Consider the following 45,983-nt stretch of genomic DNA (forward strand, 5'->3'; position numbering starts at 1 on the left):
CATACTTTCCATTCCAATCCGTAATTCTTTTCCTGAAGAAACTTATTATTTGTTTTGAGTTTTCCAGACTGTTCAACTTCTTTTTCCAAGTATGTTTGTATATCACGGATCCTTTTGCGAATATGGAATCTTTTGATCCTTGTCATTGGATTTGTATCTACAGTCTTCTGTAATGAATCTGTGAGATTTTTAATACCTTCCAAATCGAGTTTACCAGTTTTTGGATCGAAGAAACATTTCAAGTACTTTGGAAGGCCGAGTCTTTGGTTCCATTCGATACCAACATATACACCATCGCTTCTAAATTTTCCTCTATTTATCCTCTCAAGATCGTATAGTTCTTTCGAAATAGGAGTTTTGCCTTTTCTTTTTTCTCGATAGAAAAAGGCATCATATTCCCTTTGAGTTGATCTAAAATCTGGATTCATACACTCTCCTTCTTTTTGTAGAACTTGAAACTTCGATCATCATGGCCAGACGATGGATCTATACAAATTCTACCTAGGTAGTCATATTCACTCCCTGACCAAATAGGCTTTGCAAAGTCTTTCCAAATGAGAATTCCGCCGGGTTTCAAAATTTGGTGAACTGATTTTAGAACTTTTGTCTTATCCACCAAACTACAGTTATATATTTCTTCGCTGTGATATTTGCTCCAAGGAGGATCAGCCATCACGACATCAAATGAATCTGGATCGAAATATTTGTGCGCTTCGGTGGCATCCCCTACTACATCTCGACCAGGAATTTGAGAACCTATTACAGCGAAATTGCTGTCCAGACGGGAATATGGACCAGAGGGAATGGATCCTGAAAACAGATGAAGTAAATTACCCATGTCTGGAATTGTAGCTTTCAATCTAACCAAATCTTGAAGTGAATAAGCTCCTTTATAACCAGAAATGTTTTTGAAATTTTGACCGTAATCCCATTCACCATAAAACCTCTTTCCATTAGAATAAAGATGAAGAGATTCAGGGAGACCTTCCACACGTGCAAAAGAATTATAATTCTCAACGATGGTTTTAGGAGTAATATTTAGCAGAACGTCAGTTTGCATGAAATTCTCTTTTTGCACTCTCAAATGCTTCATTCAATTCTGCCATCTTCTCGGGATCTCCACCTCTATCTGGGTGAAACTCCTTCGCTTTCAATAGAAAACTACGTTTTACGTCTTCGAAGGAACACTTCTCAGGTAAGTCTAAAATGTATTTCCAATGAGGTTTTGAAGGAAGGGCAAGGAAACCAGTGAATATTCTATCCAACATATCCGAAACACCCCAACGATCGATTCCTCGCATTGCATCAATAGTCTTTGCGACTGCCCAAAGATTCTCTTCAATAGTTCTCCATTCATCACATGCGAGAACCCTTTGGTTTCCATTCAGCGTAAACCAAACAGCAACACCTCGATCTTCTGGTTGTTTCTGTTGAGAATAAGGGAGGCCATCTATCTTCAAACGCAGGTTTGTCGATATGATTGCATTAGTTCCACCAAGAAGTTTTAGTTGGTATATCACCTCTTTAGTTGTTTTAGAAATTGAAAGATCTCTTTTCTCAAACCGAGAACCCCGAGGATACTTAGTCCTTTTAAAACCTTCTGGCCAAGCAAGTGGATATGCTTCAATCATGGACGCTCCTCCTTAAAATAATTCCTAATAATCTTGAAAGCTTCCTCTGCTCCAAAAGCGAAGTGAAATTCATGATTCTGTTTTACCAAAAATGATCCAGTCTCAATTTGATTTTTGATTCTTTTGTCTTTTGGAGTGATGCCATCAGCTTTGAAAAGTTTCTCACCTTTCTTTTTCAACTCGATCCAAAGGCCGATTTTTCCATTTCTTGCATAAGGAAAATGGAAGTCCGACCAACCAGAAGAAACTCCTTGCTTTTTTGCAATCAAAGGGTTCCTTTTTCCAGACTCCATACCAACTCTGTATTTCAGATTTGGGTACGTAACTTCAAGCAGGTGAACTAGAGCACTTTGCTCTTGTGCTTCTGAAGGATCTCTGAGAATTGATTTATTCGTCTTCATCTTCAAAATCTCCATCTTCTTTGGAAACAATTGAAAGGCTGAGTTGGGAATTTTCTTTCCTAGTAGATTCCTTGATTTCTTTTTGCTTCTTCTCAACTTCCTTATTGAAATTACTTAGATGTAGATCCGCTTCAGAGAAAAACTTTTCGCAAAGCGAACGGAACTTTTTAAATTCCTTCGGCTCAACTGATTGCAATATTTCATCTAAGCATGCACGAGTTATGATCATGTTATGAGAGATTGGTAAAAGAGTTTCTGGATCATTTGATTGGAATTGTAATTCGAATATTGGCCGAGCTCTTCCTGCTAATTTGAAATCCTTCTGTTTGATAAAATTGATTTGAATTTTCTCGATGGAGGGTAATCGACTATATCTATCTTTAATTCGATTTTCTCTAAGGGACAATTCTGTTGCTTCAAATTGAAGAGCAAGATTTGCAAGATGGGAATTTAGATCCCTTTCGAGATCTTTCGATGTTGGCAAATCCCACCCTTGGATTTCGTTGATCAACTTTTTCATAGATTCAACGATTTTCCAAATGTTAGTATTGGTTTTCTCTCCTGTATCCACAGTAATTTCATAGTTTTGAAGAACCTGTGCTTTTAATTTGAGAGATGATTTGATATCGGCTGAAATTACAGTGTATGTTTTTTCTGCAACTTCACGATCTATTTGATCTTCCGTTTTTTGTGTAAGTGTTGCCTGGGACATGAAAATTATGCTGCCTTATTTTTATTTTTCTCAAAGTATTCCATTGCTCTCTTCATCGAAGGTGTATGCAAAGACGAAGGGAAATTAGCTAGTTTCAAAGGAGGCATCTTGACTTTATATACAGTCGTTAACCTTCTAAGGAACTCTAGAACGTTAGTTTCTAAATTGCCTTGTTTGTTCTCGCAATGTTCTAAAATAAATTTTTCTGGATTCTCTCTGAAAGAAACAGATGGGTTCAGTGAATTAGGTGCGCTCATTGGTTTCGAACTCCTTCATCCAATCATCGAACGAAACTGAATGAGTAATTTCTTCCTTTGGCTCTACTTTGATTATCTGCACTTTAGGTTCAGATACTTCTTTAAAAGGAAGAACATCTCCAGGACGGGATCTTGTGTAGACTAGTGCCTTATTTCTAGCAGGACGTGAAGCTTGGATCCATCCTTCCTTTCTAAGCCATCGTAAAGCATAGTCAACTTTTGCATAGGTCCACCTAGGCATATTCAAAGGCGTATTCGCATTCGCAAGCTCCACGATGTGATTGATTCTTCCTTGCCATGAGTCCTTTGAACCAATTCGAAAGTAAATAAGTCCTAAAATAAAAAGTCTATTCTTGTTCTGGATAAGCAAAGGAGCATCCAAGGGCATTTTTGACCAAAAATCGTTCATCTTCTACCACCTAACGAAATAAATCGAATTACCTCAGCTGACTGCCTTGGCTTTAAATTAAGCATGATAATTCTTTGGCTTAATGCTCGGAGAAGTGGTCTTCCCCAAGCTAAGCAAAACAAAACTAAAGAATGTAACATCAGCGTGACTCCAAGTTGGAACATTCCTTCGTTCATCTATTCCTCCTCCGTAGTCGGGACTTTAAATCCCCAAACTTTTGCAATTTCTCTGGATTGGTCTTTGTCCAAAAAGATATGGTCCAGATCACCAATACAGAAATACTTCATATCATCCAAAAGGTTATCTCTTCGTGATGATTTAAGGCACTGTAAAATGGATAATCCAGTGAATCGGTTTATCTCGTTTAGTTCAGCAGTTTCTGACTCAGGGAGTAAAAACTCTTTGAGAGGCTTATGTGGTTCCCAATCTGGTTTGCTTGTTACATCCAAGATTTTTGAAACTGTTGGTTCCGTAGTTCCGGATCCTGTGATCTCCTTATATCTCACCATGATTTCTTTTGAAGAAAGACCTTCATGATGAAGTTTAGTGATCAAATTTTCTTTAATCTGATCTTGGTTTAATTTTCCAACGTACACAATCTTCCAAGGCTTCTTCTGATGAACTGAATAGAATGCAGCCTGACATTTATAATCCAAACTAACATCTTCCCATTTCTTTGGTATCGAACCAGAAGTCTTGAGATCGATTCCAAACTCAGTGTATTCAAAATCGGTGAATCCGATGACGGGTAATCCAAGTTTGAAGCCATGGTAAAGCAATCTTGTTTGATAGTTTGGTGTTCCAGGTATCGATTTAAAATACTCTACTGCGTATGGAACAGCCGACTCAATCAATGAATACTGCTTCTCAACTTTCTTTAGGTATTTTGAATAATCTTCACTTTCTGGAAAAACATACTCTGGAAGATCTTCATCCATATTCAGTTTATATAAAACATCAACGATTGTTTTCAATACTTGCGGAAATTGAGTTTTGTCCATAGCCATCATGATCTTCTCAATCTTTTCATCTGAAAAGTTCTCAAGACCTTTTGGGAAAACATGCAATAAATGCGATACGACTTCTCGTTGGTATACGTTTATCGCATCACCTACCAATTTTTCCATGGTAAGAGATTCTTTTACAGGATCCATGAGGGACCTCATGACGGCTGATTCAATTGCGTTCCCTCTCCAAGCACCTTCCATCGGCCATCGAGATTTAAAATCAGCAACATATCGAAGATACCAAGTAAATCGGTTCCTTCGAAATGCGTTAAAAGATGAAATCGAAAATCGTTCGATATCAATGTCTCCAAGTTTATTGGAGACGGATTTCATTTGGTTTTGAGTAATCACTGTTTGCATAAGAATCTTCTCTTTTTAAAAGAGATCCTCCTGTTTTTCTGCAGTAACTGGTGGAGTTACATTCTTCACTTCAGGTTTAGGTGTTTCTTTTGGTTTGAGAGCTTCCATATCAGAATGAATTGCTTTGATGCAATCATCGAAAAGATCCAATCTACCAACGGCAGAAAATAACTCTTTGTCTGAGTGAACTTCTCCATTCCATTTGTTGAGGTTCTTTAACTTACCTTCAAGATTTGCGACGGTACTGTTTTTTAATTTTACCAACTTATCAAGAAGATCTGTTTTATATTTCAAAGGATCAAAATCAGGTGTTCCGACAGTAGGAGCATTTCCACCTTCGCTGGAAGGTATAGGATGTTTTGTTTCCTTTGATTCTTCTGGAGTTGTTACTACCGAGGGATTCAATTCTTTTTCAGAAGATCCCATCTCATCAGCTGTATACAAACCCGATAACTCTTGTGGGAATGCTTTTCTCAAAGCTAAAGCTTCAGCACATTTTGAAAGCATAAGTTCGGGCATTTTTGCCCACATTGAATTTGGCTTTCCTTCTTTTGTCTTTTGGACATACGAATCATACTTTGCAATTGCAAAGATTGGTTCCTTGAATCCGGTTCTATATACTCCAACCTTTGCTGCAAGTGGTGGAGTTGGTTCAACCCAAACATCCTTCCAAACTCCATCTTTACCGCAAAACAAAGGCAATGTTTGACCTTCGTATTTTCCTGATCTCTCAGCTATCAACCTGAAACCATCTATGGAAGTTTGAATTGACATTACTTCTTTTTGTTCTTTGGCATCCCAACGTTTTACTGCAAAAACCTGCCTCGCGAAAGGATCCAATTGAGTTCGATTGCAAACCTGAATAAATAATTTCAGTTCATCATCCGTGGATCCTTTACAAATTGTAGATTTCAAAAGGTCTACTTGTTCCTTTGTAATAGAATTAATTGTTATTGCAGTGGTCATACATGCACTCCTTCATTAATCGGTGGGATTAATCCCTCTGCTTCCAGTCGTTCTGTGATCTCTTGAAGAGATGGTTCCCTTCCAAGTTCTGATGAAAGTTTGAATCTCGCTTCATCCACCATTCTTGTAAGTTTATCGAAATCGTCTTTTTTGACCTCATTCCTGATCGATTCATAGTTATCATAATGGCCGCATTCGTTATCCCATCGATCACACAAGAGTTTCTTACTTCCATCGTATGAGTAATCTTGCCATCGCTTAACAGCACGTTTAGCACCACACTTCGGACATTTATTCGAAATCGTGTAATCAGCAAGGAACTCAGAAAATCCGTTATGTTCTGCGATTCTCGGAATTCTTACGGTTATCGTTTCATTCGTTTTTTCCATCTTTACTCTCCTCCTTTTAATACTTGCAAAGAAGAGATGAAGGGTATAAGTTGTTCCTAACATCTCCTCCGATGTGGCCCTCGATTGATCGCCGCCAAGCATAGTCAATCGGGGGTTTGTTGTTTTATGACCAAAGTCCTCCCAAAGGATTCATACTGGTCGAACTTTTCGCATAACGATTCACTGCTGTAGAATCTATAAGATGTCTCACTTTTTTGAATTCCGTATGAAGTTCAGATTGAGTTTTCCCGTGCTGATATTTCTCAGATTTCGAGTTCTCAAATTCCTCCTTAAGGATTTCAAAAAAAGAATTATCCACCCGATTTCATCGCCTCCAATGAATTCAAAAATTCATCCTTTGACATCAAGTTGGAAGGATTGAGTAGCTTTTTGGAAATCTCAAGAAGCTCAGATAACCGGCCATCTTCTTCAACGATCTGAATGGCTGGTCTACCTTCATTCTTGGAAAGCAATCGATAGTCTTTATGCAAAACATACTTAGCATGATCATACAAAGAATTCCAAACCGCTTGATGGCTTGATTTTGATAGCAATGCAAACTCATTGACCAGTTTCGCAATTTCATGGCGGATACTGGATGTGTTTGAAACAACATTAGTTTCCATAAATACCTTCCCTCTTAAGAACAATACGAAGCTCAGCTAACGTAAGTTTGTATCCATAGAGCTTTAGATACCAATCTCGGATTTGCTTTGCTTTCGAAATCATGCGGATACCCTTTCCAATGTTCTAATCGCTTTGGTTGGATCTGGATAATCTCGGTCCAGGTAGATGTCGTGCTTCTCAAACCAGAGAGCGACTTTAGGAGAATGGCACTTGTTGGTAATGAATTCCGAGACTACTGGCCTACTTACACCAGCTTCATACGCAATTGTGGCCTGATCCTTGCCTAAGTAGGCTAAAATCCGACTGATTGCCACCGGATCGTCAGGGAAAGGCCTGACAGGAGACATAGTAAGAATCTCTACTAAATTCGATTGATTAGTTTCGCTCATCATATGTGATTTAACCCTGAACCTAATTGATTTAGGTAACGAAATGAGACTATGCTATTTGCATATTTTTGTAAACAAATAAATTATGCTTATTGCATATTTTTTTCAGGGTATTAATGGAAAGAATTAGGGAGATCCTAACTGACCTCAAAAGTGAGGGATATACTCAATCTTCGTTTGCTGAAGAATTGGGTAAAGACCAAGGGACTGTTAGTAAATGGTTAAATGGGAAAATGGACGTTCCGGAGTCCATTGCAATCATCATCGAAGCAAAGTTTGGTTATAGAAAAGAATGGATTTTGGATGGAAAACTTCCGAAGAAAATAGATCGCAAACAAGAACTTGCTGAAGTCGCTCGGATCTCCAAGCAAGGAAGGGATTTGGATTTGGTTCCAGAAATAAGAGATCTTCTTCCAGATATAAAGAAACTGAAAGAAGAAGATTACAATGTTTTGATTACTACAATTAAAAGATTCCTAGGGAAAAAGTAAGCTAAATTTACAAAGGAATTTTATTTTACTAAAAATCATCTGATCTTGTATTGCTTGATAATCCATTGATAGCATCTATTAAATCTGAACGAATGCTTGCCAAACAATTAGCTTCAATCTTCTTTGAATCTTCCACTGAAGTTGGTCCATGTACAGTTTCGCCTGACTGATAATTCCAAACACTATAAACTAAGTTTTCAAAAATGATCCTTACTTTTTTATCTTTCAAAGTAAGATCTACACTAAAATCGATATAATTTTTATTACCAATAGAAGATTGAAAAGTACTCATATTCGGACATAATAGCTTAATATTTGAAACTATACGTCCATTTGGTTTATCTTTAACTTGCACTGCCCAATTGGAATTATTCAAATTTTTAGCAAACCAAATCAATGCGCGATCATAAGCATCATCTTTGGATACCTTTGTTTCAAGAACTGTAATTATTTCTCTTTCCGATTTTGGAGCGAGTGTCACACAAGCAAATGATAGACAAATTAGAAGTGAAGAAAAGATGTATCTCATGGAACAAGTTTCGATTATTATTTTATTTTAGCAAACCTATTTCTTGTTAGTTTTCGATATAGGTGTTGAGAAAGGTATTTAAATGGGAATTGAGTCTGGCAGACAACCATGTGGTTCTTTGCCAGAATTCTTTTTATCTTTCAGACCAAGACTTCATTTTTCTTAGAAATTCTAAAGCTATCAATGTATCATCGCATTTGATCTGGAGAGGAGTTTTTCTATTTCTAACCGTTATAAATAGAGATCCTAAAGCGATCCTATCGCATGACATCTCCATGATTTCAGTAATTTTCACTTTGGTATGGCCACCTGTGTAAATGTGAAGATTTTTATCGGAAATCAATATGGTTCCTTCTTCAGAGATGTTCTTCGATTTCTGAATCGTAGCCTTGGTTTCATAATAAAAAATTTCGTTTCCATCACCAACGGAAACGGAAGGTGTGATATTCTCGATAGCTTCTGCATTCCGAAGATTTTCTATCTGAGAAAAATAGTTAATCAATTCATCGAGCATTTCCTTGATTCCATTTTGAAGTTGAACCAATTCAATGAATTCATTTAAGAAATTCTTTTCATCTTCAGAAAAGTCTTCATCTTCTACTGCCTCCAATAAAATTGCAGCAAAGCCAGACATAATGGCATTTTCAAAAGCCTCTGAAGATAAATTATTTTTAAACTCTAACAGTAGAAGTTTTTCTTCATTAGACAATTTTCTATCATTGAAACTATTTTTTACATGAGTAATCAAATAGTGCTGAAAAATCTCATCCGGATATTTAGAAAAAGATTTTATTTTATGGATCCGTTCTTTAAGAGCATTCAATTTTGATTCATCTAATGGATCAGAGATATGCTTATCTAGAAAAGAAATCGCCGTCACTCGAGCATTTAAAATATAAAGTGCTGCGAAAATAAGCCCAATCGAAATTGCAAATCCAGTCCAACCCAAAAATATTGAGAGCAAGACGATACCAACGATTCCAGACATAAAAAGGAATTGTTCTAAAATCGTTGTTTGTTTTGTAGCTTGTTCTACAGGAAATTCTACAGAAGTATCGTCTATGGGAATTGATCCACCTTTTACTGAACTGCCTAAATTTTGGCGATACTGAAATCCAGCTACTCCTCCACCTACGTATGCCTTTCCTTTTGCATTAACACCAACCCTTAATCCTTTGATACCAGTTGATAACCCTACTCCACTTTTGGAAAAATTAATTCGGAAAGGACCAGCCTTCATTGATTTTCTGTAACTAATTCCCATTACTTACCTACACTTCTTTTTTGAACTACTTATCGAGCCATCGTTACAAACGAATTTACCATCGGAAGTACAACGAGAAACTCCAACCTTCTTTCCGGAACAAGGTTTGTTAGCGGCAATTAAAACAGATGAGAGAATCGAATTCACTAATATAAAAATATATAAATGTTTCACTACATATAAATCGCATAACAGAGGGATTTTATTTTAATTTATTGCGAAATAAATTTACTAATAACTCAGAGGGTACTGTTGACAGATTTTGAAAGGTCATCTAATGTGAAAAATAACTGCCTTATGTCTCTTCCTTGGATTCGATGATTTTTCAGGATTCATACTAATAAAAAGGAGGTGGCAAATGGCGACTAAAAAGGTGACTTCACCTAGCGTTGCTAGCATAGCTGCAAAATTGCTCTCGAACCCAAACAGTTCGAAAGCAGTTAAATCTGTAGCGGCTTCAACCCTGAGCCAGAGAGAGAAAAAGAAGTAATGGTCCACTTCTCTCCTGGCCTTTTCTAAAACTCTTCGGTAAAATAAAAATAACCGAAGCAACTTTACTGGGGCCTGTTAGCAGCAGGCCTCTTTTTTCCCAATATCACTCTTTGAAATATCGGTACCAGCTTTTTTTCATATTATTTAATTTAAATATTTAATTAGGGAAAGTACTTATTTTTGAAAACAGAGTATTCTTCTTCATTGATATCTAATTTCGTATTACTTAGCCAAATACGAAATAATGATAAATCTGAAATAATATAATCATTTAAGATGAAAGATTTCTTTCCTTTAACAGTCGACACTAGTTCATAACAAATTCTATTTTGTTTTCCAGGTAATTCGATCTTCCATGTATCTATGATTTTCAATTTTCCGCTTTTTATTATGAACTCTAAAACAATTTCTTTCATTGTTAGAAGTATTCTCGTCTATTCGATTGTAAAAAAACACAATCGAAAAAATATTTTTCTATCTGTTCCTTTTTTTCTTTAACTGCTTTTTCTGGATCCTCCCCTCTTAATGTTACTGATACTAAAAGGTCTTGAAGGATTTTTTCTATCTGTTTATCTTCCAACACGAAAAACAGTATATTTGGTAGGTAGGACAAAATACTATACAAATATATAGTATATATGAGACATAAGTTTATTACACGTTGGAAACTTAATTTGGTTTAATGAATTTATTTCCGAGAGAATCTTTGAATTTTTTATCTAATATTTTAGATCTCTCTTCTTCTGTCATTTTTCCTTGCTTCGGCATCGCTTCAATATCTTCTGATCGCTTCAACTTTTCAATTAACTCTAATATTTTCTTATGCTCCGCTGGTAGATCATCTTTATCTTCCTCCAAGTATGGTTTTATTAATCCAAGGTAATCAGGTAACTCGATTCTAATGTCTGATATCGATTCAAGTACTTTGTTAGAACCACCTGAAACAAAAAGTTCAAGATTTTTGGAAAGGGCTATTTCACTAGACTTATAGGGAGTATATTTTGGAAGGTCATGAGTAGAAAGATGCTTATCGTTTAAAGTCGCCCAAAATATGGGATAATGGATATTATTCCATACCCCCTTCAAGTTTTCCCATCCAACAAATGTTATTGGTAATTTATCTGTTCCTCTGTATTCGGAAAGTAACTGAGCGAGATCCATTGAAACTACAAGTATACCAGGCCAAGAATATTTTCCTAATCTAAATCCAATATCAATATCGGGGCCTATAAAATCTAACCTTGGATAATCGTAAGGCAAGTAATCAGTGTTAGCTTCACTTTTGACAGGATAAAACACTGAAGGAAAAGGAAATTCTATCTCTCGGTTCCTGATTGGGAAACCTGCTGTCCATGCGCTTCCTTTTAATCTATAATAGCTATTTTTGCTTAATTTTTCATCAATATAATTTAGAGTTACAAGAAAAGAACAACACGCTGTGTGAATAGATTCTCGATCCTTAACAACCAAAACATAAACCAGCTCATCGCCGATCGATTTCCATAGAAATTTCTCGACCTCTGCAACACTAAACTTATTCGAACTGGACTTTTGAAATGTTGCTAAAAAATGTGAATTGAAATCCTCGAATAACCTCTTTTGGCTCTGATGCCAATCCCAATCATTAGTCTTATCTATATAATTTTTAATAGAATCAAGTGCTAAATTTTCGCAGAAGGTTATATCATCGTTGCCAGAATCATTTTTAATCTTTCCGTCTCTTAAAAGCTCAGAGATTAAATCTTTTCTTTCTACAAAATTTCCATAAAGAGTAGTGTAATTAAACTTATTCTTTAAGTTTGTAGAACCTTGAATATCGACTGATAGAAATAGCCTTAACACTTAAATTCAAATACCTAACTCTCGTCGACGATATTCAAGAGCAGGTATTGAAGTTCCAAAATAATCTGCTATTAAATATTTGTTATTTTGAAACTCTTCTTTTTTTAAGATTAATTCATCACGTGGAATTAAGAAAGCACCAGCAAATCTGTTTGCTTGCTTTTCTACAAGAGAACTTCCATCTCTAGCAAACACCAAAGTCTTTTCAAATTTAGATGGAAGATGAATAAAATAATGACCTAACTCATGTGCAATTGTGAAATTATCTCTAAGTGGAGATGTTAATGGTGAAAGATAAACTACAAAACTACGATCAGGTTGAACAAAAAGACTTCCACCAGCGATTTCGTACGGCTCGGGATTTTCTTCTACTTTTATAGAACCACCCAAAAAATCGACAATTTCCTCAAAGAAACTTCTAACATGGAACTGTTCTTTATATTTTGGGAACATGTTCAGAAACGCAGTTCGAATTTTTCTGGCGTACTGATCAATATCTTCAAAAGTACCTTCAAATGGATCTATCAACATATTAGTATTCTATCTTAATTCTCGGACAATTATTTGGGATATCCAAAAAAAACTTAATTCTAGAGATATAGACTCCAGTTAAGCATGTTTTGCTCCTAAGTAAGAAAATTGTAAACAATTATTATGTCGTATATACCAGACTTAAATTTCCCAACATTTTATATCACACTCCATTGTTCTTTTACGGTTTCTAAAAATGTTCTTGCTATGGTCTTGAAAATTAGCCAATTTTTCGATAACAGAGTTCGAAAATCTCACTAAAATTCAATTTCGGTTTATGAAAATGAAATCATCTATGTATTCTTTGAAATAGAAAATTCTGACATTTTTGAAATTCGCAAAAATCTTGTATTTCAAATGATTATACATCTTCAAATACAGAATTTCCTTGTCATTGAAACGCCTAAGTCATTCCATTCGTTGTAGATGAAAATTATCACTGTTTCGTCCCTAAAAGGTGGTGTCGGAAAAACCACTGTTTCCATTTATTTAGGCCAAGCTCTCTCAAAACTTTATCCTAAATCTAAGATACTACAAATTGATTTAGATCATAACAATAACCTGACGGACTATTATTTACGAAACGAATCTGTAGAACTAATTGAGGGAAATTCAATTTCGAAGTATCTGACAGGAGTGAAAGACTTAGAATCGATTATTACGTCAACAAGCTCAGAAAACATATTTATTATTCCAGCAACACCGAAACTTTCAAAAACAGCGGTTGGACTTTCTTGGGATGCTGGACTTATAAGCCGATTTAGGAAACACTTAAGAAACCTAAAATTCGATTACATCATAATAGATACGCCACCAGCTTTGTGTTTAGAATTGAATTTGGGAATTCATGCAGCTGACCTAGTTATAAGCCCAATTGGATTTTCAAGATGGAACATTCAAGGTTATCAAGAGATTGAAGAAGTCGTAATTAACTCCAATGAATCTTTAGAAAATGGTAAGATCAAAATACTTCCAGTTCGTACGATGGTATCAGAAAAAAAATCTGACAAGCTTGATGAGTTAGATATCCCGTTCGCAAAAACCTTTATTCCAAAAAGTGAATCTATAGCAAGTGCGGTTGACCAAGGCAAACAACTTTCAGAAAAGAATTCTATCTACTTCGAACAACTCGCGAAGGAGATAAAGTAAATGGGTAGATTTGATTCTCTAACAGGCAAACGACCTGGATCCCCAAAAGAAAACTTACCAACATCCAAGACCGAACAAACTGTAAGAAGAATCATCGATCTTCATGAATCGGTTTTAGGAGGAATGAAAAATGTTCTTCAAAATGCGATGGCTCTCGGAGAAGAACTTTTAAAGATCAAAGAAGATTTAGGCCATGGGAATTGGATCCCATGGATTGAACAAAATTTACCTTTCTCGGAAAGATCAGCTAGAAATTATATTTCCATTTTCAAAAACAAGGAACTTCTAAATCGGCAACCGATTGCCGATTTGAAATCGGCCATAAAATTCCTTTCCGATGGGACCCAGGAAGAAAAAGAGATTAATCCAAAAGAAAACCAAGACCCGAAGATTCTATACAAAAGATTTCATCACGGTGAAAAACTCAATCAAAAGGAAAAAATAATCCTAAAAGAGTTTTTGGTAATCGAGAAAGAGAAGATACTCACCAAAGCAAAACAGAAAATCAATGAAATTGAAAACGAATTACAATCGCTTAAGCTATAAAAAATTCATCCTTATTGATAAATTTTTCTTGTACCGATTTCGAATCCGTGATACTAAGTACATGTTCAGTGTTGCACTTGAATCCGATGTCGGGAACTGAGAAGCCCGACGTCACACTCCTTTCTCTAAAACTCCAATAAGATTTTTATGTCTCATTTTGTCCTTGACTCGTTATGTCTCCTTCTGTAAACGTGTACCCGTTCAGATGCCCTGGACTCGTGTCTCAGCACGATATGCAACACTGGATCAATTAAGATGATCCAAAAAACAAAACGAATATTACGTGGCCGTAGGCATACCCACCTAAGAGGATCATATGAGGACAGGATTATGGATACCTGTTGAGATAGAAGTTTTACCTTTAAATCTCACAGAAAAAGTTTTACTCGCAGAAATTGTTTCCCTCTACAGGGTAGGGGAGTGTTTCGCATCTAACGAACATTTTTCTAAACTACTTGGTGTAAGACCAGACTCTGCATCCAGAATGATTTCGAAGCTGAAAAAATTAGGCTACATCAAACAAACAGGATTCGATGGAAGGAAAAGAAAACTCACTCCAGTCTTTGAAACAAAATCGAAGACAAAAGAAGAGCCTATTTTGTCCAAACCATCGCTTTCAGAACCAAAGCAGTATTTTCCCAAAGTTAAAAGCAGGGTAGGGGAGAGTGCCGAGGCTGCCATTGCAATTTCCAACAATCCTCTTAAGAAAGTACAATTAGAGAATAATTTACAGAAGAGCTGGGATGAATTTTTGCAATGGAGTAAAGGAAAAGTTTCAAAAACCACCTGGGAGATCATTGCACAATCACAAAGCCAAATTGGTTTAACTTCTAACGCTTCGTTAATTTACCAAAATTGGCTATCGTTAAAACCGTAATCTTATAAAATTAGAGCCTTATGAGTAATAAAATAAATTCACGAAATTAATTAAGGGGTAGTCTTTGAAAACTTTATATATTTTGGGTGCTGGAGCGAGTGCAGGGAAATCGAGAACATCTGAGCAATGTATACCAACTGTTGCCGAGTTCCCAAAATCAATCTCGAAAATTTTGAATCATTCAACAAGGAAAGTTAGGAATAAGGAACCAAAATTATCAAAAGAAACCTATCAAGCATTACTCCAATTTTCAGAAGGTTGTATTGAATTTGGAACACCTGATACATATGCTAAATCAATATTCTTAAGTAAAGGGGAAGGAAAGGAATACCAGCAGGTAAAAATGATGATTTCATTCATCGTTAAAATTTCACAATTGATGAATGGAGTCGATCCTCGGTATTTTCAATTTTTTTCAGCATTACTTGATTATGAAAAACCTAACGTTGGCCACCTAAATGATGATATATATTTAGCAACCTGGAACTATGATCTTCAAATTAATGAAGCATTGATCCGCTTGCTTTCAGTAGCACCTCATGACCTTCTAGATAGCAATATATATTTTCATGGTTTGAGATACACTGATTACGTAGGGAAAATACCTAAACAAAAAATATTCAGAATAAATGGATATGCAGGATCAATAAATAATGATCTTCATGGAGATTTCGATAGTGAACTTAACTTGTTTTATGATCACTCAATAGATAAAAATACCAAAATAAATTCTGAAATTTTAGCTTTTGAAAATAATTTTAAAAAAAAGGAAAATATTACTCAAAATATAAAATTTGCATGGGATTCGTTTAATAAACAAAATAAAGAAATAGAAAGCCTAAAATTAATCGCAAATCAAATTTCATGCCTAGTTATAATAGGTTATTCATTTCCAATATACAATAGGATCATTGATATGGAAATTCTTCGCAGTTTTACAAATTTAGAAAAAGTTTATTTACAAGACTACGTGGATCATTCATACAAAATTAAAACTTACTTTAGAGACTTGGGGATGTTGCATACATTGGTTTCAGGCCATACGGAATACGTTTCTGGATGTGATCAATTTCTGGTTCCTAGTGAACTTTATTTATAACAAAAAATCATGTTTTGTATTTCTAATATAGTGAATGGGTCATAATCTTAAAACATTCATTTGATTTGAAATTCAAATAGAACTAAATTAAAAAGCTATGCTCGAATTGTTCCCACAATCGGATAAAAATCAGTTTGTAAATACTTTTGATGCTGAAATATATTACGGAAATTCAGAATTAATCCCTATCTGCCAAGTGTGCAAAAAGAATGTTTCATATCACGAAAGGGATCCAAATTTCACGGAATTTGCATGCCATGGAAATATTTTGAGATTTTATTTTGTGGATGGATTTCTTGCGAGAGTTGAAGAATTACATGAATAAAACACATTCTATATTATGAATTTTGTATTCGAGGGGAACGAATGGAAGAAAAAGAAGTTGAAAAATCAGCAAAATCAATTATTGAAAACTTGGTAATACCGCGAATCAAACATCCATTAATGGGAACTTTTATGTTCTCCTTTTTTATAAACAATTTTGATATTTTCTATATGCTGACTTTTTCCCCCAGAGATGATTATATTGGAATTGCAACTTTTTATTCAGCACTAATAACTGAGCCAGCAAGATTTTGGGTTCCAGTAGGGATTGCTATTTTTGTTTTTGTGGTTGAGCCAATGTTGGCTTACTTTAAATTGCATTGGGAATTGTTGTTAAAATTAATTTCCGAAAGAATATCGGAAAGTCAAAATAAAATTTCATTACAATACAGAATTGATTCATTGATAGAAAATATAAAAAAAACCAACAATGAGAATAGCTATTTGGTTAAGTTTATTGAGGAATTATTGAGTAATGTAAACCGAACAATTTCAAATGACAAGGTGAATTTTTTATTTGTTCTCGGCCGGCCTGGTTTAAAGAAAGGCGAATTTGTTGGCCTAGAACAAAATTTAACCATCTCGAAGTACGACCAAGGTGCCTTTTTGGATCAACTTAAGTGTCTTGGAATAGTATATGAGGTCATTAAACCGGGATTTTATCTGGTGGAAAATCCCAAAGACTGGAGGGCATACCTGGCCGAAAGGATTCCATTAAATGCCAGAAATTCAATCGGTAAGTTGGTTTATGATTTACAAAGCCATGAATATAAATCGACAAACGGAATGGGTAAACAAGAATTAATGTTAGCAGAATTTAATGGAAATGATTTGAGTCTGTATTCTCATTTCATAACAGAAGATCTAAGTATGTCTACAATCGAAAATATCGGCAGGAAAATCTATGAAGTTGTAGCGAGCGGTGATTATGATTACAAAAGAAGTCTGTTGGGATAAAAGTTGACATAATAACTATTATAGGAAGCTGATTATGTCGCAAATCATTGCAAAAAGTTTAAAAATTTTTTAAAAAATTTAAATTTTGTGCGACATTTTTAAATTATGTCCCACTTTTCGCGTAAACTAGTAATATGGCGAACTTAGTGAAATCAAAAAAGCGAACTTCCGAGCCACTACTGTTTAATTTTCGAGGAAATTCGGAAATTGGAAAAACAGATCTGGATGTAGGAAAAGTTTCGGAGTTTGATTCATATTTAAAAGAACACAAATTGTCTTTACTAGATCCCAATCTAATTGGTGATCTTTTCAAAATAGAAAAAAATGCAAAATCATTCTTAACTGTTTTCGCAAAAGGTGATTTATCACTGATGAAAATGCCATTGATATCTGTTGTAGGAACGAGAACTCCTACAGAAGAAGGCAAAAAGATGGCCGCTGCGATAACAAGAATTCTCGTTAGAAAAGGATATTGTATTGTGTCAGGACTGGCAACTGGAATTGATACAATTGCACATACAACGGCCCTAGAAATGGGTGGGAAGACTATCGCAGTTTTGGGAACTCCAATTCATAAAATTTATCCTAAAGAAAATATTGAACTTGCGAAGGAAATAATTGTGAAGGGGCTTTTGCTTTCCCCTTCTTTGCCTACTGAATTAAAAGGACGCCATCTATTCCCAAGAAGAAATAGATTAATGGCAGCTATGACGATCGGAACTGTAGTTGTTGAAGCTGGAGAGACTTCTGGAGTGATTCACCAAGCGAAAGAAGCTGTAATCCATCACAGAAAGTTATTTTTTTCATCCATGTTGGCAAACCAAAACTTCCAATGGGTGCAAAGTTTTTTAAATTCAGGGGATGCAATAAAATTAACTAGAACTACTGATATTGAAAAATACATAGCATAAAAAATGTCTAAAGTTCAAACCTTAGTTAAAGAGTTCCCGAATCATTATTATGACAGTAATTATAACATTGGATTTATGCAACTCTATCTTCCCGTTGGATTGAATGAACAGTTGTTCAGAAAAACTAACTCAGGGCGAATTCTTGATTTTAAAGAGTACCGTCCCAGCGGTGTGAGTTACTATAAGTCGACATTCCCAAAGTTCTTAAGCAATGTTTTAAACCTTTCCAAAGAAGATAATTTAACATTTCTTTATCCACCACCTTCCCATACTTTAAAAGATCAAGATGGAAAAAGAAATAGTCCAACTAGGCTACCTGACTTTTTAAAAGAAATTATACCGAAAATTATATGCGATGACATTATTATGCCTGATTTGTTTGAAAGGGTTCGGACGATTGAATCAAAATCACATAGTAAATCAATGCATGATGATTCTATTGAAATTAGGCCAAGGCTTTTATCGAAACATGCTAATTTTATAAAAAACTCGAAAGTGATTTTCTTTGATGATGTTCTAACTACAGGTTCAACAATGGCATCTTGCGCGGAAAAACTAGAGCAAGAATTAAATACAAAAAAACTAGACTTATATTTCATTGCACTAGCTGGAGCGACTACAGAGCAACTGACAGTTCCAACTTGTCAGCATTTAAAATGGAGGTCCATTCCGCATGGTAACTTGGAATAAATTTTTAATTATGTCTCTTAATTAGATTCCTTTCTGCTTGAATCAAACTCTCAGTTTATCTTCACTGTTCTCCACAAATGGAAAGCAAAATAAAAATCTCTGAAGACATTATAAAAATCCGGCCAGACAAACTCGAGCCTCATCCTTGGAACTTTGAGCGATCACCAGTAACAACTGAAGAAAAAGAGGAATGGATTAATTTCAAAGAATCAATTTGGAGAGATGGAGTATGGGCAGATAAACCAATTCTCATTTCTAGAGAGAAAAGTTCATCTACTGGGAAACATTTTATCCTTCGTGGCCGAAGAAGATGGAAGGCGATAAGTGAAGGGATCAAAAAAGAAAAGCTGCCTTCGAGCTATACAATTCCGGCTGTTTACCTACTCTCAGATGAATCGACATTATATGAAGCAATTTACGGCGACAATGATACTCCATTTAAATACAGACCTGAAGATCGATATCGAATCCTAAAAGAACGATGGGGTGTCGATGCCATTTTGGAAATTAATTCTGGAGGATCCAGGAAAGGTGAAATTCAAGTAAAAACTCCTCTATATGAATTAATTCATTCGGCAATCCCTTCCTGGTCAAAAGCAACGATTATAAAAGATCTTACAATTTTAAGAAAGATTCTTAAGGAAGAATCAGAAATAAAATACCCTGAACTTTCCGAAGAGAAAATAGCTAATCTCAACCGCCAGATAAGAAGTTGGTGGGAAAGGAAAAGTAAAATACTGAAACTTGAAGAGGAATTGGAAGAGGTTAAGCAAGGCTATAAGGAAAAGATTCAAAAAATATCTGAAGAGTTAAGCACCTACTCCAAAGGATTTCCAATAGCAGGTGGACCAGAAAGGTATATTTCCTCATTTATAAATTCGAAACGTCCAGAATTTAAGACTCTTCAGGAAATTCGAGGGTTGAAAGAATTTATTAAAAAGAATAAAAACGGCTAACGTATGTTAGCCTATTTCAAAATGGAAATTTCTATTTTGATCTAACATTCAAATTCAGGGATTTTGCAAAAATCTCTACCGAAAATGAATTCTCTCAAAAACGACCTCTGTTTGTCACATTCGTGAAGTCTGTCGGATTGCCTTTGGGAGCATTCAAATGCGGAAATACAGCCTGCCAATCTCTTTGAATAGGAAATTGAATGAGTGTATCTGTAAAGAGGAACGAAGTCCTTTCCTTCAAAAACAATGAGCTCCTGCTTTTTGACTCGGATCGAATCCGGGATTCCAAGATCCGAGCATTTGGCGTTTACCAGGCTACGGGCATTGTTTATTCGTGAGGTACAAGCAGATATCATCAAACATAGAAGGATCAGGTGTATTGGTTTGCTCAAGGGGGATGATTTCATTTTGGGATTCTCCAATTTTTTTGTTTAATGTTCGAAAGGCCAGGTAGGCCAAAATCAAGAGGACCAATATCATGATCCTTATAATTTGATTTTTCCAAGTTCCAAAAAACGAAGCTATCAACTCAATCATGCTTGGTTCTCCGTTTTTCATTCTTTTGCAATCTCCGATTCAACGTCGCACTTCCCCATTCTACTCCAAATCTAAATAACCTTACCGATGTTTTGATAATGATATGGTAAAACATAATCGCAGCCACATAGTTTAGAAAGTTTCTGAAAAGAGCATATTGTGGATCTGTTAGCTTTCCTGAAAATTTGGCCAAGGAAATATAGGTGAACGATGCAATCGTTGCGAATATGAAAACGATCCAAAACTTGTTTGATTTTGATAATTCGATGCCATTCTTCTCGATGATCTTTAAAACAAAAGTTGCTCCGAGTATGACTACGAAAAAGAAAAGTGGATCCCACAGTGGGAGCACCTCGCTTCTTAAATAATCTACGAACATTGTAATTAACTCTCCCATGTTATTTCTCTCCTTTATAAAATGGTTACGCAATAGATCCCGACCGATTTTCTGCCAATTCGGTCTAGAGTTTTGTTTGGAAAAAAGACCTGATTGCCATCTAAGTCTTTGTAATTTGTGAAAAACTTTCCTCTCGGATCATGAGCAGAAATTCCATTGTTGCATTTCCCAACGGCCATGATGACATGTCCCATTTCTGCCTTTGCTTTTGGGTTAAATGCTTCTCTCACATCAATGGAAAAGATCACAGGTGCTTTCGACTCTTCGATGTGATCTTTAATGTTTTCGAGATTGAATTTTTTACTTTTGATCGATGCCTTCCCTGAAAAAAGTTCTTCAAAAAGCATATTGTGGAATTTGTACTCAGTAACTTGACTTTTTGTTTTTGCGAATTGAGCGAGTTCTTTGTAATACTTTTCCTCGGTCCATTCGGTGTACTTTCCAATTCCCAGTTTGTAATCGGTCCATTTGACTAAGTTCAAATAGGAAGTTCCTTGGCACTGATTCGATGGCACTACATTCTTTTTTGCGACGACAAATCTTAGATTGTCCATTTGGGAATCATAGGTGATCCAAGGTGTTATCGATACGTAAGAAGGTATATCTGGTTTAATTTCGTTTTCTTTTAGTTCTCCTGCCATGTCTGATCAGCTCCTGTTTTTAAAATTGATGAAATTCTGTCTGAATATTCCCTTATGATATGCTTATTGAAAATGAAGTCTTCTTCTGATTTTTCATGACGAAAGAATAACCCGATTACGAGCTCTGGATTGTCATCGGTCTCCACTAATCGCAGAAAAGCATGTTGGATTGCATTCCTTACAAATTCCCTTCTCCATGCGGATGATTCTTCCATGCTATCAACTGAGAAAAAGAATTCGTCTTTAGTGATACATTCAACAATCCATTCCGACTGAGAGACTAATTGTTCTTTGAATTTTAATCCTTTATTGTAAAACGTGATGTGTCCATCTGCAGCGCAGTCATGAGTTAAAGTCCACTTTTGGACGGAAAGGCCGTTGTTAAATTTCCCACCATTATGAAGTGAGATTACACAAGCGACATGTGCGGAAAAATGATCCCTTAGAAGATGCAATTGGCCGTAGACAAGTTTGTCTCTAACTATATGATCGATTAATGGAAGCTTTGGATCCTCTGGCTTTACTTGAATCCATTTAGTAGAGATAAATAACTTCTGAGTTTTGATAAGCAAAATCGTTGCCCAAATAGTTAGAAATAAAAGTCCAAAGGACATCGGCAAGGCAATGAAGATCATTATCCAGATGTTTGCATTTAGAAATTCCCATGAGTTCATGTTAGGGAACCTCTAGATCATTTATTAAGAAATTCCAATTCGCAAATAGGTCATAATTGCGAAGATCTTCGAAAGGAAGATTCGAGAGTTCATCAATTAGTTCTCTTGCGATTCTAAAAATATCTTCACAGAAGTCACCAGCCTTCAAAGCAAGTTCTTCAAATTGATTAAATGTTAATTCTTTCCATTCATTGTTCCTGTCTCTCCAAGTTCCTCTCCATACTCCTCCAATTTCTATTTTTTTTAGAGAATTGTTCATTCGGGTACAATCGATTTCTCTCGCTTGGAATTGATAATTTAAGAACTGGACTCCTTCTTCACAAACAGCCTCGGCATGTTTTAATATCCTGATCTTAATATCATGAATCAACTCTTCGGTCGAAGGTAGGTAGTCCACTACGAAAATTGTATAATCAGCTTTAAGAGTTACGAAGTTAACAGATTCTCCATCAATAATTTCCTCTTTTCGGCTTATTACGTCGGCTTCATCGTATATTTCATCCAAAAATGAAAATGAGTTTTCTATGAGAATTTTTTCTCTAACAACTCGCTCTGGTCTACCCCAAGTGTTATTTGCGACATTGAATTCAATAAATTCTGTCGGATCTTCGTAAAGATTTAAATCCGATATAATTAAATCTTCCTTATTTCTTATAGTTACATTTTTCATGTTTAGGATACCTTCGTTATTTGAATTTGACAAGCATAACCACCACTTAATGAAGCGTTCCCATGCCATGTTGACGAAATATCTGGTCTTAGGTCTATGTAATCTCCGGCTAATAGTTCAATGGTATGTGAGAACGAATCATAATTCGATGTTGGTGGAATAACGACTATACCATAAATATGGATAGAGTTATTCTTATATAATCCTACTCTGTAGTTTCCATTTGAAGACAAAAATCCTGTTAGTAAATACTTCCCAGATTGAGGAGCTGTAAATCTCCATGAGGCTCCAGTAGTCACAGCATTATGAGTGTCATATACCTTGGCTCCGAAATTAATCTGAGTAGTTAATGAAGTTTGGTTAGCTGAACTGTAGTAAGAAGCTCCTACGAATTCTTCTCTAGCGAATGCTTGTGATCCTCCACTCAATTTAAAGAAACTAAATGTTACATTTGTATCCGATCCAGTCGTAGGAGTATTTGGAGAACGAAAATCTATTGTATCGCCTGTTTTTAAATCACTAACTAATGTTCCTAGGTTTTCAGTTGCTCCAGGAGTAAGATACCCCATAGATACCCCATTTAATACAGAACCATTCTTAAATACATAAATGTAACCTCCAGCACCTACACCCGTTCCCAAATTACTGATATTAAAACAGTAATCTCCAGATTCAGGAATTGTAATAACTCCTGTAGAGGTGTTATAAATGTTATGTGAATCCTTAACTTTAGTGTTAAATTTTAATGTCGTAGTATTGGCAGTGAATGAAGTTCCTGTATGTCCAGTTACTAGCCCACTAACTGTTCTTCCATCTCCTACTTGTGAAGATAATTGAACCGTTCCACCCCATCCTTGAATTGGAACAGAAAGATTTATAGATATTACTTGGCTATCGTTAAAAACTAAGGATAAGTTTTGTGGAGTTAATCCATTTGTTGCTGATTCTGCAGAAAATTTGAATACTGATTCTCCACCTAAAGCCAGAATATTAGATTGATTTGCTGTCCCAATATTCCTAATTGCAAAGCCAACTTGTTGAGTTGTGGCACAAATTGTTGAATCAAAAACCAAACCATTTGGTGCAGAGAAAGATCCAACTAAGCTCGGGATACTTGTTCCTGCAGTTATTCTTCCTTTTATTTCCAAGTTTTGGCCATTTCTTCTCCAATACAAAGAGGATGAAGGCGAGTTACCAAAATTAGAAAAAGTTGGGCTATAAGATTGCCATTCAGTTATTATCGATCCTTGGTTAATGTTAGGAGTCCAGATTCTAAAATTTTTAAAATAGGAACTTGCGTCACCCAAGGTTTTTGTATGAATTAATAACCTATAGGTTAATGAAGTTGAAGTTTGAAACTGACAAGAAAATTTTCCCTGTCTCGGGATATTAACAAAAGGATGTTCTTCGATGAAACGATTGTTTGACGGATGGATTAGTTGAGATTTACCAATATCGTATATGTAAATATTGGTCTCACAATTATTCGTTGTAATAAAATCAAAAGAGATTTCTAAAATACTATTCTTGTGTACATTAGAAATTGTAAATTCTTTGGATACTCCATATCCGACTTCTGATGTCATGTAATAGAAGTCGGGTTCAGCATTGTAATTTACATTGTTAAAAGATAAAAGACCTAATCCACCTCCACCAACTCCTCCATTTGTGGGAGGAGTTGAACCGTCATTATATTTCACCCAGCCTAATTGACTAACAGGGTCTCCAATAGCATTTGGGAAATCTATGTAATTGTTTGTTTCATTAGCAGATCCAAATTCTAACCCACTTTCGTCCGACTTTACTTTTACAACTTTCGATTTTTGCCCACTAAATGATGCTGGTGTATCTTTTAAATTTAAGAAACCTATATCTAAAAACGAATTCGGAAGTTTAGAATCCATATTTAACGGAGCATAGCCATTAGGCATTCCCTTCTCGGATATGTTTTGTTTATTAGAAATTTCACTACTTAAGCTGGATAATGCAGTGTTTATTTCTCCTTTATCATAATAATCATCAGAGAGATCAATCGCCCCAGTTTCGCCGTTTACCGAAGTTACTGGAGCAGAGGGAGGATCAATGAATATCAGGCCACTCCCATTTGAAGAGAGGACTCTTCCTGGAATTGTACTTCCTGGAAAACTTAAAATTTTTGATAAAACGTATTCAATTCCATTTAGAAGAAAATTCTTACCTGCTGGAAGTTCAATGGATTCAGATGATACCCAAGCAGATTTTGCTTTTAGCCATTGAAATGTTTTATTGGTTGTTCCAAGAAGAGAAATCCCTCCTCCGTCTGCAGAGTCTTCATCGGGAGAATTAACTTTCCCGAGTTCAATATTCTTGTCTTTGACTTGAATCACATCACCTTCAATTAAGTTTCCTTGTGAAACGATTTTACCTGGAACAAACAAATCTCGTCCTAACGTGAGGTCACGGATTCCGCTTACATCCCCTTCATTTGAAATACTGACATTGGTTTCTTGAATGATATTTCCATCAGTAGTAGACTTTAAGAATCGGTTTCCAGAAGGAGTTGAAAGACTATTAATTTTATTATTCCAAAGGTATCGTAAAATTGATTCTACAGTTCCATTTGGAGAACCAGTAATTGTATCCCAAAATAATGAAACAACTCCAACTAATGATGCTCCTAAGGATTCCAAATTTGAAGCTAAGTTAGAATAAATACTGGCTTCGGTAGTAGGTGAAACTACGTGGACTGTTTTAGCGATATCAGGAATGACAATGAACTCTCCAGAAGCAACGGTAATAATTTCTCCAGAATAATTGATTTCGATATCATAAAAATAGATCCCTCCTTCAAGAAGTTGGGTATGTCCTGTTTCAAGGTTAACTACAATTTTTCTGATTGGTTCACTCCAATCATTTCCAGGATCACTTCCATTGATTGGGAAAGAGATTACTCTCTCTTCATCTTCAGGATTCTTTTTAACGCTAAATTGTACGGTTGTTGAAGGAAGATGTAGGTTCGGAATATCTTCAAAAATTAGTCCCCTATCACCTCTGTAAGTGTCCCCTCTATATATTTCTAAAATGCGATTTATCATGATATGAAAATCCTGCCTCTAAATTCAGTAGTTATGATGCCATTTCTGTTCACTTCCAAATCGTAGTTGTATGTTCCTCGTTTTAAATGATTTGGAAGAATAGCTGTGATTACGTTTTCAAAAATAGAAACTGATGCATCGCCAACAATGTCTTGATCGTTAAATTTCTGAGCAGTTAAGGCTATAATTGAATTATCCAAAAAGGAAGATTCGAAACTCATCTTGTATGTGTTTCCTTCTTTAAAATCGAATTCTTTTATTTTCGGTAATGTATTCATTTTTTACCCGATCTTAACCGCTGAAACTGCACAAACAACTTCAGGAGGGAATTTAGATTTCTTAATTCGAAATGTATTAGTTACATCTGTTATGCCAATAGCTCCACCAGGACGTGAAATTGTCCCAAATGGAGTTGAACCAGTCCAATAAGCAGATTCGCTAAACCATGGAACTGGAGGCGCACCTGCTCCATTTGCTGGAACACACCAAATAAAAAATACCATCCATGTTCCTGATTCAGGTAACACAATATCTGCTTCTTGATCTATATCCAGACCAGGAATAGTAGACCAAAAAGTTCTTCCTGCGAAACGTGAATTTAGTGTGGAAAGGTTTACTGCATGTCCTCCTGCTGTAGGGTTTGGAATCGATAACGGACCAGTCATCGAATCTCCACTTTTAGAAACTTTTGTATCTAACTGGGATCTATTAACTGCATCTGTTGGCAAAATTCCAGCTGCAAGATTTATCAGCTTATGAAGATCCATATTTAGATCTCCTTCCATTGGTCTTGAACCATTCAATTTTAAAAGTGTTTCGAATACGATTTCTTGAACATGTAACTGATTTTCGAATGAGTTTGTACTTCCCATTCCTTCATAGGAGCATTTGAATACTTTCCCGTCTTCACTTGCAGGTATTATAATCAATCCATCGCGATCCCATGGTGGTTCATGGTAGTTTGAGAAAAATTGAAGTGGCCCTGGTAGACCGAGAACTTCTGTAAACTCTTGATCATCTTCGGCTCTAAAAATTTTCAATGTTGAATTGGGAGTTCTTTTTTCGGGAACCTCATCCAATCGAAAACCAAAATATTTTCCCTTTGATTCTATGATTTCGACAACGGTTTTTAATTCATCAACGATATTCTCGTAAAGAAATCTTTTCTCGATTGGATCCCATCTTAAGTTTGCTGTCTTGGCCATTATCTATCCTTCATTGCCATTGATTGTGATTCGATTTTAGCGTTGAGTGCAGCAAGCCAATTTTCTTGCTTCGAGCTATTTACGCCAAATGTCAGCTCGCAGAATTTGTTGTAAGGAGTGTATTTATATTTAACCAATTTGAGAGGTTGAGTCTTGTGAAGTGAAGTGTATGATTCTATTGCGACTTCATCAATATAGACTTCTGTTCCATTTTGGGGATTATCAAAGATGAATCCAAATTCTTTAATCCGATCAATTGGTAAATTTGCAACAGGTATTGCGATTAGTTCTGGATTGGAAGTTTGGTTTATAGTAATCGGGAATAGATATTCTTTGAAGGAATCTTTTCCAATTCCAAAACGTAGGTAAGACCCAAGCTTATTTGCATAGATGTAAAGATAAATTGTTTTGAGTCCGCTAACTCGTTTATCAAGTGAATATTTAACTTCCTTTTCGTGTGCGCTGTTGCCAAACGATAACTTTAAGGATCCAGCACCGGTAATAAAAATTGCTGTTGAGATAGAGGCTGCAACTTCAGGTGGAAAGACAAATCCATCCAATGAATCCATTTCGTTTAGAATCTCTTTATAGTAACCTTCTTCGGTAACAATGGAATAGGTTCCTATTTTCCAATACTTCCATTTGCCTTTCTTTGCGGATCCTTCTTCTTTGGGCTCCGACTTCGCATTGATTTCTGCAGTTGCCAAAGCTTCGCAAACTTCATCTGTAAAATATGCAGGAACATCAATTGGTCCTTCCATGGGTCCATATTTTGCAACAGAAGTTGGGTTCGATTTCAATGCTCCAAGAGTCATAGGAGTAGTTCCATCTTCTGACTTTTCTTTCTTTCGATTTACTTCTACTATGTTGACGATGTTATCTAGGTTTTCATCGAAATCGAAAATTTGGCCATCATATGAAGAAAAGATTTTTTCAATTATTGCAGATGATTTTGGATTCAAAGTAATCCTGCCATCAGGTTCAATGACTAACTTCCATTGGCCTCCTAACATATTTCTTATGAACTCAAAAGCTTTTTCGATGGTGATTCCTTCCAAATCGATACCACCACCGATTGGAACGGAAGAGGATGTTGTAATTCCTCCTGTAGAAGCAATTATTCCTTTCACTTGAGGTAAATATTCTAGAACAATTTGTTTCAAAATGTCTGAAACAGGAGTAGTTGGATTGGTCCATTGAGTTGGAAGAATCGTAATAGTTCCTTGTGCGATTTCCTGTTCAATCCCATCAGGTCGAAGGGCAATGAGAGTATCTCCCATGATCGATACAACATTGTATTTGCCATTGTTTCGAGAATTGAGTGCGTTCTTGATATAGAAAACATTCCCCGGGTTTATCGTAGGATGTACATTGGTGTTGAGTTTGATTTCTACATTTAATCCAGCCTTGGTAATAGATTGGATTCTATAAAAATGCTTATCGATAGTTGGACGAATTGTGACTTTCTTTAATCGTTCACGAAATCCAAGTCCTTGGAATTCAAGCTTTTGATTTCGAGAAGATCCTTGTCGTGGATATTTAAAAACATATCCACCAAAAGTATCTATTCCATCGACTCGGATCCTAATAACAGTGAATCGTTCCAATGGAAATGAAGGTAGGGAATTGAGTTCGAACTTAATCGACTTGGATCCGAATTCATCTACATCAAATTCCAAAGTTCTGAATTTTGTGTTTTGAATTCCAAGTGGAATAGATCCTAAAAGAGTTCCAGATACAGTTCTAAAATCTAATCGATCATCTCCACCATTGTTTTCATCAATGAAATCTTCCCAAGTTTGGAATGGACTTGATTCAGAATACATTTTGGATGCGAACATCCCTATTCCCTTTACGGCCAATCTAATTGTCTTGAATCCCATTAGAAGGCCACCCTTGTTCGATATGTTAGCTTAAACTTTATAGTTGCAAGTCCCTGGAAGCGGATACCATTCAATCCTCGTTTTAAAACTAATCCAGGTGTTCCTGCTGTAAGGATAAGATTGTTTGGAAATGTAATTCCATCCCTCTTATAATAAATGATTCCATCAACTGAATCATGAATTAAGGATTGTCCAGCTACCAAAGAGGATTGTTGGTATCGAACAGATTGGCGACCAATGAATTCCGAGTTTACAATTGTTCCGAAATCAATTGCGAAATCCGGATTAGGACCAAGAGATTCCATTTCCATGATGACATGAGTTGGAAAAGCGATCCTCGGAAAATTGATTTCTTTGATCTCTCCTGAACTTAGTAAGAAAACTTCAGTAACTGGATCCATTTCCCAAAGACCACCCAAAAGAACAAAGGTCATTGTATTGTCCATGCCGATGACGTTTTCTAGGCCATCATTTGTCTTTGGATCAAAGTTCTTAAGCATGATCTTGATGCGTTTCTTTCGAGTAGTGTTGACCAACCAATATGGACCATCGATTTCTGGTTCAGAGAAGAAAGCTGCTATTTCATTTAAAGCATATTCGTAATCGATAGGTCTACTCGCGACATGATCAAATTTTAAAGTGATCTCACGCTTTCCGATTCTACCGTTTCCTCGGAATACAGTTCCATGTTCATCCGCTTTCTCCACATAATCACCTTCAGGTGCAAAGGATGGATTTGGAACTTTCATCGTTTCAGCCATCACATCAGTAAGGTTGAGAATGTTTCCAAATTGGTTTTGAACGATGTATTCAAAGGAAGTACTCATCCTGGCACCGCACTCATGACTCCAAAGCGCATATCTTCATTCATCCTGCGCTTGAACTCATCATAGTTGTCTTTTTCATAAAAAGTATTTGTGAAGTATTGATTGATTATGAGCTGATCTTGATTCAAAGATCTTCCATTTCTCATTGCTTCCAATGTTTGGAAGTTTCGAGCAGTGGCCGCTCTCGGCATTACATACTCACCACCTTCTAGATTTGCGTTCACTCCTCCATCTTTATGGCGAAGTCCAGAAACAAATCCACCTCTCTCGAATTGAGGAGGCATAGGAGGAGGTTCGGAAGCAACTGCAGCCATCGATGTAGCACCTGTAGCTAATATGAGGCCAGAAAGCGTTGCTGCAAGAGCAGGACCTAATACCCATCCGACGGGACCACCCATGGCAGCCATGGATACACCTGCTGCAATTGCATTCATCACACCCATAGCCATTTGCATTTTAATCGCAGCGATATTCGCAACTTTAGAAGCAGCCCATGCAGCCAACTCGGCTTTATACTTCATGATTGCCGCTTTTTTATCTCTTTCTTCCTTTGCTTTTGCTAATTCTTTCTCTCTAGTTTCCCTTTCTTCTTCTAATCGTTTCTTTTCAGATTCAATTTCTAATTGTCTTGCTTTCCAATCTTCTTCTTTGGCAATCTCTTCATCTTCTAAATCATCGAGAGATTTTTCTTTTTCGTCTTGCCATGCATTTTGAAATTGATTTGCGAGATCCAATTTCATTTGTTCTAACTCTTCAATTAATGCTAGGCGCTCAATTTCATATTGTTCAGTGTCGCCATAGATTTGCTCGAGCATTGCAATCTTATCATTATAAGAGGATTCGAGTCTTGCTACTTCGGCAAGGTAGTTCTCATCTTCTGCAAGATTCTTCTCTTCCGAATACTTTCTTTCGATCTCTTGCTTACGTTTTTCAAATTCTTCCTGTTCAGCTAAAATTGCATCATTCTTTCTGGACAATGCCTCAAGCTCTGCACTAATCCTTTCTTCAAGTCTTGCGAGTTCTTTCTCATCTTGTTTGGCTGCGTATTGTGATAACCAATCAGTAAAGGTAATTAATTTTCGAGATCTTGCATTTGCCAATTGTGCTTTTGATTGAATTAAGGCAATTGCTTGGTTTGCCATTTCGCCAAGCATAGACATTGCACCTTTTATGGTGTTTCCTAATTGGGTACCAAATGAGCGTTTAATATTTTCGCTTGCCAATCCAGCAGCATTGACTAGTGGATCGAATGCTCCAGCAGAAACATTTACTATTTGAACTTCTGCTTTAACTTTTACTTCAGAGTATCCTTTCGCTTTCTGAAGTGCTTTTTGCATTTCTTCATTCAGCTTTTGTCCAGGCTTTAACGCAATATCCAAGCTTACCTGGACTTTGCCGTCTTTGGATCCAGGTATCTCGGAGACAGTTGCTCCAAATTTTTCTAATACAGAAGTAGCTTCCTTTGCTTCTTCAATTGATGCAAAGTCTGCTTTGAATTCCAAAGGTTTGTTATAAGCTTTCGAGAGAAGATCAATTGTATTAATTAAATCTTTTAGAGCAATTGTATGATTTTTGATTCCAGTAATTCTAGGAGGAAGATTTTTATCCCCCTTTTCTTCAACTTGTTGCTTCTCTTTAAGTTCCTTAATAATTCTTTCAATCTGCGAACTTCTAATTTTTCCATGTCCTTCATGACCAGAATCTTTAATGAAAATTGAATTGATTTCTTTAATAGTTAAACCTAATTCTTTGAATTTCTTAATATATTTTTCAATTTCTTTTGTTTCAATTAGTCCATTCATTTTTTCTGTAGATTTAATTTGAATTTCTTCTAATGTAGCAAGAGCCTTTGGAATATCTTTCACTGCTATTTTATCTGCTGCTACTTTTGCAGCTGCATTTCTGGCTTCGTCTGCTCGATTCTTCATGTAAAGAAATGCACCTGCAAGAGCCATTACTGCACCAGTGATTAAACCGATTGGTCCAAGTGCGAGGTTCATTGTGATACCAAGACTTTGGATCACTGGAATAGCCATTTTAACTGCTACCATAATTCCAGAAGCTCCTGCGATTACTCCGATGAGTATTGCAAGACCAGCTGTTAGTTGAACAATCGTTCTGAAGAGTGCTGGATTCTCATTTCGGAATCGAAGGATCCATTCCAATAAATCTTTGATTCCTCTGACACCTGTTGATGCAGCACCGTAAAGATCATCTCCGATAGCTTTCTTCACCATATCGGTGGTATCTGCAAGATTGGAAACTTGTCCTTCCCATGTTTCTGCAACGGCAGCCATTGAACCAGCGACACCCTTCATTCCACCAAAAGCTAAAATTGCATTTTGAATTGCTTCTTCAGACTTAACAACTGTTTGAGTCACTCCTTTGAAAGTAAGGGAAACTTTGTCTCCTGCATCCTTTGCCTTTATTCCAAACTCTTTAAGTCTTTCGTTTTCACCGGTCATTGCGTCCAATGCGGCTTCAACTACTTGATCGAGACTTTTTCCTTGCGAAGCTGCAAGGTCTCCAAGTTTAACCATCTCTTCCATAGTAGGTCTGAGACCACGGTTCACTAGTTTGATGTAACCTGAAGTTGCCTCATTTAATTGGTAAGGAGTTTTAGCGGCATATTCTGTCAGTAAACCCATCGCCTTTGTTGCGGCTGCTTGGCTACCTAAAGAGATTTTGAGTACAGAATTGTATTTTTGAAATTCTCCGGTGACTGCTAAAGCACCTTTGACCATCGAAGTGGTGGCCGCTACGAATGCAGCAGATCCAGCTAACTTTGCAAGTTCTTCGAAAGCATGCTTCGGTTCTTTTGTAGATTGGGCAATTTTACTAGAAGCCTTCTCAATGATAGCTTCAGTTCTTTTTACTTCTTCTTGAATTTTTTTGAATCGTTCGGATCCAAGAGTAGTATTTCCTAAGATATTGTTTAACCGCTCAAGGCGGGTTTTCATATCGTTAAGAGTTGGAGAAGTCGAAGAGATTGCCTTCTTTAACTTGGTAAAGTTTTGATCACCAATGTTTCCAATTCTAGAAACCGATCGATCATGTTCCTGATGGAGTCCGAAAATTCGATACATCGCAGCTTCATACTGACTCGTACCCAGAATCATTTCTGAATATACTGCTTGTACTGTTGCTGACTCGCTCATCTAATTTAAAATAACTCCATCAAAACTCTTGCAGGTGTCCGTTTCATCGGTGGCTTAGGTTTCGGTTGATATCTAAACACTGGAACTAGAGAAATCTTTTGCTCATATATTTCCTTCATGCCATCAGAGTAGAGTTTTCCATCTACACCAGATCCATAAAGGTTATCGCTTATGAGTCTTTCCCTTGTTTCGAGGTCTAGGTATTCATTCGCTTTCCGTTTCCAGTTCCTTCTGAATTGATTCCAGGTTTGAACTTCAGATGGGTCGAAACCCCACCTGCGAAACCGTTCGTTGGAGATGATCCAAAGTGTTTCTTCTTGTTCTTTTTCTTGTTCCGCTTCTTGTTTTTTTTTACAAGTTCCTCTGATGAGAGATTGCTCGGAACAGGATCTGGAGTTCTTCCACCTAGCACTGCGGCTACGAGATGTTCCACAAAGACATTCAATTGTTGCTTTGGAATTTTATCTAAAATTGCTGCTTTATCGAGATCCCAGTCTTTCAAAGCTTTTGAACAATATTCATTGTAAAACTTTGCGATTCGATTCCCAGACTGAACATAAGCTTCTAAAAGATCTTTCTCTTCTTTAGATAAGGATTCGAGTGCTTTATCCTTGATCTTATTATATTCAGCGCTCAATGCTAAATGAGGAGCCATGTTGGAATTAAATCTTTCTGTTACTTGGTCCAGAACTGCAGACATAAAAATTCCAGTTCCATCCACCGTCTCAAGAACGATGGATTTTCCTTCTTTTGGAATCAGAATGACTTTGAACGGTTCAACTCGGAAACGATACATTGCTTATCCTTTTTTCTTCTTCTCGAAGTAATCGAAGGCAAATGCCAAAGCCTCCGATTCAGTCACAAAGCCAAGCTTTACTACTTGCTTCTTCGTCCGATCGATAACACGATATCTCCCTGTAACTTCAGAGAGATCCACGTTATCTTTGTACTTGCTTAAGTCCTTTTCGCGAGGATTTGATTGTTGAGTGTTTTTTTCTTCTGCCACTTTAACTCTCCTTAATCAAACACAGCTGCTTCTGGATTGATGGACATGAAGACGGCTTTCCCATCTTTCTTTCGTTTTTCGTCTGCATACACAAAACCTTCCAAATTGATTACCGTTTGGGAGTTTGCATTTCGTTGTTGTTCGAAAGCAGATCGGAAATTAGTTAACCAAATCCTTGCGCGATCTCTTGGATCAGTTGAGATTCCACCATTTTCGCCATATGCAAAAAGATCTAAGGAGTCAGCATTCTTTTTGAAGTTGTATCCTAATCTTTGCGTAAAGGAAACTGAAGCGATGTCACCATTTGCATCATAGTCAGCCAAAGCAGATTGATCAATTGCAGAAACAAGCTCTTCCAATCCCATCTCAGCACATGCTAAGTTGATTTTCATTTCACTACCAGAAGAGAAATGGTTTGCATCAGTTTCTCCTCGGCCTGCGAATTTTGTTGGTGCAACTTTCTCATCCCAAGTGATCTTTACTCCTTCTTCAGAGAGATCACCTAAGTCTCGAACATGCCAAGGCCGAAGCTGTGTTGCAGTTCCAATCGTCAACGAAAGGGATGGATGTTTACCCGTATCTCTGTCAATATCAGGTGAACCCATTTTGATTGTGGTGGAATCGATATCTGCGATGTAGACAAGTGTTTTTGCTGGAGATGTTTCCAAACAAATATACTGTCCGACTTTCAACTTCGTACTTGGATCGAATCCAGCAAAAGTCAAAATGTCACCAACCGCAGTAACTGTTCCCGGTAGAAGTGGCTTGATGGATGTTCGATAGAAGGCTTTTAATGGGCCGACTCGTCCATCCTTTTGTCCTAAAATATTTACTATCCCTGTGTTAGGGATTACCAGTAGTCCTGAACTCATCTAAAGTAAACCGTCCTGTTAGGTTATAGTTTAGCGAGTATTGAAATAAGCCTTGTCCTACGTTTCCAATTGCGTACGGCTCGCTTATCGGTCTAATGCTCGCTATACGTATGGGAACAAGTCCAGTTGGTAAGTTTGGAGAACTGGCAGTCTCCGGGTCCAGTAGTTTTGACGCTGGAACGTCTATTTGAAGGTTGTATCCTTCTCTTAAAGTGTTATAGATTTGATACGCTTTCTGTCTAGTCTTATTTTCAGATGTGCTTTGGACAAGAACATTATAAGACTTTTTCGAAAGTGTCGCATTAGTTAAGTTTGCTGAGAGATTGCTCCTCTGCTGAACTAAAATATATTCACTTCCAGAATTTGCATTCAAAACCGTAAAGATCTTAGCTGCGTCATCCGGCATTCTGTTTTTTAAAAGTTCTGACATCACATACAAGGTATCGATATAATATTTCATAAGTTCTTACCACTCATGCGCTGGTTGAAACGGATTTGAATAAATGGAATGTAAACTGAATTCGTAAATCGATCAATTTTGGATGATAACCAATATGGTCCTCTTCCAGTCATTGATGCTTTCTTTATTATAGGGTTTCCGTTAACATCTTTTCTGGTAGAAATCTTTCGGGGGGTTGCATTCGGATTGTCATGGAGATAGATTGCATACTCTGCGAGGAATCCCACTCGCAAATGTAATTCCTCCATATCACCAGAAGGAATTGGGAGTTGCTTTTGATCTGGAGAAGATTCAATAGATTCTCCTAGCGGATTTACAACTGCACTTTTTCCTGAAACTTGTTTGAATGATGAACCTTGAAGGAATCCGGTATCATGAAACGGCATTGGCTCGATATTTATAGCATCATCAATTATCAAGTCCCCTACTTCATCTAATGTTTCCTTCATCTCCTTCTTTGCTTCCTGGAAAAGTTTCTTGATTCCTTCTAGATGCTTTGTCGAATCCAATTTGATTGTAAAACTCATACGAAGATCTCTACCTTCTTTGCATAGCGGCCAGAGGGTAAAAGGACATCTAGGAAAGGATAGAAGCGATCTGAATTTGGAACTTTCAGATTCCATCCCTCCAAAAGATTCACTCCATCAGGAATTTTGCTATGGTCGAACATTACAAGCCAAGACGATTTTACTTCCTCGCCGATGGCCGATGATTCAGTCGAGTTCGAAGATTTTGGAATAATCTTTGAGCTAGATTCAACGTATGCTTCAAGATCAAATGTTACTAGTTTGCCAGACGGTGGATCCATTACTGCACCATCGTTATCAAATAAGGTAAGTTTGAATTCTACCTTTTTGTTCTCGAATGCATTCATACAGTTTCATCCAACTCCAAAAATCCGATTGCAATATCTTCAACACAGATCGTTTCCCAATCCTTATCAAAAAATTCGACGATAACAACATTCGGATTTGGATATATGTGTACGATGACTCCTTTAGTTCCAACAGGTAGAATTCCTTCATCTCCATCGTCAACGAATGAGACTTCTTTTCGGAGAATTACATGATCTAGTTCTTTGAATTTCACTTTTTCTCCTCCTTGTTTTTCTTAGCTGGTCTTGCAGTTACGAACTTCGGTAAACTGGATTTAAAGTCTTTTTGCCAGACTATTGTCATCACTCTATTATCGTTATTTGGATTTGAAATTGGAGTGTCGATGATATATTTGACACCATTTTCCGTTAGCAGAACTTTCGTTACTTTTTTATCCAGACTAGAACGAATCGAATCTTCCAAAATTTCAGGACTATCATTTGAAAATCCTAGTTCCTGAGTATAAAGACGAGATTTTCCAGGATCTGTTAGCAGATAATTGATCTTAGGTTTAGGGATATTAGCATTCGCTCTATCGGGAATAAATTTAGGAGGACTTTTACGTTCTCTTTCTTTCCATTCCACTTCTTCCCTTAATTCTTTTCTTCTTTCATCACTTAAAGCATTTACTCTGTCTCGAGCACCTTCATACGGATCATATCCAAATATTGAAACTACATCTATATAGACAGTGATAACGTGCAGACAGTTCGGATGAAAAGGAGTCCACATTTCTAACTTTGGATACTTGATACTTTTTCCAGAGATTGAAAAGATTTTCCCTTCAAATTTCTCGCATTTTTCTGTGAGTGTAGAATGATCTGAAACTCGAACCAAATCTTGTCCTGATGTTTCCGCATAACGTTGGACACCAGCAGTTTGTGCTTCCCTGATTCTTGTTCTAGCTAGAGTTTCAGCATAACTATCTAGGCGATAATTCCTTCCATTGATTTCTATAAACTTTCCATCGATGATTCCAGATTCTTTCAAAGCTTTTTCGAAATCATCTTGTAGATTTTTCTTTGCTGCTTCCCAAGTGTTCTTCTCGATCAGTCCCTTCGCAATATCCTGGTTCAATTTTTCATCGTCTAAGAGTGTTTGTTTGGTTATTTTGAGAACCTTAGTGGTCTTTTCTTCTGCTCCATCAAGAGCATAGCGTAAATAACCTAGAGTATCGAGTAACAAGGAATCGATAACCTTTGGATCAGTAAAAGGCCTATCCAGTAGGGTCAATTTATTCAAAAGTCTCGAGTCATTTTTAAAATCTCGAATAACTTTAGAATTCACAAATGTTTCATGTGCCAAGGAGCTTCCTTGGAGAAATGATTTTTTAGTAATCGATTCCCATTTGGATTCCCATTCAGAAAAAACATTCTCATAAATGCTTTTGAAAGTTTGAGATCTTTCTTCCCAAAAAGGAGCATCCTTCTTCTTGGAATTGAATGCAATCCTCCATTCTTTTTCTAGAGATTTTTGGATTCCTTTCATCCAACGCATTAAAAGATTATATTCTTCTTTCAGTCGAGTGCCACGATCGGGATTTTTTAATTGAAAGTCTTTTGAGTAAAAATTGAACTCCCAAGGCTGACCTTCATCGACTTCAGTTGTCATTGCGAATTGTTTGAACCCTTAATGAAACTTTTACAAGCCAAGGAGAAAGCATAGAAACCACAATTGGTGGCCAGTGCATAGTATTTTCGAATGAGGATTTCGATTCAAAATACTCTTCTTCATAACGACTTTGCTTGATCCTTTTTACATTGGGACCAGGTGTATCCTTAATTGAAAGTTTGTGAAAAGCTAATTCTGTGACTGCTGCAATATATCTAGAATTCGATTTTTCTTCAGCAGGAATATTGTAGGAAGGATGATATTCTATTTCTGTCTCAGCATCAATCAGAAGGCCCGTCTTAATTGGATCTGTTAAGGATATCCAGCTACTACGTGCTCTTTGTTCGTTGTATGTGTTTGCAGAAGCGAGATCTATCATCCTTCCAATTCACCTTTATGCTAGGTTTACAGTGAGAACTTGATCAGAATCACCAATACCTTCACCATGCCAGTTGTAGTATGCAGTTGCATACATGAGAGACAATGGATCGGCATAATTGTAATTCTGCATTGTTCCTTGTTCAGTCCATTGCATTCTTCGGCCAGGTAAAACCATCAATGCTTTGTTTGGATCTGGAAGAAGCTTTTCATTCCAAGAATACAAAACCGTGATTGGTTTATTGATTCGAAGTTTTGAACCAGCTGTAGGCTGAATCAACGTGTTCAATGCAACATCAAGCACATCGGATTTTAAAGGAGATGCAACAAGAACCACTTCTGGTCGAGTCATATCACCGTAAGGACGTTCTTTAAGCTTTTGAGTAAGTTTGACATACCCTGCATTCAAAGTTCGAATGGTCTTCTCTTCTGCTGTTCCAGATGCAGAATCAAATGCCTGGAAATAGCCATCTGCAACACCTAATTGACCTGCGATGCTTAGCAATGTTCCAAAATCATCTGCTTCTTTCTTGAAGTGAGCAAATCGAAATTCTTTGAGTTTATCAACTACTCTCCAAATCTTTCTCCACTTGATGACTTCTTCTGAGAAAGCCAAAGCTGCACCATCTTTTTCGATGGGAACTTGTAACCAATCTCCAGTCATTCCGTAGATAGGAACCTTCTCACCTTCTGCAAGTTTCTTGAACTTGATTCCATTGGAAAGAGTTGCGATTTCAAAATAATCAAGTGTTTCAACTGATTGAGTGAAATCAAACAAAGCCTTATGTGCTCCATCGATCCTCACATCTGAATCCATGAGAACAGAAATGTTATCTTGAATGATTTGAGGAAGATCTCCGGAAGTAACACCGCCATTGTAAGCTTGTAACTTACGCATTTTGTTAGAGCTCCGGAACGCTTGAAGCTGCTTTTTCATTTCTCGCTTCGGCCTTTCCACAAAGTGTGCAATCGTTTTGTTTACATTCACACAGGCTTGGAGTTGCTTCTCCTTATCTGCATTTCGATCTCTCATGCACTCAAGTGCATCGAAAAACTCGTTTACTTTTTCTTCTTTTACAAGTAATTCAGGCATTCACTACACCCCTAGCATTCCATCGAATGCAAATTCCGCCTGCGTGGCGTTTGCTGGTGATGCTGCTAAGCAAACACCTACTTTCCAATTGTCAGTCGCTGTTTTGGTAAGTCCACCAGTGGTAGAACTCCAATAGAGAACATCATCTTTGGCGAATGAGTCCGCTGGATTCAATTTGTCTCCGATTACACGGTTGGCTTTTTTGATCTCAAGGTAGACCCGATTTGCTTTTGCAGAAGCGAAGACAAAAGAGACTACGTTACCAGTTTTAGAAACTGCTCCTTTCTCAACTCCATTAGAGCCAGCTACGGATTGCGCTTGGACAACTCCACCATCGCCAGGAAGGTCATTTAAAAACATCTTTGCCATGTTTATTGACCTCCTGCAGTGTTAGCTTTTGGAGCTTTTGAAGTTTGCTCATTTGATTTCACGGACTTTGAATCAGTATTTACTTTTCCTGATCCGGAATCATCTGTGGATTCGCTCTCCTTAGTTGTTGAATCAACGGAGGGAGTCTCGATAATCTTCGAAAGTTTTTCGTTTCGTAGTTTGTGATCAGAATCTAGGTCGGCTGATGAAATAGCTTTGCCCATACTGAACCTCGTTTAAGTTTAAGATTTTTGAACGTATGGGAACTGATAGCAATTGATGTTAGGTGCGCTACAACACCAGGTCTGGATTAATGAAACTGCCAGAACAGTGAACATTCATATCCAGACAAAATTTGGTATTAATGTCAAATCATTTTTAATGATTTAACCTTCTTCTTCAGGAAGCCAATCGCTTACCTCATCCTTGTTATCTGATTCACTTCCAGGTTTAACAAAGGATGGTTTTTTTTCTTTTGCAGATGTGGTTTCCTTTTTCGGTTCAGTTTGCTTGTCCGTAAACCATTCTGCTTTTTTCTTATCTGCAACTTCCTTCCCTTGCCAACGAGAAATGCTTTCCAATTCTTTTTCCATTACTGTTTCGATAAATTCTTTGATCGCAGAGTTTTTATCCTTTGAGTACTTTTCCAAATCCAATTTTTGAATTTGTTCTGTTAGAATTGATTTTGCTGTTTCTGGAAAATTCTTTGTCTCAATAAATGAGATAACAGAAGGAATTGCTTCAATTCGTGTTTTCTCTTTTTGAAATTCCGTTTTCTCTGTTTCAAGAACTTGGATTTTTTCTTCAGCTTTGTATCTTTGCTCAAGAATATCATTCAAAGCTTTTCGAATAGTTTTCTCACCATTTTTGAAATGGCCTCGTTTGGTAGTTGGATCTTCAATCCAATCAGGCATAAATCTGTCTTCAGGAGCAATCATTCCGATATGGACTGAAGGGTTTTTGTTCATCCATTCACGAACGATATCCGTATTCATTGCTGTTAGGACTTCTTCTCTTGTTGGCATTTTGTTTTCCTCTGCATTTTGATTCTTAAAAGCTTGTAAAGCTGCGATTTGAGTGGCACCAGGGAAACCTGGCGTATCCTTGGAAGAATCTCCCAAAGCAATGGCAGTGATCTCTCCAATTTGTTTGGCGATGAATCTGCCTGAATTTGAAAGGTGGTCCATAAAAGAAGCACCAAATTCTGGTGATACGATATCGCTTTTTTCTGCAATGGACTTGTTCCCTTCTTCGAAAGCACCAATGGCAACTTTTTGAAGCTTTCCATCATGCTCGATTTGAATTTCTTTTACGACAAAACCTGCAGGTGGCCGGTGACTTCCTTTTGAGTTATCCTTATTGTGGCCTTCATAGAATTCCAAACCTGCAATCGAAGGTGAAGACTTGACAACATCGCGAGAATATTCAATTTCGATGTCCTTCCCTGTTTCTAGATCGAATGCCTTAGCAATACCTTCATGCAAGACAGTCCATGCTTTTAGAAACGGTTTCGTTATTTTTGATTTGATTCTCTCGAGTTCTGCAATTGTGAGATGGTCCTTAATAAAAGAATCAGGTAATTGAGAACCAGAGAAACTTTGTAAACGATATGTTTTCATGCGGCCACCTCTTTTAAATTAGGTGTTTTATTGATATTGTTTTTGAAATTCTTCACGGAATCTTCTAATGCCTTACGATCCGCATTTTCTTTATTCTCTTTCTCTTTTAGAAGACGTTCCTTTACAACTTCTGGATCCACATTTGGGATCATCTCAACGAAAGATTCAAGATCTAGGAGACCTTCTTTATACATTGGAAGGTAATAAGTTGAGAGCATCATCAATTGGAATTGAGTATTTAGAGGAAGAGCAGTGATAATTTCTGCCTTTCTAATTTCCTCGATAGAAAATCCCATCATAATCGCTTGGAGAACGATGAGTTCGTACATTGCCTCCTTCCAAATCTGTCGATCTTCCATGGTTTGAGTATTGATTTGCTCTAGAATAGAATCTGCACCAGCTTTTGTTCCAAACAATGAAACGAATCCCATCAGATGGATCGGATACCCTGTGGATCCTGATCCCATTTGAGCTCGAAGTTCAAATTCCGATTTGAAACTTTCAGCACCAGCTCCGGAAGGTTCTAAAAATGCAGCATCTCCAGGCATAATTAAAAGATTCCCGGCATCCCAAAGTGAAGCAGTTCCATCAGTTGATTTTTTATTTGGATCTTCTAATGCGTTCCTGAATTTTACAGCTTCTTCAAAATCTTTTACTTTGAAAACTGGTGCAGGGGTTCCAAACAAATCGTTTGAATCTGCAAATTTCTTCAGAATATCATCTAGTCTTTCCAAAGTCGAAATAGCATTTCCAAGCTTTGGAGATTTTCCGAATTGAACCAATACGAATTCCTGTTGATCAAATACAGTTTCTTCTTTATCATCTTTGAGTTTCCATTTAACTCTAATTGGAACATCTGGATCGTTATCATCATACTCTACTTTGTAATTGTATAAATCCTTTTGAATGTACCGAACTTTCACATATTCCTTTTTAAAAATAGGATGATTTTTCTTCTCCAATATCAAAAGAACCTCAGCATCAAATAAACCATTCCTTACGAATGATTGGATCTTGTTGGAGTAGAGTTTGTTAAATTCCAAAAACTCTTCGATGTTTGTTCTGAGATCGGATTTCTCGTCTTTTGCGACTTTCTTTAATGTAACATTGATTCCGTTTCCAGAAATCCAAGCAGTCAATCCATTGATAATTGTTTTGGCAAGTGTCTCGCCGTTGTGACCTTCAGCTTCATACAAAGCACGTAAACGTTTCCTCTGTTTTTCAGGTGTTGAATAACCCGATCTAGTTTTCTTAATTCCAGAAACTAATCCAGTCAAGACTTCTGATGCTGATTTAAAGCCTTCAACTGTTGCTTGTAAATATCGTTTTAGTAAAGGTATCTTTTGCTTCTTCATACTCGCTGCTTTAAACGTATGAGAACAAGACCGCTGAGGCTACGGTAAACCAAAGAGAGACATAATCAAAGTCAGTGAATCTAAAAACGAAATCAAGCTATTTTTTATTCCAACTGGAACCAAGGTTAAGTGATCGACCACCAAGATCTATTGGCCTTACGATTGGGAATAATTCGCACAGACCGTAACGGAACGCATCCGCTGGATCATCATCTTCCTTTAACACCTCGCGATCTTTTGCTCGGCCTCTATTGGACATCGAAGTGTCTTTCCATCTATATGAATCAAGTGATTCTCTCAATCCTACTAAAGATCGGAAGATGAATATCTTTGGTTTTTTATGTTCGGAAAATTCCATAAGATCAATTGCATGATCTATACCTGCCAGAACTTCTTTGATTGCAGGTTTGACTGGACCAATACCGTTTTCTTCTAATGTGGCTCTATCCTCTGCATCATGATCGCAAACGGTAGCCGAGTATTTCTTTTCCGCAAATTTCCATGCTTCTTTGGATAACCGCAAATCAGCTGGTAGGTCCAGGATGGATAATTCTTTAATTTTCTCCGAATGAGATCTTACTGTCCATCTTGATTGGATCCATTCTCGGTAAACGAACGCACGATCATTGGCCTTGTCGTATGCAAACCAAAGACATACGAAAGGATGAGTGTATCCAAAGTCGATGGATCTGATTCTTTTCCAATCGAAAGGGATCTCGAAATCATCAACAATATGGACATCTTCGTCGACTGGTAAAACCAAGCCTTCATAGGATGAATATCGGCCTTCTAAAAATCGTCTCCGCTTTGCAGTAGAAAGGTTTTCTAGAGTTTCAATGTATCCATTTGCAAGATTCTCTTTATTGTCGTACGGAGAGAACCACAGGCTTGCATATTCATGAAAATTTGGTTTCGGAGTCCTTGATATAGGATCTAGGCCTTTCATAAAAAGGACATTCGTCCAAGAAGTTTCTACCGTTGGATTTAAATCGATAATGAACTTGAGTTTTATTGGATTCCCTTCAGCATCCTTGGAAGTATCATTTAATCGCGATACTAGGTTCTCAATTACTTCGTATCGATTTTCGTTGGCCTCCGTTACGAAGATGGTTCCATATTCTGCAGCAAGCACAGAATCTATGGAAGACGGCTCCAAACCTCCCAAAAGTACAATGGATCCGTTTTTATAGTGAACCTGCCCTACTTCCTTTAATATCTTACAAAGTCCCAGCTTTTCATCCTTCCGGAACTCAGGAAGCATAGTTTGTAGCCAAATGGTCTTCTTCGCATTTGCAAAAGAGAATCTGGCCACCAAATGTTTTGAACCTGGATATTTCAGAGCTCTGATTCTTATCGCACGGATTATCTGATAAGTTTTTCCAGAACGGGACCCACCATAAAATTTTATGAATTTTTTATTTCGATCACTGAGAAGCTTTAGCCCTTGTAACTGTTTTGGGTTCCATCGCACCTCATCGGCAATTATCATAAGTCAGATTCTTCTTTTCCAAATTTTAATACTATCGTTTGAGAAGGAGGCTCATCACGAAACATCCCTAAATGTTTCCCAAGCATTTCCAAAGCTTTCAATTTGTCATGTGACCTGATTCTTCGGTTTCTAGATTTATTTTGACCGTATTTATTCACCGTTGTAGTTTGCATGTCATCCAATTGAGCGATGATACCAGGATTATCCTTCATCTTTTTAAGATCAGGTTGCCCGTCCTCATCTAGGAAATCTTCGATTCTAGAAGTCGCAATGTTTTCAATCTCAAGTAGCCAAATGCCAGAGAGTTCTGTTTTTCTTCCTGCAAGTCGTTCATTGATGAATTTATCCACTTTCGCACGGATGTCCGCATTTGTCAGCAATCGACTTCCATTCTTTCGTGCAGTGTCTTCATTGCTGGTCCCATATACTTTTTTATACGCCTTGGTTGCGTTGAGACTTAGTGAGTATTCTAAAGCAAACTCATCATGTTTAGGGTTGAGCGTGTCTTTTGATTTCTGATTCTTTTGTAGTTTCTTCTTCGCAGCTATCTTTTGTTTTGCAGCCATAGTTTAGCTGAAATTCACTTTGGTGGGATTGTCAAGCCGATCAAAATGGAAATTTCTATTTTGATCCTATCGTTAGTATGTAGCACGTATAAAAACTTTTCAGTTAAAGGATTTCCATATGCTTTTCTGCAAAACGATAGAGTTTAAATAGTAATGATATTTCTTCATCTGGGACCATGATGTCCTTTACTGTTTTGAAATAATATTTCCCACACTTTCTGACAGATAACATCGCAATCTTTTTCTTATTATTTTCCAATGGATTTATTTCCCAGATGAAAAAGAACATTTTGCTAGGAATACCAGAATTTCTTCTAACGTTCCCTTTGAATAATCGATCATTAATCTTTACATCTATTTCGGCTGATTGTCTCATTAACTTTCCTTTCATGGGTTAGTTTAGGCAATTATTCTCTGGCATAAGGATTCTTCTTCTTGCCTTAAGGAAGATTTCTTTGTCTTTTTCTATTCCTATATAGGATCTGTTTAGTTCTGCGCAAACGACTCCAGTGGTCCCAGATCCCATGCAATTATCCAAAACAAGGTCTCCTTCATTGGAATATGAAAGGAGAAGAAAGCGCATCAATGAAAGAGGTTTCTGTGTTGGATGCATACCCTTCTCACTTTCCGAAGGAAAACACAATACTGAGTCAGGAAAACGGGATCCGTCATCGATGTATTGATAATCCTGGGACTTTGGACCACGTATCTTGAATAACTGACTTCCTGGATTTCCTACATTCTTTCCCTTCTTTATGAAGTTTTTAGATACTTCGTATTTTTGTGGGTTATAAGTAGGAAGCTTTTGATAGAAGACACAAATGTTTTCATGAGATTTATTTGGCATCTTTCTTGCGTTTAGGAATCCGCTAGATTTTGTCTTATACCAAATCAACTCGTATCTGAATTCTTTTCGGTTACTGTTGATCAAATCTGTTGTAAAAGGTTGAGAAGCAGTAAGGACAATTGCTCCGTTTGGTTTTATTACCCTATGATATTGATCCCAAAGTTCTCTGAAAGGTAAAACTTTGTCCCACTCGCAATCAGTAGTACCGTAAGGTAAGTCAGTGAGAATCAAGTCAATTGAATGATCTTTGATCTTTGGGAATACATTAAAGCAATCATCGTTATAAAGTTGGATATTCACAGTGTCAGAGATGCTAAACCTTTGTTTAGTGTATAGCATTTTATTTTTCCGCTGGGAAGAGAAGTTCCTTTATATCCCAGAATCTTCTAAGCTTAGAAAACTTTTGAAGTTCATCAAATTGAACAGTATCTAACTTCGCTAATGCTTCACAAAAGATTAGAAAATCCTCTTTCGATATTTTGTTTTCTACGTTTTCCATACTTTCCATTCCAATCCGTAATTCTTTTCCTGAAGAAACTTATTATTTGTTTTGAGTTTTCCAGACTGTTCA

At 36.8% G+C, this 45,983-nt stretch carries 52 protein-coding genes; 9 read left to right on the forward strand and 43 right to left on the reverse strand.

Annotated elements, in window-relative coordinates:
• The 12 genes from EHQ49_RS17510 to EHQ49_RS17565 all read right to left on the reverse strand — a co-directional run.
• Positions 1 to 428, reverse strand: a 428-nt coding sequence (locus EHQ49_RS17510) for a hypothetical protein (protein WP_135581109.1), incomplete at its 3' end; no start/stop codon positions are given.
• The gene (locus EHQ49_RS17515) at positions 425 to 1,060 is read right to left on the reverse strand and encodes a class I SAM-dependent methyltransferase (protein WP_135581111.1); all 636 of its coding nucleotides are present in this window, start codon (positions 1,058 to 1,060) and stop codon (positions 425 to 427) included. The genes EHQ49_RS17510 and EHQ49_RS17515, both read right to left, overlap by 4 nt.
• Positions 1,050 to 1,631: a J domain-containing protein gene (locus EHQ49_RS17520; protein WP_135581113.1), complete on the reverse strand. Its 582-nt coding sequence runs from the start codon at positions 1,629 to 1,631 to the stop codon at positions 1,050 to 1,052. Before EHQ49_RS17520 ends, EHQ49_RS17515 begins: the two co-directional genes overlap by 11 nt.
• A complete protein-coding gene (locus EHQ49_RS17525; protein ID WP_135581115.1) occupies positions 1,628 to 2,032 on the reverse strand; it encodes a hypothetical protein in 405 nt (134 codons plus the stop codon). The genes EHQ49_RS17520 and EHQ49_RS17525 overlap by 4 nt, the downstream gene beginning before the upstream one ends.
• A complete protein-coding gene (locus EHQ49_RS17530; protein WP_135581117.1) occupies positions 2,019 to 2,744 on the reverse strand; it encodes a hypothetical protein in 726 nt (241 codons plus the stop codon). Before EHQ49_RS17530 ends, EHQ49_RS17525 begins: the two co-directional genes overlap by 14 nt.
• Before the next feature lie 5 nt (positions 2,745 to 2,749).
• The gene (locus tag EHQ49_RS17535; RefSeq protein WP_135581119.1) at positions 2,750 to 3,001 is read right to left on the reverse strand and encodes a hypothetical protein; all 252 of its coding nucleotides are present in this window, start codon (positions 2,999 to 3,001) and stop codon (positions 2,750 to 2,752) included.
• Complete coding sequence (locus EHQ49_RS17540) at positions 2,988 to 3,410, reverse strand: hypothetical protein (protein ID WP_135581121.1); 423 nt, start codon at positions 3,408 to 3,410, stop codon at positions 2,988 to 2,990. Before EHQ49_RS17540 ends, EHQ49_RS17535 begins: the two co-directional genes overlap by 14 nt.
• Positions 3,407 to 3,586, reverse strand: coding sequence for a hypothetical protein (locus tag EHQ49_RS17545; RefSeq protein WP_135581123.1), 180 nt, complete (start codon positions 3,584 to 3,586; stop codon positions 3,407 to 3,409). The genes EHQ49_RS17540 and EHQ49_RS17545 overlap by 4 nt, the downstream gene beginning before the upstream one ends.
• Positions 3,587 to 4,777: a hypothetical protein gene (locus EHQ49_RS17550; RefSeq protein ID WP_135581125.1), complete on the reverse strand. Its 1,191-nt coding sequence runs from the start codon at positions 4,775 to 4,777 to the stop codon at positions 3,587 to 3,589.
• Between the two features lie 15 nt (positions 4,778 to 4,792).
• Positions 4,793 to 5,743 carry a phage recombination protein Bet gene (gene bet / locus EHQ49_RS17555; protein ID WP_135581127.1) on the reverse strand — a complete coding sequence of 317 codons (951 nt, stop codon included), beginning with the start codon at positions 5,741 to 5,743 and terminating at the stop codon, positions 4,793 to 4,795.
• Complete coding sequence (locus EHQ49_RS17560; RefSeq protein ID WP_135581129.1) at positions 5,740 to 6,195, reverse strand: hypothetical protein; 456 nt, start codon at positions 6,193 to 6,195, stop codon at positions 5,740 to 5,742. Before EHQ49_RS17560 ends, bet begins: the two co-directional genes overlap by 4 nt.
• Before the next feature lie 248 nt (positions 6,196 to 6,443).
• Entirely contained in the window at positions 6,444 to 6,758 is a 315-nt protein-coding gene (locus tag EHQ49_RS17565) for a hypothetical protein (protein ID WP_135581131.1), read from the reverse strand.
• Between the two features lie 506 nt (positions 6,759 to 7,264).
• Between EHQ49_RS17565 and EHQ49_RS17570 the strand changes: the two genes are divergently transcribed.
• The gene (locus tag EHQ49_RS17570) at positions 7,265 to 7,639 is read left to right on the forward strand and encodes a helix-turn-helix domain-containing protein (RefSeq protein ID WP_135581133.1); all 375 of its coding nucleotides are present in this window, start codon (positions 7,265 to 7,267) and stop codon (positions 7,637 to 7,639) included.
• A gap of 28 nt (positions 7,640 to 7,667) precedes the next feature.
• Here EHQ49_RS17570 and EHQ49_RS17575 read toward each other — a convergent pair whose 3' ends face one another.
• From EHQ49_RS17575 to EHQ49_RS17590, 4 genes are all read right to left on the reverse strand, one after another.
• A complete protein-coding gene (locus tag EHQ49_RS17575) occupies positions 7,668 to 8,168 on the reverse strand; it encodes a DUF4468 domain-containing protein (RefSeq protein ID WP_135581135.1) in 501 nt (166 codons plus the stop codon).
• Positions 8,169 to 8,301: 133 nt separating this feature from the next.
• A complete protein-coding gene (locus tag EHQ49_RS17580; RefSeq protein ID WP_135581137.1) occupies positions 8,302 to 9,432 on the reverse strand; it encodes a DUF4236 domain-containing protein in 1,131 nt (376 codons plus the stop codon).
• Positions 9,433 to 10,593: 1,161 nt separating this feature from the next.
• Positions 10,594 to 11,766, reverse strand: a complete 1,173-nt coding sequence (locus tag EHQ49_RS17585) for a hypothetical protein (protein WP_135581139.1) — start codon at positions 11,764 to 11,766, stop codon at positions 10,594 to 10,596.
• A 6-nt stretch (positions 11,767 to 11,772) separates the two neighbouring features.
• Positions 11,773 to 12,297, reverse strand: coding sequence for an ImmA/IrrE family metallo-endopeptidase (locus EHQ49_RS17590; protein ID WP_135581141.1), 525 nt, complete (start codon positions 12,295 to 12,297; stop codon positions 11,773 to 11,775).
• 426 nt (positions 12,298 to 12,723) lie between these two features.
• On the opposite strand from EHQ49_RS17590, the gene EHQ49_RS17595 reads away from it, so the two are divergent.
• From EHQ49_RS17595 to EHQ49_RS17630, 8 genes are all read left to right on the forward strand, one after another.
• Positions 12,724 to 13,446 carry a ParA family protein gene (locus tag EHQ49_RS17595; RefSeq protein WP_135581143.1) on the forward strand — a complete coding sequence of 241 codons (723 nt, stop codon included), beginning with the start codon at positions 12,724 to 12,726 and terminating at the stop codon, positions 13,444 to 13,446.
• Complete coding sequence (locus EHQ49_RS17600; RefSeq protein ID WP_135581145.1) at positions 13,447 to 13,992, forward strand: DUF3102 domain-containing protein; 546 nt, start codon at positions 13,447 to 13,449, stop codon at positions 13,990 to 13,992.
• 316 nt (positions 13,993 to 14,308) lie between these two features.
• Positions 14,309 to 14,869: a helix-turn-helix domain-containing protein gene (locus EHQ49_RS17605; protein ID WP_135581147.1), complete on the forward strand. Its 561-nt coding sequence runs from the start codon at positions 14,309 to 14,311 to the stop codon at positions 14,867 to 14,869.
• A gap of 64 nt (positions 14,870 to 14,933) precedes the next feature.
• Positions 14,934 to 15,968, forward strand: a complete 1,035-nt coding sequence (locus tag EHQ49_RS17610) for a hypothetical protein (protein ID WP_135581150.1) — start codon at positions 14,934 to 14,936, stop codon at positions 15,966 to 15,968.
• A gap of 366 nt (positions 15,969 to 16,334) precedes the next feature.
• Positions 16,335 to 17,249, forward strand: a complete 915-nt coding sequence (locus EHQ49_RS17615; protein WP_135581152.1) for a hypothetical protein — start codon at positions 16,335 to 16,337, stop codon at positions 17,247 to 17,249.
• 146 nt (positions 17,250 to 17,395) lie between these two features.
• Positions 17,396 to 18,160 (forward strand): DNA-processing protein DprA, encoded by a 765-nt coding sequence (locus EHQ49_RS17620; RefSeq protein ID WP_244241542.1) that lies wholly within the window; start codon positions 17,396 to 17,398, stop codon positions 18,158 to 18,160.
• Positions 18,161 to 18,163: 3 nt separating this feature from the next.
• The gene (locus EHQ49_RS17625) at positions 18,164 to 18,850 is read left to right on the forward strand and encodes a phosphoribosyltransferase (RefSeq protein WP_135581156.1); all 687 of its coding nucleotides are present in this window, start codon (positions 18,164 to 18,166) and stop codon (positions 18,848 to 18,850) included.
• A 77-nt stretch (positions 18,851 to 18,927) separates the two neighbouring features.
• Entirely contained in the window at positions 18,928 to 19,806 is an 879-nt protein-coding gene (locus EHQ49_RS17630; RefSeq protein ID WP_135581158.1) for a hypothetical protein, read from the forward strand.
• Between the two features lie 948 nt (positions 19,807 to 20,754).
• Here the strand turns inward: EHQ49_RS17630 and EHQ49_RS17635 are convergent.
• The 27 genes from EHQ49_RS17635 to EHQ49_RS18760 all read right to left on the reverse strand — a co-directional run bounded on the left by EHQ49_RS17635 (position 20,755) and on the right by EHQ49_RS18760 (position 45,911).
• Complete coding sequence (locus EHQ49_RS17635) at positions 20,755 to 21,381, reverse strand: hypothetical protein (RefSeq protein ID WP_135581159.1); 627 nt, start codon at positions 21,379 to 21,381, stop codon at positions 20,755 to 20,757.
• Positions 21,366 to 22,055, reverse strand: coding sequence for a hypothetical protein (locus EHQ49_RS17640; RefSeq protein ID WP_167483026.1), 690 nt, complete (start codon positions 22,053 to 22,055; stop codon positions 21,366 to 21,368). The genes EHQ49_RS17635 and EHQ49_RS17640 overlap by 16 nt, the downstream gene beginning before the upstream one ends.
• 1 nt (position 22,056) lies before the next feature.
• Positions 22,057 to 22,725 carry a DUF4376 domain-containing protein gene (locus EHQ49_RS17645; protein WP_135581163.1) on the reverse strand — a complete coding sequence of 223 codons (669 nt, stop codon included), beginning with the start codon at positions 22,723 to 22,725 and terminating at the stop codon, positions 22,057 to 22,059.
• A 2-nt stretch (positions 22,726 to 22,727) separates the two neighbouring features.
• On the reverse strand, positions 22,728 to 25,799 hold the full coding sequence (locus EHQ49_RS17650) for a hypothetical protein (RefSeq protein WP_135581165.1): 3,072 nt from the start codon (positions 25,797 to 25,799) through the stop codon (positions 22,728 to 22,730).
• The gene (locus EHQ49_RS17655; protein WP_135581167.1) at positions 25,796 to 26,077 is read right to left on the reverse strand and encodes a hypothetical protein; all 282 of its coding nucleotides are present in this window, start codon (positions 26,075 to 26,077) and stop codon (positions 25,796 to 25,798) included. Before EHQ49_RS17655 ends, EHQ49_RS17650 begins: the two co-directional genes overlap by 4 nt.
• Before the next feature lie 3 nt (positions 26,078 to 26,080).
• Positions 26,081 to 27,004: a hypothetical protein gene (locus EHQ49_RS17660; RefSeq protein WP_135581169.1), complete on the reverse strand. Its 924-nt coding sequence runs from the start codon at positions 27,002 to 27,004 to the stop codon at positions 26,081 to 26,083.
• Positions 27,004 to 28,845 (reverse strand): hypothetical protein, encoded by a 1,842-nt coding sequence (locus EHQ49_RS17665; RefSeq protein ID WP_135581171.1) that lies wholly within the window; start codon positions 28,843 to 28,845, stop codon positions 27,004 to 27,006. The genes EHQ49_RS17660 and EHQ49_RS17665 overlap by 1 nt, the downstream gene beginning before the upstream one ends.
• 41 nt (positions 28,846 to 28,886) lie before the next feature.
• Entirely contained in the window at positions 28,887 to 29,714 is an 828-nt protein-coding gene (locus tag EHQ49_RS17670) for a hypothetical protein (protein WP_135581173.1), read from the reverse strand.
• On the reverse strand, positions 29,711 to 32,800 hold the full coding sequence (locus EHQ49_RS17675; RefSeq protein ID WP_135581175.1) for a hypothetical protein: 3,090 nt from the start codon (positions 32,798 to 32,800) through the stop codon (positions 29,711 to 29,713). The genes EHQ49_RS17670 and EHQ49_RS17675 overlap by 4 nt, the downstream gene beginning before the upstream one ends.
• A gap of 268 nt (positions 32,801 to 33,068) precedes the next feature.
• Positions 33,069 to 33,668, reverse strand: coding sequence for a hypothetical protein (locus EHQ49_RS17680; RefSeq protein WP_135581177.1), 600 nt, complete (start codon positions 33,666 to 33,668; stop codon positions 33,069 to 33,071).
• Between the two features lie 3 nt (positions 33,669 to 33,671).
• Complete coding sequence (locus EHQ49_RS17685; protein ID WP_135581179.1) at positions 33,672 to 33,878, reverse strand: hypothetical protein; 207 nt, start codon at positions 33,876 to 33,878, stop codon at positions 33,672 to 33,674.
• Between the two features lie 11 nt (positions 33,879 to 33,889).
• Positions 33,890 to 34,750 carry a hypothetical protein gene (locus EHQ49_RS17690; protein ID WP_135581181.1) on the reverse strand — a complete coding sequence of 287 codons (861 nt, stop codon included), beginning with the start codon at positions 34,748 to 34,750 and terminating at the stop codon, positions 33,890 to 33,892.
• Entirely contained in the window at positions 34,722 to 35,210 is a 489-nt protein-coding gene (locus EHQ49_RS17695; RefSeq protein WP_135581183.1) for a hypothetical protein, read from the reverse strand. The genes EHQ49_RS17690 and EHQ49_RS17695 overlap by 29 nt, the downstream gene beginning before the upstream one ends.
• Positions 35,207 to 35,737, reverse strand: coding sequence for a hypothetical protein (locus tag EHQ49_RS17700; protein WP_135581185.1), 531 nt, complete (start codon positions 35,735 to 35,737; stop codon positions 35,207 to 35,209). Before EHQ49_RS17700 ends, EHQ49_RS17695 begins: the two co-directional genes overlap by 4 nt.
• Complete coding sequence (locus EHQ49_RS17705) at positions 35,734 to 36,084, reverse strand: hypothetical protein (protein WP_135581187.1); 351 nt, start codon at positions 36,082 to 36,084, stop codon at positions 35,734 to 35,736. Before EHQ49_RS17705 ends, EHQ49_RS17700 begins: the two co-directional genes overlap by 4 nt.
• Positions 36,081 to 36,299: a DUF4926 domain-containing protein gene (locus EHQ49_RS17710; protein WP_135581189.1), complete on the reverse strand. Its 219-nt coding sequence runs from the start codon at positions 36,297 to 36,299 to the stop codon at positions 36,081 to 36,083. Before EHQ49_RS17710 ends, EHQ49_RS17705 begins: the two co-directional genes overlap by 4 nt.
• Positions 36,296 to 37,696: a phage minor capsid protein gene (locus EHQ49_RS17715; RefSeq protein ID WP_135581191.1), complete on the reverse strand. Its 1,401-nt coding sequence runs from the start codon at positions 37,694 to 37,696 to the stop codon at positions 36,296 to 36,298. Before EHQ49_RS17715 ends, EHQ49_RS17710 begins: the two co-directional genes overlap by 4 nt.
• Positions 37,686 to 38,075, reverse strand: a complete 390-nt coding sequence (locus EHQ49_RS17720) for a hypothetical protein (RefSeq protein WP_135581193.1) — start codon at positions 38,073 to 38,075, stop codon at positions 37,686 to 37,688. Before EHQ49_RS17720 ends, EHQ49_RS17715 begins: the two co-directional genes overlap by 11 nt.
• Before the next feature lie 15 nt (positions 38,076 to 38,090).
• Positions 38,091 to 39,167 (reverse strand): hypothetical protein, encoded by a 1,077-nt coding sequence (locus EHQ49_RS17725; protein ID WP_135581195.1) that lies wholly within the window; start codon positions 39,165 to 39,167, stop codon positions 38,091 to 38,093.
• Positions 39,168 to 39,170: 3 nt separating this feature from the next.
• Positions 39,171 to 39,536 (reverse strand): DUF2190 family protein, encoded by a 366-nt coding sequence (locus EHQ49_RS17730; RefSeq protein WP_135581197.1) that lies wholly within the window; start codon positions 39,534 to 39,536, stop codon positions 39,171 to 39,173.
• 386 nt (positions 39,537 to 39,922) lie between these two features.
• Positions 39,923 to 41,155, reverse strand: a complete 1,233-nt coding sequence (locus EHQ49_RS17735) for a hypothetical protein (protein ID WP_135581199.1) — start codon at positions 41,153 to 41,155, stop codon at positions 39,923 to 39,925.
• Positions 41,152 to 42,510: a hypothetical protein gene (locus EHQ49_RS17740; protein WP_135581201.1), complete on the reverse strand. Its 1,359-nt coding sequence runs from the start codon at positions 42,508 to 42,510 to the stop codon at positions 41,152 to 41,154. The genes EHQ49_RS17735 and EHQ49_RS17740 overlap by 4 nt, the downstream gene beginning before the upstream one ends.
• Before the next feature lie 97 nt (positions 42,511 to 42,607).
• Positions 42,608 to 43,999: a phage terminase large subunit gene (locus EHQ49_RS17745; protein WP_135581203.1), complete on the reverse strand. Its 1,392-nt coding sequence runs from the start codon at positions 43,997 to 43,999 to the stop codon at positions 42,608 to 42,610.
• Positions 43,996 to 44,565: a terminase small subunit gene (locus EHQ49_RS17750; protein WP_135581205.1), complete on the reverse strand. Its 570-nt coding sequence runs from the start codon at positions 44,563 to 44,565 to the stop codon at positions 43,996 to 43,998. The genes EHQ49_RS17745 and EHQ49_RS17750 overlap by 4 nt, the downstream gene beginning before the upstream one ends.
• A gap of 103 nt (positions 44,566 to 44,668) precedes the next feature.
• On the reverse strand, positions 44,669 to 44,941 hold the full coding sequence (locus EHQ49_RS17755) for a hypothetical protein (protein ID WP_135581207.1): 273 nt from the start codon (positions 44,939 to 44,941) through the stop codon (positions 44,669 to 44,671).
• Positions 44,942 to 44,959: 18 nt separating this feature from the next.
• Positions 44,960 to 45,751 carry a DNA-methyltransferase gene (locus tag EHQ49_RS17760; protein WP_135581209.1) on the reverse strand — a complete coding sequence of 264 codons (792 nt, stop codon included), beginning with the start codon at positions 45,749 to 45,751 and terminating at the stop codon, positions 44,960 to 44,962.
• 1 nt (position 45,752) lies between these two features.
• On the reverse strand, positions 45,753 to 45,911 hold the full coding sequence (locus tag EHQ49_RS18760; RefSeq protein WP_167483027.1) for a hypothetical protein: 159 nt from the start codon (positions 45,909 to 45,911) through the stop codon (positions 45,753 to 45,755).
• Positions 45,912 to 45,983: the final 72 nt, after the last annotated feature.

This window comes from Leptospira perdikensis (assembly GCF_004769575.1).
In the GTDB taxonomy this organism is placed as follows: Bacteria; Spirochaetota; Leptospiria; order Leptospirales; family Leptospiraceae; genus Leptospira_A; species Leptospira_A perdikensis.

Coding starts and splice junctions, on each gene's coding strand:
- EHQ49_RS17515 (WP_135581111.1), bottom strand. CDS start 1,060: ATGCAAACTGACGTTCTGCTAAATATTACTCCTAAAACCATCGTTGAG.
- EHQ49_RS17520 (WP_135581113.1), bottom strand. CDS start 1,631: ATGATTGAAGCATATCCACTTGCTTGGCCAGAAGGTTTTAAAAGGACT.
- EHQ49_RS17525 (WP_135581115.1), bottom strand. CDS start 2,032: ATGAAGACGAATAAATCAATTCTCAGAGATCCTTCAGAAGCACAAGAG.
- EHQ49_RS17530 (WP_135581117.1), bottom strand. CDS start 2,744: ATGTCCCAGGCAACACTTACACAAAAAACGGAAGATCAAATAGATCGT.
- EHQ49_RS17535 (WP_135581119.1), bottom strand. CDS start 3,001: ATGAGCGCACCTAATTCACTGAACCCATCTGTTTCTTTCAGAGAGAAT.
- EHQ49_RS17540 (WP_135581121.1), bottom strand. CDS start 3,410: ATGAACGATTTTTGGTCAAAAATGCCCTTGGATGCTCCTTTGCTTATC.
- EHQ49_RS17545 (WP_135581123.1), bottom strand. CDS start 3,586: ATGAACGAAGGAATGTTCCAACTTGGAGTCACGCTGATGTTACATTCT.
- EHQ49_RS17550 (WP_135581125.1), bottom strand. CDS start 4,777: ATGCAAACAGTGATTACTCAAAACCAAATGAAATCCGTCTCCAATAAA.
- bet (WP_135581127.1), bottom strand. CDS start 5,743: ATGACCACTGCAATAACAATTAATTCTATTACAAAGGAACAAGTAGAC.
- EHQ49_RS17560 (WP_135581129.1), bottom strand. CDS start 6,195: ATGTTAGGAACAACTTATACCCTTCATCTCTTCTTTGCAAGTATTAAA.
- EHQ49_RS17565 (WP_135581131.1), bottom strand. CDS start 6,758: ATGGAAACTAATGTTGTTTCAAACACATCCAGTATCCGCCATGAAATT.
- EHQ49_RS17570 (WP_135581133.1), top strand. CDS start 7,265: ATGGAAAGAATTAGGGAGATCCTAACTGACCTCAAAAGTGAGGGATAT.
- EHQ49_RS17575 (WP_135581135.1), bottom strand. CDS start 8,168: ATGAGATACATCTTTTCTTCACTTCTAATTTGTCTATCATTTGCTTGT.
- EHQ49_RS17580 (WP_135581137.1), bottom strand. CDS start 9,432: ATGGGAATTAGTTACAGAAAATCAATGAAGGCTGGTCCTTTCCGAATT.
- EHQ49_RS17590 (WP_135581141.1), bottom strand. CDS start 12,297: ATGTTGATAGATCCATTTGAAGGTACTTTTGAAGATATTGATCAGTAC.
- EHQ49_RS17595 (WP_135581143.1), top strand. CDS start 12,724: ATGAAAATTATCACTGTTTCGTCCCTAAAAGGTGGTGTCGGAAAAACC.
- EHQ49_RS17600 (WP_135581145.1), top strand. CDS start 13,447: ATGGGTAGATTTGATTCTCTAACAGGCAAACGACCTGGATCCCCAAAA.
- EHQ49_RS17605 (WP_135581147.1), top strand. CDS start 14,309: ATGAGGACAGGATTATGGATACCTGTTGAGATAGAAGTTTTACCTTTA.
- EHQ49_RS17615 (WP_135581152.1), top strand. CDS start 16,335: ATGGAAGAAAAAGAAGTTGAAAAATCAGCAAAATCAATTATTGAAAAC.
- EHQ49_RS17625 (WP_135581156.1), top strand. CDS start 18,164: ATGTCTAAAGTTCAAACCTTAGTTAAAGAGTTCCCGAATCATTATTAT.
- EHQ49_RS17630 (WP_135581158.1), top strand. CDS start 18,928: ATGGAAAGCAAAATAAAAATCTCTGAAGACATTATAAAAATCCGGCCA.
- EHQ49_RS17635 (WP_135581159.1), bottom strand. CDS start 21,381: ATGGCAGGAGAACTAAAAGAAAACGAAATTAAACCAGATATACCTTCT.
- EHQ49_RS17640 (WP_167483026.1), bottom strand. CDS start 22,055: ATGAACTCATGGGAATTTCTAAATGCAAACATCTGGATAATGATCTTC.
- EHQ49_RS17645 (WP_135581163.1), bottom strand. CDS start 22,725: ATGAAAAATGTAACTATAAGAAATAAGGAAGATTTAATTATATCGGAT.
- EHQ49_RS17650 (WP_135581165.1), bottom strand. CDS start 25,799: ATGATAAATCGCATTTTAGAAATATATAGAGGGGACACTTACAGAGGT.
- EHQ49_RS17655 (WP_135581167.1), bottom strand. CDS start 26,077: ATGAATACATTACCGAAAATAAAAGAATTCGATTTTAAAGAAGGAAAC.
- EHQ49_RS17660 (WP_135581169.1), bottom strand. CDS start 27,004: ATGGCCAAGACAGCAAACTTAAGATGGGATCCAATCGAGAAAAGATTT.
- EHQ49_RS17665 (WP_135581171.1), bottom strand. CDS start 28,845: ATGTTCGCATCCAAAATGTATTCTGAATCAAGTCCATTCCAAACTTGG.
- EHQ49_RS17670 (WP_135581173.1), bottom strand. CDS start 29,714: ATGAGTACTTCCTTTGAATACATCGTTCAAAACCAATTTGGAAACATT.
- EHQ49_RS17675 (WP_135581175.1), bottom strand. CDS start 32,800: ATGTATCGAATTTTCGGACTCCATCAGGAACATGATCGATCGGTTTCT.
- EHQ49_RS17680 (WP_135581177.1), bottom strand. CDS start 33,668: ATGTATCGTTTCCGAGTTGAACCGTTCAAAGTCATTCTGATTCCAAAA.
- EHQ49_RS17690 (WP_135581181.1), bottom strand. CDS start 34,750: ATGAGTTCAGGACTACTGGTAATCCCTAACACAGGGATAGTAAATATT.
- EHQ49_RS17695 (WP_135581183.1), bottom strand. CDS start 35,210: ATGAAATATTATATCGATACCTTGTATGTGATGTCAGAACTTTTAAAA.
- EHQ49_RS17700 (WP_135581185.1), bottom strand. CDS start 35,737: ATGAGTTTTACAATCAAATTGGATTCGACAAAGCATCTAGAAGGAATC.
- EHQ49_RS17705 (WP_135581187.1), bottom strand. CDS start 36,084: ATGAATGCATTCGAGAACAAAAAGGTAGAATTCAAACTTACCTTATTT.
- EHQ49_RS17715 (WP_135581191.1), bottom strand. CDS start 37,696: ATGACAACTGAAGTCGATGAAGGTCAGCCTTGGGAGTTCAATTTTTAC.
- EHQ49_RS17720 (WP_135581193.1), bottom strand. CDS start 38,075: ATGATAGATCTCGCTTCTGCAAACACATACAACGAACAAAGAGCACGT.
- EHQ49_RS17725 (WP_135581195.1), bottom strand. CDS start 39,167: ATGCCTGAATTACTTGTAAAAGAAGAAAAAGTAAACGAGTTTTTCGAT.
- EHQ49_RS17730 (WP_135581197.1), bottom strand. CDS start 39,536: ATGGCAAAGATGTTTTTAAATGACCTTCCTGGCGATGGTGGAGTTGTC.
- EHQ49_RS17735 (WP_135581199.1), bottom strand. CDS start 41,155: ATGAAAACATATCGTTTACAAAGTTTCTCTGGTTCTCAATTACCTGAT.
- EHQ49_RS17740 (WP_135581201.1), bottom strand. CDS start 42,510: ATGAAGAAGCAAAAGATACCTTTACTAAAACGATATTTACAAGCAACA.
- EHQ49_RS17745 (WP_135581203.1), bottom strand. CDS start 43,999: ATGATAATTGCCGATGAGGTGCGATGGAACCCAAAACAGTTACAAGGG.
- EHQ49_RS17750 (WP_135581205.1), bottom strand. CDS start 44,565: ATGGCTGCAAAACAAAAGATAGCTGCGAAGAAGAAACTACAAAAGAAT.
- EHQ49_RS17755 (WP_135581207.1), bottom strand. CDS start 44,941: ATGAGACAATCAGCCGAAATAGATGTAAAGATTAATGATCGATTATTC.
- EHQ49_RS17760 (WP_135581209.1), bottom strand. CDS start 45,751: ATGCTATACACTAAACAAAGGTTTAGCATCTCTGACACTGTGAATATC.
- EHQ49_RS18760 (WP_167483027.1), bottom strand. CDS start 45,911: ATGGAAAACGTAGAAAACAAAATATCGAAAGAGGATTTTCTAATCTTT.